Annotated in this window: 67 protein-coding genes, 1 tRNA gene and 1 pseudogene; 52 read left to right on the forward strand and 17 right to left on the reverse strand. The window is 34.8% G+C overall.

All coding sequences use genetic code 11. The features are described 5' to 3' along the window. The first annotated feature begins 168 nt into the window (after window positions 1-168). The 3 genes from OWO01_RS12620 to OWO01_RS12630 all read left to right on the forward strand — a co-directional run bounded on the left by OWO01_RS12620 (window position 169) and on the right by OWO01_RS12630 (window position 4,402). Window positions 169-780, forward strand: coding sequence for a superoxide dismutase (locus tag OWO01_RS12620; protein WP_268780819.1), 612 nt, complete (start codon window positions 169-171; stop codon window positions 778-780). A 137-nt stretch (window positions 781-917) separates the two neighbouring features. After that, complete coding sequence (locus OWO01_RS12625) at window positions 918-2,141, forward strand: MFS transporter (protein WP_268780820.1); 1,224 nt, start codon at window positions 918-920, stop codon at window positions 2,139-2,141. A 110-nt stretch (window positions 2,142-2,251) separates the two neighbouring features. Then, window positions 2,252-4,402 carry a peptidoglycan D,D-transpeptidase FtsI family protein gene (locus tag OWO01_RS12630; RefSeq protein WP_268780821.1) on the forward strand — a complete coding sequence of 717 codons (2,151 nt, stop codon included), beginning with the start codon at window positions 2,252-2,254 and terminating at the stop codon, window positions 4,400-4,402. Window positions 4,403-4,564: 162 nt separating this feature from the next. Here OWO01_RS12630 and OWO01_RS12635 read toward each other — a convergent pair whose 3' ends face one another. Next, window positions 4,565-5,098, reverse strand: a complete 534-nt coding sequence (locus OWO01_RS12635; RefSeq protein WP_268780822.1) for a hypothetical protein — start codon at window positions 5,096-5,098, stop codon at window positions 4,565-4,567. Between the two features lie 13 nt (window positions 5,099-5,111). After that, window positions 5,112-5,465 (reverse strand): hypothetical protein, encoded by a 354-nt coding sequence (locus tag OWO01_RS12640; protein ID WP_268780823.1) that lies wholly within the window; start codon window positions 5,463-5,465, stop codon window positions 5,112-5,114. Between the two features lie 1,364 nt (window positions 5,466-6,829). On the opposite strand from OWO01_RS12640, the gene rpmG reads away from it, so the two are divergent. The 3 genes from rpmG to OWO01_RS12655 all read left to right on the forward strand — a co-directional run bounded on the left by rpmG (window position 6,830) and on the right by OWO01_RS12655 (window position 8,930). Then, on the forward strand, window positions 6,830-6,979 hold the full coding sequence (rpmG, locus tag OWO01_RS12645) for a 50S ribosomal protein L33 (RefSeq protein WP_268780824.1): 150 nt from the start codon (window positions 6,830-6,832) through the stop codon (window positions 6,977-6,979). A 181-nt stretch (window positions 6,980-7,160) separates the two neighbouring features. Beyond that, on the forward strand, window positions 7,161-7,709 hold the full coding sequence (locus tag OWO01_RS12650) for a 5-formyltetrahydrofolate cyclo-ligase (protein WP_268780825.1): 549 nt from the start codon (window positions 7,161-7,163) through the stop codon (window positions 7,707-7,709). A gap of 33 nt (window positions 7,710-7,742) precedes the next feature. Continuing rightward, a complete protein-coding gene (locus tag OWO01_RS12655; protein WP_268780826.1) occupies window positions 7,743-8,930 on the forward strand; it encodes a rhomboid family intramembrane serine protease in 1,188 nt (395 codons plus the stop codon). Here the strand turns inward: OWO01_RS12655 and OWO01_RS12660 are convergent. Next, window positions 8,920-9,777 (reverse strand): hypothetical protein, encoded by an 858-nt coding sequence (locus tag OWO01_RS12660; RefSeq protein WP_268780827.1) that lies wholly within the window; start codon window positions 9,775-9,777, stop codon window positions 8,920-8,922. The two genes, OWO01_RS12655 and OWO01_RS12660, sit on opposite strands and share 11 nt — an antisense overlap. A 364-nt stretch (window positions 9,778-10,141) precedes the next feature. On the opposite strand from OWO01_RS12660, the gene OWO01_RS12665 reads away from it, so the two are divergent. From OWO01_RS12665 to OWO01_RS12675, 3 genes are all read left to right on the forward strand, one after another. Continuing rightward, entirely contained in the window at window positions 10,142-11,107 is a 966-nt protein-coding gene (locus tag OWO01_RS12665) for an ROK family glucokinase (RefSeq protein WP_268780828.1), read from the forward strand. Between the two features lie 202 nt (window positions 11,108-11,309). Further along, window positions 11,310-13,214: an LTA synthase family protein gene (locus OWO01_RS12670; protein ID WP_268780829.1), complete on the forward strand. Its 1,905-nt coding sequence runs from the start codon at window positions 11,310-11,312 to the stop codon at window positions 13,212-13,214. 395 nt (window positions 13,215-13,609) lie between these two features. Next, complete coding sequence (locus OWO01_RS12675) at window positions 13,610-14,233, forward strand: MBL fold metallo-hydrolase (RefSeq protein WP_268780830.1); 624 nt, start codon at window positions 13,610-13,612, stop codon at window positions 14,231-14,233. 38 nt (window positions 14,234-14,271) lie between these two features. Here the strand turns inward: OWO01_RS12675 and OWO01_RS12680 are convergent. The 8 genes from OWO01_RS12680 to comGA form a co-directional block, all read right to left on the reverse strand. Further along, window positions 14,272-14,343, reverse strand: a tRNA-Gln gene (locus tag OWO01_RS12680). A gap of 35 nt (window positions 14,344-14,378) precedes the next feature. Next, window positions 14,379-14,765 carry a hypothetical protein gene (locus tag OWO01_RS12685; protein WP_268780831.1) on the reverse strand — a complete coding sequence of 129 codons (387 nt, stop codon included), beginning with the start codon at window positions 14,763-14,765 and terminating at the stop codon, window positions 14,379-14,381. After that, complete coding sequence (gene comGF / locus OWO01_RS12690; protein ID WP_418936222.1) at window positions 14,740-15,192, reverse strand: competence type IV pilus minor pilin ComGF; 453 nt, start codon at window positions 15,190-15,192, stop codon at window positions 14,740-14,742. The genes OWO01_RS12685 and comGF overlap by 26 nt, the downstream gene beginning before the upstream one ends. Continuing rightward, the gene (locus OWO01_RS12695; RefSeq protein WP_268780833.1) at window positions 15,131-15,478 is read right to left on the reverse strand and encodes a hypothetical protein; all 348 of its coding nucleotides are present in this window, start codon (window positions 15,476-15,478) and stop codon (window positions 15,131-15,133) included. Before OWO01_RS12695 ends, comGF begins: the two co-directional genes overlap by 62 nt. Next, entirely contained in the window at window positions 15,465-15,902 is a 438-nt protein-coding gene (gene comGD, locus OWO01_RS12700; RefSeq protein ID WP_268780834.1) for a competence type IV pilus minor pilin ComGD, read from the reverse strand. The genes OWO01_RS12695 and comGD overlap by 14 nt, the downstream gene beginning before the upstream one ends. Beyond that, window positions 15,899-16,219: a competence type IV pilus major pilin ComGC gene (comGC, locus tag OWO01_RS12705; RefSeq protein ID WP_268780835.1), complete on the reverse strand. Its 321-nt coding sequence runs from the start codon at window positions 16,217-16,219 to the stop codon at window positions 15,899-15,901. Before comGC ends, comGD begins: the two co-directional genes overlap by 4 nt. Before the next feature lie 12 nt (window positions 16,220-16,231). Beyond that, window positions 16,232-17,293 carry a competence type IV pilus assembly protein ComGB gene (gene comGB, locus OWO01_RS12710; protein WP_268780836.1) on the reverse strand — a complete coding sequence of 354 codons (1,062 nt, stop codon included), beginning with the start codon at window positions 17,291-17,293 and terminating at the stop codon, window positions 16,232-16,234. Beyond that, window positions 17,277-18,260, reverse strand: a complete 984-nt coding sequence (gene comGA / locus OWO01_RS12715) for a competence type IV pilus ATPase ComGA (RefSeq protein WP_268780837.1) — start codon at window positions 18,258-18,260, stop codon at window positions 17,277-17,279. The genes comGB and comGA overlap by 17 nt, the downstream gene beginning before the upstream one ends. A 247-nt stretch (window positions 18,261-18,507) precedes the next feature. On the opposite strand from comGA, the gene OWO01_RS12720 reads away from it, so the two are divergent. Together OWO01_RS12720 and OWO01_RS12725 are read left to right on the forward strand one after the other, a co-directional pair. Continuing rightward, window positions 18,508-19,005, forward strand: a complete 498-nt coding sequence (locus OWO01_RS12720) for a shikimate kinase (RefSeq protein WP_268780838.1) — start codon at window positions 18,508-18,510, stop codon at window positions 19,003-19,005. A 42-nt stretch (window positions 19,006-19,047) separates the two neighbouring features. After that, window positions 19,048-19,239: a YqzE family protein gene (locus OWO01_RS12725; protein ID WP_268780839.1), complete on the forward strand. Its 192-nt coding sequence runs from the start codon at window positions 19,048-19,050 to the stop codon at window positions 19,237-19,239. A gap of 7 nt (window positions 19,240-19,246) precedes the next feature. Here the strand turns inward: OWO01_RS12725 and OWO01_RS12730 are convergent, their stop codons facing one another. The 3 genes from OWO01_RS12730 to OWO01_RS12740 all read right to left on the reverse strand — a co-directional run bounded on the left by OWO01_RS12730 (window position 19,247) and on the right by OWO01_RS12740 (window position 22,253). Then, window positions 19,247-20,062 (reverse strand): YqhG family protein, encoded by an 816-nt coding sequence (locus OWO01_RS12730; RefSeq protein ID WP_268780840.1) that lies wholly within the window; start codon window positions 20,060-20,062, stop codon window positions 19,247-19,249. Then, window positions 20,040-21,710: a DEAD/DEAH box helicase gene (locus tag OWO01_RS12735; protein WP_268780841.1), complete on the reverse strand. Its 1,671-nt coding sequence runs from the start codon at window positions 21,708-21,710 to the stop codon at window positions 20,040-20,042. Before OWO01_RS12735 ends, OWO01_RS12730 begins: the two co-directional genes overlap by 23 nt. 153 nt (window positions 21,711-21,863) lie before the next feature. After that, window positions 21,864-22,253, reverse strand: coding sequence for a rhodanese-like domain-containing protein (locus OWO01_RS12740; RefSeq protein WP_268780842.1), 390 nt, complete (start codon window positions 22,251-22,253; stop codon window positions 21,864-21,866). A gap of 928 nt (window positions 22,254-23,181) precedes the next feature. On the opposite strand from OWO01_RS12740, the gene mntR reads away from it, so the two are divergent. Both mntR and OWO01_RS12750 read left to right on the forward strand, forming a co-directional pair. Then, window positions 23,182-23,598, forward strand: coding sequence for a transcriptional regulator MntR (gene mntR, locus OWO01_RS12745; protein WP_268780843.1), 417 nt, complete (start codon window positions 23,182-23,184; stop codon window positions 23,596-23,598). A gap of 107 nt (window positions 23,599-23,705) precedes the next feature. After that, window positions 23,706-24,596 (forward strand): patatin-like phospholipase family protein, encoded by an 891-nt coding sequence (locus tag OWO01_RS12750; RefSeq protein WP_268780844.1) that lies wholly within the window; start codon window positions 23,706-23,708, stop codon window positions 24,594-24,596. 13 nt (window positions 24,597-24,609) lie between these two features. Here OWO01_RS12750 and OWO01_RS12755 read toward each other — a convergent pair whose 3' ends face one another. After that, complete coding sequence (locus OWO01_RS12755) at window positions 24,610-24,993, reverse strand: SA1362 family protein (RefSeq protein ID WP_268780845.1); 384 nt, start codon at window positions 24,991-24,993, stop codon at window positions 24,610-24,612. A 226-nt stretch (window positions 24,994-25,219) separates the two neighbouring features. Between OWO01_RS12755 and OWO01_RS12760 the strand changes: the two genes are divergently transcribed. The 29 genes from OWO01_RS12760 to OWO01_RS12900 all read left to right on the forward strand — a co-directional run bounded on the left by OWO01_RS12760 (window position 25,220) and on the right by OWO01_RS12900 (window position 50,824). Next, window positions 25,220-25,711 carry a YqhR family membrane protein gene (locus OWO01_RS12760; protein ID WP_268780846.1) on the forward strand — a complete coding sequence of 164 codons (492 nt, stop codon included), beginning with the start codon at window positions 25,220-25,222 and terminating at the stop codon, window positions 25,709-25,711. 93 nt (window positions 25,712-25,804) lie between these two features. Next, complete coding sequence (locus tag OWO01_RS12765) at window positions 25,805-26,866, forward strand: M24 family metallopeptidase (RefSeq protein WP_268780847.1); 1,062 nt, start codon at window positions 25,805-25,807, stop codon at window positions 26,864-26,866. 44 nt (window positions 26,867-26,910) lie between these two features. After that, entirely contained in the window at window positions 26,911-27,468 is a 558-nt protein-coding gene (gene efp, locus OWO01_RS12770; RefSeq protein WP_268780848.1) for an elongation factor P, read from the forward strand. 410 nt (window positions 27,469-27,878) lie between these two features. Further along, window positions 27,879-28,856: a stage III sporulation protein AA gene (gene spoIIIAA, locus OWO01_RS12775; protein ID WP_418936223.1), complete on the forward strand. Its 978-nt coding sequence runs from the start codon at window positions 27,879-27,881 to the stop codon at window positions 28,854-28,856. Continuing rightward, window positions 28,801-29,310: a stage III sporulation protein SpoIIIAB gene (spoIIIAB, locus tag OWO01_RS12780; RefSeq protein WP_268780850.1), complete on the forward strand. Its 510-nt coding sequence runs from the start codon at window positions 28,801-28,803 to the stop codon at window positions 29,308-29,310. Before spoIIIAA ends, spoIIIAB begins: the two co-directional genes overlap by 56 nt. Window positions 29,311-29,324: 14 nt before the next feature. Beyond that, window positions 29,325-29,531, forward strand: a complete 207-nt coding sequence (spoIIIAC, locus tag OWO01_RS12785; protein ID WP_268780851.1) for a stage III sporulation protein AC — start codon at window positions 29,325-29,327, stop codon at window positions 29,529-29,531. 4 nt (window positions 29,532-29,535) lie between these two features. Further along, complete coding sequence (gene spoIIIAD, locus OWO01_RS12790; RefSeq protein WP_268780852.1) at window positions 29,536-29,925, forward strand: stage III sporulation protein AD; 390 nt, start codon at window positions 29,536-29,538, stop codon at window positions 29,923-29,925. Between the two features lie 25 nt (window positions 29,926-29,950). Then, on the forward strand, window positions 29,951-31,132 hold the full coding sequence (gene spoIIIAE, locus OWO01_RS12795) for a stage III sporulation protein AE (RefSeq protein WP_268780853.1): 1,182 nt from the start codon (window positions 29,951-29,953) through the stop codon (window positions 31,130-31,132). Window positions 31,133-31,234: 102 nt separating this feature from the next. Next, a complete protein-coding gene (gene spoIIIAF, locus OWO01_RS12800; protein ID WP_268780854.1) occupies window positions 31,235-31,852 on the forward strand; it encodes a stage III sporulation protein AF in 618 nt (205 codons plus the stop codon). A gap of 2 nt (window positions 31,853-31,854) precedes the next feature. Then, window positions 31,855-32,502 carry a stage III sporulation protein AG gene (spoIIIAG, locus tag OWO01_RS12805; RefSeq protein WP_268780855.1) on the forward strand — a complete coding sequence of 216 codons (648 nt, stop codon included), beginning with the start codon at window positions 31,855-31,857 and terminating at the stop codon, window positions 32,500-32,502. A gap of 1 nt (window position 32,503) precedes the next feature. Then, the gene (locus OWO01_RS12810) at window positions 32,504-33,091 is read left to right on the forward strand and encodes a SpoIIIAH-like family protein (RefSeq protein WP_268780856.1); all 588 of its coding nucleotides are present in this window, start codon (window positions 32,504-32,506) and stop codon (window positions 33,089-33,091) included. A 224-nt stretch (window positions 33,092-33,315) separates the two neighbouring features. After that, complete coding sequence (gene accB, locus OWO01_RS12815; RefSeq protein ID WP_336284221.1) at window positions 33,316-33,810, forward strand: acetyl-CoA carboxylase biotin carboxyl carrier protein; 495 nt, start codon at window positions 33,316-33,318, stop codon at window positions 33,808-33,810. An 11-nt stretch (window positions 33,811-33,821) separates the two neighbouring features. Then, the gene (gene accC / locus OWO01_RS12820) at window positions 33,822-35,189 is read left to right on the forward strand and encodes an acetyl-CoA carboxylase biotin carboxylase subunit (protein WP_268780858.1); all 1,368 of its coding nucleotides are present in this window, start codon (window positions 33,822-33,824) and stop codon (window positions 35,187-35,189) included. 47 nt (window positions 35,190-35,236) lie between these two features. Further along, window positions 35,237-35,632, forward strand: a complete 396-nt coding sequence (locus tag OWO01_RS12825) for an Asp23/Gls24 family envelope stress response protein (protein ID WP_268780859.1) — start codon at window positions 35,237-35,239, stop codon at window positions 35,630-35,632. Between the two features lie 341 nt (window positions 35,633-35,973). Further along, window positions 35,974-36,351: a transcription antitermination factor NusB gene (nusB, locus tag OWO01_RS12830; protein ID WP_268780860.1), complete on the forward strand. Its 378-nt coding sequence runs from the start codon at window positions 35,974-35,976 to the stop codon at window positions 36,349-36,351. An 18-nt stretch (window positions 36,352-36,369) separates the two neighbouring features. Beyond that, window positions 36,370-37,221 carry a bifunctional methylenetetrahydrofolate dehydrogenase/methenyltetrahydrofolate cyclohydrolase FolD gene (gene folD / locus OWO01_RS12835; protein ID WP_268780861.1) on the forward strand — a complete coding sequence of 284 codons (852 nt, stop codon included), beginning with the start codon at window positions 36,370-36,372 and terminating at the stop codon, window positions 37,219-37,221. 34 nt (window positions 37,222-37,255) lie between these two features. Beyond that, entirely contained in the window at window positions 37,256-38,617 is a 1,362-nt protein-coding gene (xseA, locus tag OWO01_RS12840; protein ID WP_268780862.1) for an exodeoxyribonuclease VII large subunit, read from the forward strand. After that, complete coding sequence (gene xseB / locus OWO01_RS12845; RefSeq protein WP_268780863.1) at window positions 38,604-38,834, forward strand: exodeoxyribonuclease VII small subunit; 231 nt, start codon at window positions 38,604-38,606, stop codon at window positions 38,832-38,834. The genes xseA and xseB overlap by 14 nt, the downstream gene beginning before the upstream one ends. 1 nt (window position 38,835) lies before the next feature. After that, window positions 38,836-39,723 carry a polyprenyl synthetase family protein gene (locus OWO01_RS12850; protein WP_268780864.1) on the forward strand — a complete coding sequence of 296 codons (888 nt, stop codon included), beginning with the start codon at window positions 38,836-38,838 and terminating at the stop codon, window positions 39,721-39,723. 813 nt (window positions 39,724-40,536) lie between these two features. Further along, window positions 40,537-41,124 carry a hypothetical protein gene (locus OWO01_RS12855; protein ID WP_268780865.1) on the forward strand — a complete coding sequence of 196 codons (588 nt, stop codon included), beginning with the start codon at window positions 40,537-40,539 and terminating at the stop codon, window positions 41,122-41,124. A 25-nt stretch (window positions 41,125-41,149) separates the two neighbouring features. Continuing rightward, window positions 41,150-43,051, forward strand: a complete 1,902-nt coding sequence (gene dxs / locus OWO01_RS12860) for a 1-deoxy-D-xylulose-5-phosphate synthase (RefSeq protein ID WP_268780866.1) — start codon at window positions 41,150-41,152, stop codon at window positions 43,049-43,051. Then, the gene (locus OWO01_RS12865; RefSeq protein WP_268780867.1) at window positions 43,048-43,887 is read left to right on the forward strand and encodes a TlyA family RNA methyltransferase; all 840 of its coding nucleotides are present in this window, start codon (window positions 43,048-43,050) and stop codon (window positions 43,885-43,887) included. The genes dxs and OWO01_RS12865 overlap by 4 nt, the downstream gene beginning before the upstream one ends. 28 nt (window positions 43,888-43,915) lie before the next feature. Then, window positions 43,916-44,365, forward strand: a complete 450-nt coding sequence (gene ahrC, locus OWO01_RS12870) for a transcriptional regulator AhrC/ArgR (RefSeq protein WP_268780868.1) — start codon at window positions 43,916-43,918, stop codon at window positions 44,363-44,365. A gap of 28 nt (window positions 44,366-44,393) precedes the next feature. After that, window positions 44,394-46,118, forward strand: a complete 1,725-nt coding sequence (gene recN / locus OWO01_RS12875) for a DNA repair protein RecN (RefSeq protein WP_268780869.1) — start codon at window positions 44,394-44,396, stop codon at window positions 46,116-46,118. A gap of 332 nt (window positions 46,119-46,450) precedes the next feature. Then, a complete protein-coding gene (gene spoIVB, locus OWO01_RS12880) occupies window positions 46,451-47,740 on the forward strand; it encodes a SpoIVB peptidase (RefSeq protein ID WP_268780870.1) in 1,290 nt (429 codons plus the stop codon). Window positions 47,741-48,327: 587 nt separating this feature from the next. Continuing rightward, window positions 48,328-49,110: a sporulation transcription factor Spo0A gene (spo0A, locus tag OWO01_RS12885; protein ID WP_268780871.1), complete on the forward strand. Its 783-nt coding sequence runs from the start codon at window positions 48,328-48,330 to the stop codon at window positions 49,108-49,110. 162 nt (window positions 49,111-49,272) lie between these two features. After that, window positions 49,273-50,256: a tyrosine-type recombinase/integrase gene (locus tag OWO01_RS12890; protein WP_268780872.1), complete on the forward strand. Its 984-nt coding sequence runs from the start codon at window positions 49,273-49,275 to the stop codon at window positions 50,254-50,256. Between the two features lie 177 nt (window positions 50,257-50,433). Continuing rightward, window positions 50,434-50,559 (forward strand): hypothetical protein, encoded by a 126-nt coding sequence (locus OWO01_RS12895; RefSeq protein WP_268780873.1) that lies wholly within the window; start codon window positions 50,434-50,436, stop codon window positions 50,557-50,559. Window positions 50,560-50,575: 16 nt separating this feature from the next. After that, window positions 50,576-50,824, forward strand: coding sequence for an HTH domain-containing protein (locus tag OWO01_RS12900; RefSeq protein WP_268780885.1), 249 nt, complete (start codon window positions 50,576-50,578; stop codon window positions 50,822-50,824). A gap of 385 nt (window positions 50,825-51,209) precedes the next feature. Here the strand turns inward: OWO01_RS12900 and OWO01_RS12905 are convergent, their stop codons facing one another. Then, entirely contained in the window at window positions 51,210-51,446 is a 237-nt protein-coding gene (locus OWO01_RS12905; protein ID WP_268780874.1) for a helix-turn-helix domain-containing protein, read from the reverse strand. Between the two features lie 466 nt (window positions 51,447-51,912). Between OWO01_RS12905 and OWO01_RS12910 the strand changes: the two genes are divergently transcribed. The 10 genes from OWO01_RS12910 (at window position 51,913) to OWO01_RS12955 (ending at window position 55,968) form a co-directional block, all read left to right on the forward strand. Further along, window positions 51,913-52,347 carry a hypothetical protein gene (locus tag OWO01_RS12910; RefSeq protein ID WP_268780875.1) on the forward strand — a complete coding sequence of 145 codons (435 nt, stop codon included), beginning with the start codon at window positions 51,913-51,915 and terminating at the stop codon, window positions 52,345-52,347. Between the two features lie 77 nt (window positions 52,348-52,424). After that, on the forward strand, window positions 52,425-52,634 hold the full coding sequence (locus OWO01_RS12915; RefSeq protein ID WP_268780876.1) for a hypothetical protein: 210 nt from the start codon (window positions 52,425-52,427) through the stop codon (window positions 52,632-52,634). Between the two features lie 254 nt (window positions 52,635-52,888). Further along, the gene (locus tag OWO01_RS12920) at window positions 52,889-53,350 is read left to right on the forward strand and encodes a hypothetical protein (protein ID WP_268780877.1); all 462 of its coding nucleotides are present in this window, start codon (window positions 52,889-52,891) and stop codon (window positions 53,348-53,350) included. Window positions 53,351-53,642: 292 nt separating this feature from the next. Beyond that, a complete protein-coding gene (locus OWO01_RS12925) occupies window positions 53,643-54,098 on the forward strand; it encodes a DEAD/DEAH box helicase family protein (protein ID WP_268780878.1) in 456 nt (151 codons plus the stop codon). A gap of 59 nt (window positions 54,099-54,157) precedes the next feature. Further along, window positions 54,158-54,313, forward strand: a complete 156-nt coding sequence (locus OWO01_RS12930; RefSeq protein ID WP_268780879.1) for a helix-turn-helix domain-containing protein — start codon at window positions 54,158-54,160, stop codon at window positions 54,311-54,313. Between the two features lie 27 nt (window positions 54,314-54,340). Beyond that, a complete protein-coding gene (locus OWO01_RS12935; protein ID WP_268780880.1) occupies window positions 54,341-54,754 on the forward strand; it encodes a GIY-YIG nuclease family protein in 414 nt (137 codons plus the stop codon). A gap of 408 nt (window positions 54,755-55,162) precedes the next feature. Continuing rightward, window positions 55,163-55,369 carry a hypothetical protein gene (locus OWO01_RS12940; RefSeq protein ID WP_268780881.1) on the forward strand — a complete coding sequence of 69 codons (207 nt, stop codon included), beginning with the start codon at window positions 55,163-55,165 and terminating at the stop codon, window positions 55,367-55,369. 12 nt (window positions 55,370-55,381) lie between these two features. Continuing rightward, a complete protein-coding gene (locus OWO01_RS12945; RefSeq protein ID WP_268780882.1) occupies window positions 55,382-55,540 on the forward strand; it encodes a hypothetical protein in 159 nt (52 codons plus the stop codon). A gap of 12 nt (window positions 55,541-55,552) precedes the next feature. After that, window positions 55,553-55,711, forward strand: coding sequence for a hypothetical protein (locus OWO01_RS12950; RefSeq protein WP_268780883.1), 159 nt, complete (start codon window positions 55,553-55,555; stop codon window positions 55,709-55,711). Window positions 55,712-55,722: 11 nt separating this feature from the next. Continuing rightward, complete coding sequence (locus OWO01_RS12955) at window positions 55,723-55,968, forward strand: hypothetical protein (RefSeq protein WP_268780884.1); 246 nt, start codon at window positions 55,723-55,725, stop codon at window positions 55,966-55,968. Window positions 55,969-56,157: 189 nt separating this feature from the next. Here the strand turns inward: OWO01_RS12955 and OWO01_RS12960 are convergent. Next, window positions 56,158-56,387: pseudogene (locus tag OWO01_RS12960) on the reverse strand (transposase); the annotation flags it as partial.

Genomic DNA, 56,387 nt, shown 5'->3' on the forward strand with positions numbered 1-56,387 from the left:
TATATAATTTAGTGAATATATACTGTATAGGGTGCAATATTAATCAAAGTAATACTTTTCAAGTCAAAATATTTGCGATATGGACGATGCTTTGATAATCTAAAATCAACAAAGGAAAAGTGAACTTTCTGTGAACTTTTTCAAGATATTATTTAGGAGGAATTTACTATGGGAAAATTTGAACTACCAGAATTACCTTATGCTTATGATGCACTGGAGCCACATATTGATAAGGAAACGATGAATATTCATCACACAAAACACCATAATACTTATGTAACAAAATTAAATGACGCATTGAAAGATCATCCAGATCTGCAAGAACAGTCTCTGGAAACACTATTATCAGAATTAGATCGCTTACCAGATAATATTCAAACGGCTGTTAGAAATAATGGTGGTGGCCATGCTAATCACAGCCTGTTCTGGACATTATTGTCACCAAATGGTGGGGGTGAGCCGACTGGAGAGCTTGCTACAAAGATTAATGAAGCATTCGGAAGTTTTGATGCATTTAAAGAGAAATTCACAACAGCTGCTACGACTCGCTTTGGATCTGGTTGGGCATGGTTAATTGTGAATAATGGTAACCTAGAAATTACTAGTACACCAAATCAAGATACTCCAATTATGGAAGGTAAAACACCGATTTTAGGGCTCGATGTATGGGAACATGCTTACTACCTTAAATACCAAAACAAGCGTCCAGAATATATTGATGCATTTTGGAACGTTGTAAACTGGAATAAAGTTTATGAATTGTATACAGAGGCGAAGTAAAAAAATATAGGGAACATTCAAAAAAACCAAGCATTTTGCTTGGTTTTTTTGTGTGAATTATGATTTAGTAATGTAAATTTGCATAACTCAGCCTTTGTGGAAAACACTAATGACTACTTAGCAAAGGAGTCGAGTCTATGCGAAAACCAATCAACCTTTTATTAGGAAATAAAATAGAAGTTAATCGTGATTTACTATTACTATTAGTAATCGGAGGCTTATATTCATTAGCAATCTTCTTGTCAAATACATTTGTAAATATCTATTTGTGGAGACAATCGAATGATTACTTAGCGATTGCTTTGTACAATTTATCAATATATATTATGCAGCCATTAACATTTGTTGTAGCTGGTCGAATAGCAAAGAAATTAGATCGAACGATTGTGCTAAGACTTGGTGTAAGTTTCTTGGCTTTGTTTTTTTTAACGGTTTTAATCGTAGGAGGGCAAGCTGCTCAATTTAACATTCTACTGGGCAGCTTGTTAGGGATTGGTTATGGGTTTTATTGGTTAGCCTTTAATGTGTTAACATTTGAGATTACGGAACCAGATACTCGGGATTTCTTTAATGGTTTTCTAGGTTTAATGCAGTCATTTGCAGGAATGATTGGCCCAGTCTTAGCGGGTTATGTAATTTCCGTTGCGACAAACAAAACAGGGTACACGATTATTTTTTCCCTTTCATTTGGATTGTTTATATGTGCAGTGGTATCAAGTTTTTTTCTAAAAAAACGTCCAGCAGACGGGGATTTCTTTTTCCGTAAAGTCTTGAAATTTCGAAAGACAAATAAAAATTGGCGTAATATTTTGTCCGCACATATTTTACAAGGACTTCGAGAAGGGGTATTTATCTTTGTTATTTCCATTTGGGTATTTGTTGCTACTGGCAGTGAATTTGCATTAGGGAAATTCAATTTAGTATTGTCTGGATGCTCTTTCTTTAGCTATTATTTAGCCACAAGAATTATTAAACCGCATTTTCGAAAAAGAGCGATCCTTATTGCTGGATTAAATTTATTTGCAGCTATAGGATTAATTGTATTTCAGGTTAATTATACAACCTTGCTCGTCTATGGTTTTTTTATTGGGCTTTCCTACCCGTTTTTTACTGTACCTTATGTCTCGTTAACTTATGATGTAATTGGCATGAGCGAAGGAGCACGAGAGTTACGCATCGAATATATTGTAGTCAGAGAATTCTTCTTAAATGCTGGAAGAATTATTTCTGTCAGTTTATTTATTCTAGCTACACAATTGTTTGTTATAGACCAAGTTATTCCTTATTTATTATTATCATTTGGTGCAGGGCACTTTTTGATATATTTTTTTGTGAGAAAAATACAATTAGTAAGTGAGTAAAAAAATGAAAAGAATAACGTAAAACTGTAAAACCCCCCCAATATCATGGTATAATGTAAAATGTTATATTGCACAATGCATATACGGATATTTGTAAGGGGGAGCAAACTATGGGGAAAACGAAGAAAAAAGCACAATTACCCTTTCGCTTGAATTTATTATTTGTTTTTATTTTCTTCCTTTTTTCACTCTTAATTTTGCAATTAGGTGTTGTTCAAATTTTGAATGGAGAGGAAGCTCGAAATACTATTAATGAAACAGAAAATATTAGAGCGCGTATGTCAGTGCCAAGGGGTTTAATGTATGATCGTTTTGGAAATTTGGTTCTAGATAATGAACCAGAAAGAACGATTACTTATACGCCTCCTAGAAATGGTGACTCAGCTAAAAAAAGATTGGAGATAGCAGAGAAATTAGCTGAATTTATCATGATGGAAGAAGAATTTGAAGATTTAGAAGCTCGTGTTCGTGAACGAGATAAACAGGAGTATTGGTACTTGTTTAACACACAGGAAGCAGGATCTCGTCTAACAGAAGAAGAAAAAGAGTTGTCTGCTGGTGAGCAGTATAATAAGATGTTAGAAAAAATTAAACCCGAAGATTATAATACATTTGATTGGTCAGATCGGCATTTGTTGAATGTTGTTGCAATTAAGAAAGAATTAGATACAGCTTTTCAATTATCACCACATACCATAAAAAATGAAAATGTTACGGAAGAAGAATATGCACTTGTTTCGGAAAATTTAGCACAACTTCCAGGCATTGATGCGACGATTGACTGGAATAGGGTTTCTAAATACGATAACACATTCTCTAGTTTTATTGGAAGAATTTCTTCATCTAATGAAGGGATACCACGTGAAAACCGTGATTATTATTTAAGTTTAGGTTACAGTCGAAATGACCGTGTTGGTACAAGTGGACTTGAACAACAATATGAAAATATGTTACGTGGTCAAAAGGAAGTTATTCAGTATACAACAAACAGTAATGGAACCATAATTGGTACAGAGACAATTGTTGATGGTAAAGCTGGAAACGACCTTATTCTGACCGTTGATATGGAATTGCAACAACGTGTGGATGAAATTGCAAAAATAGAATTAGAAAACTTTATTAATCAAAATCCAAGAGAAAATGAATATATGAGTGAGGCGTTGGTAGCGATGCTAGATCCTCAAACTGGTGAAGTATTAGCACTTTCTGGAGCGCATTATGATCGAGAGAACGATCGATATGTCGATCACTCTTATCGGGTCGTTTATGACGCTCACTTACCGGGTTCGTCGATTAAAGGAGCAACGATGTTGGCTGGCTATGATGCTAATGTTATTGAACCTGGGGAGATAATTTATGACAGACCAATCAGAATTGCAGAAACACAGCCTAAAAGTTCTTGGACAGATTTAGGTCGGATCAATGACCTTACCGCTATTGAACAATCATCAAACGTTTATATGTTTGAAATAGCAATGAGACTAGCAACAGCCACATATCGTGAAAATGAACCACTTTATAACTTTGATCGAGATGCTTTTCGTGTTCTTCGTAATTATTTTAGTCAGTTTGGTTTAGGTGCAAGAACGGGGATAGATTTACCTTTTGAAGCAACGGGAGTAATCGGGACCAACACACAAGATGGTGGTTTGTTACTTGATACGGCTATTGGTCAGCATGATGCATATACGACCCTTCAGTTGGCGCAATACGTATCAACGATTGCAAATGATGGTTATCGGGTTCGTCCGCACCTTGTTAAGGAAGTAAGACAAGCTAACGGGTCTAAAGAATCTTTAGGACCAATTGTAGAATCACACGGTAGAGATATTCTAAACCGTATTGATATGGACGAAAGCTATATTAAACGTGTTCAAGAAGGATTTCGATTGGTTACTACAGATGGTACAGCTAGAGGGCACTGGGCGAACAGTCCTTATAATGTGGCTCTAAAAACTGGTACAGCGCAAAACGATGTCTACGAAGATGGAGAGTTTCAGATGCGCACCAACAACTTAACTTTAGTTGGATATGCGCCATATGATGAACCGGAAGTTGCTTTTGCAATTGTTGTTCCACGCGCAGGAACAGGTAATGATCATAATGGAATTCATCATAGGATTGGTAATCAAATTATGGAGGCATATTTTGATCTGAAGGAAGAACGAGATCAAGCTGGAATTACTGAAAATTTACATGAGCAAATAGGTAATGAAGCTATTGATTCAGAAGAAACTTCGGATGAAGACCAAGAGAATTAATTATCAAGTGAAACTTCGACAGGTAAATGTGTTTGGGCTTTTCTCCACTGGTTGTTGGTTGCGTTTGAATAATTTGAATTAAAAAAAGACCAAGCAATTTGTATGATCCGATAATTAGTTTTTGGTAACTTAATTATCGGAAAAGTACAGTTTGCTTGGTTTTTAATTTCGATTTGCAATTAATTCAGCAACCTCTGCTAATGACATTGTTCTAATCAATTCGAACTGCCCTACTTGTATATTGGTTCCATAATTGTTCACAGCAAGATAATCAATAAACTCAGTACGGTTTTCTATAATACCTGCAGCAACTAGATATTCAGCTACTTGAGAAACTGTCATGCCAGGTTCGATGGTAAGTATATAAACATTGTTGTTATCTTGTTCATGATCATCAGTTGTATAAGTTGATTCATCTTCATCAGTTGATGTATCCTCATTTTCATGATTTTCATCCGATATGTTGTCTTGATCAATATCAGCATCTGTTGCAGAATCTTCATATATAGAATCATCATACATAGATTCTTCAGAAATAGAATACCCCTCTTGCTCGAGTTGTTGTATCATTTCTTCGTTAGAAAGGGTGGTTTCAATTATCTCTGGTTCAACTTCGTCCTCTAAAAGGTATATTACTCCCAATAATAGTGTTGCTGTAATTAGGCCTAAAGCAAAAGCGCGTAATACTTGTTTCATTTAATATACCCCTCTATCCTTTGTTTGAGAATTGTTTGATTAATGAATCGATATCGTATTCACTAAGATTTGTTGATTTAGCAATTTCACTTGGGGAATCGCCTCTCCGATACATTTGCTCGACTCTTTTCACTAAAGGGGTTTTTCTTTGCGGTGAAATGGCTTGTTCAGTAAAACCCATATCATTTGGTAGTAATTCTTCTTCTAATATCTTAATTTTCTTTTTCATTTGATAGCTGTCTTGTAACGTCGATAATGATATTTGTTCGATTTGATTTTCAAGTTGTTTGAATTTATCATTAGCAAAAAAAGATAAGATAAATAAAGCAATTGCAACGACAAGTAATGTAATAATCGTATAAATCAAAGTAGCCCCTCCGTTTCTGTATATGTATTAGTTATATCACATTTTTCAATCATCCGACAAATATATCTTCAATTCACCATTTATTTTCTCTGAAAAAAATAAAGTAACAGATTCTTTTGAACAAATTTACAGTAGACACAAACAGTAAAGTAAGTGATTTATCTTCTTCACATAAAAATGTTCACATGGAGATGGAGGATCAAAAAGTACTGTAACCTCGTCAAGATAGCTGATCTTGCCTAGGTTGAGGGTAGAAAATGCACCTAACCTCGTCGAAACGACCACTTTCACTTAGATTAAACCCTAAAAAGAGCTTCAACCTCGTCGAAACGACCACTTTCACTTAGGTTAAACCCCAAAAAGAGCTTCAACCTCGTCGAAACGACCACTTTCACTTAGGTTAAACCCTAAAAAGAGCTTCAACCTCGTCGAAACGACCACTTTCACTTAGGTTAAACCCTAAAAAGAGCTTCAACCTCGTCGAAACGACCACTTTCACTTAGGTTAAACCCCAAAAAAGTGCTCTAACCTCGTCAAAACGACCACTTTCACCTAGGTTGACCCCAAAAAAGTGCTCTAACCTCGTCGAAACGACCACTTTCACTTAGGTTGACCCCAAAAAAGTGCTCTAACCTCGTCAAAACGACCACTTTCACTTAGGTTAAACCCCAAAAAGAGCTTTAACCTCGTCGAAACGACCACTTTCACTTAGGTTAAACCCTAAAAAGAGCTTCAACCTCGTCGAAACGACCACTTTCACCTAGGTTGACCCCAAAAAAGTGCTCTAACCTCGTCGAAACGACCACTTTCGCTTAGGTTAAACCCCAAAAAGAGCTGCAACCTCGTCGAAACGACCACTTTCGCTTAGGTTAAACCCCAAAAAAAGCTGCAACCTCGTCGAAACGACCACTTTCGCTTAGGTTAAACCCCAAAAAGAGCTGCAACCTCGTCGAAACGACCACTTTCGCTTAGGTTAAACCCTAAAAAAAGCTGCAACCTCGTCAAAACGACCACTTTCGCCTAGGTTAAACCCCAAAAAGAGCTGCAACCTCGTCGAAACGACCACATATACCTAGGTTGATCCCAAAAAGAGTTGCAACCTTGCTGAAACGCCTACTTAAACCTAGATTCACACCCCACAGTTTATTGAGAATGCTCATTAAGATTATGTGAGTATTTTGTTAGAAAGTATCTTTAAATGATAGAAATTTGAGAGATAATTATAGTGAATGTCTATGTTTCAAATATATTTTTGTGTGAGATGAATTCAAACCTTGAATTTTATTTGTTTTTTTGGTAATATAAATAAGTCTGAAAATGATATTATTATATGAATGTTAGTTGAATAGTTTGGAGGGAAAATCATGCGTGTAAATATCACACTTGCTTGCACTGAAACAGGCGATCGTAATTACATTACTACAAAAAATAAACGTACAAATCCTGAACGTTTAGAAATGAAAAAATATAGTCCACGTCTAAAAAAACATACGCTACACCGTGAAACAAAATAATTTAGCGTAAAAAAACTCTTATCTGTAATATACAGATAAGAGTTTTTTTGAATTATTTTTTCAAAAAAATGAATGATTGCCCGTTATTTGGTAATATTTCATGTTATGATGGGGTAAAAGAGCTGAACATACACACACTATAATTAACAGCTTTCTTAATTTGTATAAAAGGAGTGGTTGTTTGCATTCAAAAAACGTATTGAGAAAATCAATGATCGCTAAATTATATAGCTTATCCCAAGGTGAAAAGAAGCGGATCGAAAATGAACTCTACACAAATTTATTTGCTAGTGAATTATGGAAAAAAGCAAATGTTATCGGTATTACCATTGCAAATGAATATGAATGGGATACGCATCCGATCATTAAACAAGCATGGGAAGAAAGAAAATGTATCGCAATACCAAAGTGTATTCCTACAAACCATATGCTTGAATTTTACCGTTATACTGATAAATGTAAGCTTGAGAGAGGTTTCTTTAATTTACTAGAACCTAACCCTGAAAACACAGTAGAAATAGCTGCTGAAGATATGGATTTATTAATTGTCCCAGGGATAGTGTTCGATAAAGGTAATTACCGGATTGGACATGGTGGAGGATACTATGATCGTTATTTAAAAGAGTATACCGGAAAAAGTCTCTCATTAGCTGGAAGAGATCAAATTCTCCCTTCTATACCTAAGGAAGAATTTGACCAACCCGTAGATCTAATAATTTCAAACACATAGGTAGTTTTAGGGGCAGAAAGATAGGGGAAGGTTATGCAAAATATTGACTTAGGATATCATTATAAATTAATCTTTTATTTAATTGAAAGAGAACGATTTGAGTTGATTCATATTGATGATCAGCAACAAAGTATTTGGTTGCAAAAGAAAAAAGGTAAACGAAACCTAGTACTTTGTTTAAAAAGTTCTGATTTTCATTGGTCTAATCAACTAAAACTATCATACATTCAAACGATCAAACAAACAAATGCTTTACAGTCCGAATTTATAGGGGGTAAAATAGAACTTATTGTTGTTTATGTGGGGGAACACACACCTGTCGATAATAGAGATCATATAGAAACAAAGTTATCAATAGATAAGGTTTCTATCTCTAAACACTATCTATTTTATTTGGATCATGAAAATCGAGAACTAGAAATGAAGCGCTTTTGTTCCCTTTTACAAATACGAAGTTTACATATGGATGTTCCAAACGATCCAATGGAATTAGAAAGCGAAATACTTTGTTTGAAAAAAACACTACATAACATCTATTATAAACAGAAAAAAGCTAATAAACTAATCTTTCATCAAGCTACGCCGATACTTGTATATTATCTACTGGGGATTAATGTAATTTATTTTCTTTTATTAGAATGGCATGGAGGAAGTACATCTATAGAGACATTAATTCATTTTGGTGCTAAATATAATCCTGCAATTGCTGAAGGTGAATGGTGGCGCATCATAAAATCAATGTTTCTCCATATTGGATTATTACACTTAATCATGAATATGCTAGCTCTCCACATCCTAGGATGTATCGTTGAGCAGATGTATCGAGCAACACGATTTCTTTTCATTTACTTTAGTGCTGGAATTATGGGGGGATTAGCAAGTTTTGCATTCAACAATCAGGTTTCTGCTGGAGCTTCAGCTGCTATCTTCGGTTTACTAGGGGCATTGTTATATTTTGGGACTCAGTATAAACAGACTTTCCTTCAAACGATTGGAAAGAATATCTTCTTCGTTGTTGCACTTAATTTGATCATAGGTACAATAGTACCAGCCATTGATAACGCTGCTCACATAGGCGGTCTTTTAGGCGGTTTTTTTAGTGCTGCCGTTGTTTCGCTTCCAAGAAAGAATAATTTCTATTCCCAATTGTTCGCAGCTATTTGTTATGGGTTATTGGCAATTGGTTTAGCGAGTCATGGATTTCAAAAGATCAATTATTAATGGAGTATGTTTGAATGAGCTGTCGCATTTCTCCATGTTGATCTTGAAATAAAACATATAATCTATCTCCAGTTTTACTAAATAATATTAGTGGAATATAGCTTTTTTGTATGGTTTCTGTTTCTTGAAAAGGAAGAATATAGTTTGCATAAAGACCTTCCCATAATTGTGCAATAACTTTTCTCGTTTGATTTTTATCAAGATTTGGTAAATTTCTTGTCTCGAATTGATACAATTCTGTCAATGGAACAAATAGAAAATCGTCGTAATTTAATTGAAAATGATTAATTAAGTTATGCCAGTGATAGTGTAGTTGTTGAGATATCGTATGATCTAATGTATCTTTCCATTCTATTTGTTGTTCTTCTTTCGGTTTTCTGAATGTAAATAATGAGGAGTGTTCAGAGTCTATTACGTACATTTCATCATAGGACATTCTATTTAAACTTTTGATTGAATTGTTTTTGTAATGCACTTCGCCGTGATGGTATGTAATCGATTGATAATAACTACTGCCTTCACCGTGGATATCTGACTCTAATGAAATATCTGATTCGTTTTCCCTCCATTTGGATTGCAGTCCTTTTAGTAACCCATCCACATATAAGAGGCTCAAATCTTGTCTTAAGTAAATCGTATTATTGGTCTTTGAATCAGAAATCCATCGAACAATGTAGTGCTCATTTTTGTTGTCTAATAACGTTAATTCAGTTTCTGATTTTTCAAATACAACATTCTCATCAAATGGAAAATACTTTACTGTTGTTTGTGTTGGCGATGTGAAATGTATAAGTAACATCAAGATCATTCCAGTAAATAATGTTAGGGCTATAGTTAGATAACGCAATTGACTTCCTCCTCACACCAGTAATTACTGTACATGATATGTACAAACTGAGGGGGATATGTTAATAAAATAGGTCTGAATATTTCTAGAAGAGCAAGGTCCTTAGATCTCCTTATGAAAATTTTTTGAACATTCTTGATGATTTGTGCATAATGATAGAAGTAATGAATTTTTATGTGCCATCTTAAAGAGAATATCTGTATCATTTTCATTAAATTTTTCTCTTGTATTTGCTATAATGATAAAGATGATTAAAAATATAGCTTTTATGATAGATGCCACTATTGTTAATATTTCAAATAATACATAATAGCTGTTTCCAAATTTAAAAAATCGAATTAGGATAGGAAAGGAAGTAATAAACATGTCAAAATTTCTATTAGGTGTTGATATTGGAGGAACTACAGTAAAAATAGGTGTGATCCAAGAAAATGGAGATATAATTGAAAAGTGGGAAATACTAACAAACATTTCGTCTGGCGCTACAAGTATTCCTTCTGATATTTGGACTTCTATTGAAGGGAAATTAGTAGAATTAAACATTGATAATACAGATATTATTGGTATTGGAGTAGGTGCTCCAGGATTCGTGCAAACGGAGACAGGAATCGTTGCTGAAGCTGTAAATCTAGGATGGAAAGATTTTAAGTTAGCTGATAAATTGAATACTCTGTCCAATTTACCTGTTTATGTTGATAATGATGCAAACATTGCTGCATTGGGGGAAAACTGGAAAGGGTCCGGTCAGTTAGCTGATAATTTAATTGCAGTTACTCTTGGTACAGGTGTTGGTGGAGGCATTATTGCAAATGGGCAGATTGTTAGCGGTACAAATGGAACCGCAGGGGAAATTGGCCATATGACAGTTTTGGAGGATGGCGTTCTTTGTAATTGTGGAAGAAGAGGTTGCCTAGAGACGATTACTTCTGCTACAGGTATTGCTCGTTTAGCGGAAGAAAAAGTAACTTCAGGAGTTGTGACAAACCTACAAACAAAATACCAGAATAACAATAATATGTTAACAGCTAAGGATGTGTTTGATTCGGCAACTGAAGGTGACGAGGTCGCTATCGAACTGGTTTTATATGTAACAGATGTGTTAGGCTTAGCGATTTCCAATATCGCAACAATAATTAATCCATCTAAAATTGTCATTGGTGGTGGTGTATCTAAAGCTGGTGAGGCGTTGTTATCCCCGTTACGAAAGGCATTTACTAAATATGCATTACCAAGAATCGATCAAGGAAGTTCATTTGTTATTGCCGAATTAGGTAATGATGCAGGAATAATTGGCGGGGCATATCTCGTTAAACAAAATATGAGTGTGTAAATAGGGCGTAATATGTTGAGAACATTATTGTTTGATTCATCATTACAATTTTGTAACAAATAATTTAAAGTATGATGAAACTTTTCTTTATTCATTGCGTCTAATAGAGTAAAAGGTTTATCATATGTACACTGTGGTATTAATTACAATAATAGATTTTACAAGATATCATAGATGGAAGGGTAGAGGGGGAAAGTAGTTAATGTTTGAAAAAAAATATCCATTACGATTATATGTTTTAGCGAGTTTATTATTTGGTTTGAAAACTTATGTAGTATACCGCTTTATGTTTACCATTAACTTAGACAATTTTATGCAAGAATTTATACTATTTATCAATCCGTTTGTTTCAGCTTTTTTAATTTTTGCTGCTAGTGTATGGATGAAAGAAAAACGACAGCTTAAATTTATTAGATATGTTGCATTGGCCGGAACATTAATCTTGTATTTCAATTTAATTTTTTATCGTAATTTTGGTGACTTTTTAACAGTTCCAATATTATTTCAAGGAAGTAATGCTGCTGATTTAGGTTCAAGTGTTATAGCTTTAGTTGAAGTTATTGATATTTTCTTGTTTCTTGATGTCGTTCTCATTTGGTATTTAAGTAAAAGAGAAAATAGCCCCATGGCAGTAAGTTATCCGAAAAAGAAAAAATTACTAGTATTAAGTATGTCTATTGCATTTTTACTTGGTAATTATATTTTTGCCGAGATTGAACGACCGCAATTGTTACAGCGTGGTTTTGATCGCGAGTATTTAGTTAAAAATATAGGGTTATTTAATTTCCATGTTTATGATGTTATTCAACAATCAAGATCACAAGCACAGCGTGTTTTTGCTGATGGAAATGAACTTTCTGAAATCCTGACATATGTTGAAGAAAATACTACAGACCAAGAAGTGACAGATATGTTTGGTGTTGCAGAGGGGAAAAATTTAATTTTCGTAACATTAGAGTCTTTGCAGAGCTTTGTTATCAATAACACACTGCATGGTGAAGAAATCACGCCGTTTCTCAATGAATTAATTGGTGAAAGCTATTATTTTGAAAACTTCTATCACCAAACAGAACAAGGAAAAACAGCAGATTCTGAATTTATAATGGAAAATTCTCTGTATGCACTACCGAGCGGGGCAGCTTATTTTACCCATGCTCAAAATCAGTATCATTCAACACCACAAATTTTAAAAGATGAGAACTATACTACGGCGGTTTTACATGCCAATAATAAAAGCTTTTGGAACCGAGATACAATGTATGAAAACCTTGGTATAGATCATTTTTACGATATTAAATCATACGAAGTTACCGATGAGAATTCTGTAGGGTGGGGAATGAAGGACAAAGAATTTTTTGAACAATCGATGAAGTATTTACAATCATTACCAGAACCGTATTATGCACGTTTCATTACTTTAACGAACCATCATCCATTTGATTTGGACGATGAAGATGCCACACTTGATCCATTTGATTCAAACTCTCGAACACTGAATCAATATTTTCAAACGGTACGTTATATGGATGAGGCTATCGAAGAGTTCTTTGACCATCTAAAATCAACGGGTATTTATGAAGATTCGATTATTGTCATGATGGGAGATCACTATGGTATTAGTGATTTTCATAACCGTGCGATGGGAATGTATTTAGAAAAAGAAGAAATTACACCATATGATCATGTGCAACTACAACGTGTTCCGCTCTATATTCACATTCCGGGACATGAAGGGGAAATCATTTCTGATATCGCAGGTCAGGTAGATATTAAGCCAACATTACTTCATCTACTTGGAGTAGATGATAGCCATGATGTAAGTTTTGGTACTAATCTTTTTGGTCCAAACCGCAAAGAGTTTGTCGCACTTCGAGATGGTAGTTTCATTACAGAAGGATACCTCTACTCGAAAGATACTTGCTATGACCGAGAATCAGGGGAAGTTCTAGCATCAAATGTTTCCAGCAATCTCCTATCTGGTGATGAAGAACAGGATGATGTTTGTTCTTCCATGCATGAGCAAGTAGAACAAGAGATGTCGTATTCAGACAAGATTATCTATGGAGATTTATTCCGTTTTCATGAATTCTCAAGAAATGAAGACTAATTAAAGATTCGAGCAAGAAATCATAAGGATTTCTTGCTCGATTTTTTTTTACAAAATCAACCCCAAAACATGAATTCATCCTTCTCACGCTATTTCCATAAACTGTTTATTAATGAATCATTTCTCTACATCAGCAAAATGGTTTTAGATGGGACGAGTAACCACAGACCAAAAATTCACTAGGAAGTGTTCTTTACTTCCTAGTTAGCTGAGACCACGTCCACAGAAAGGAGCCAATTTCATTTGAGTAGTGGATAAAGGAGCATTTACTGCACTGTTTGTCTCATATGTGTGTGAAAAAACAATATAGTTTGTGATATGAGTATTGGTAAAACATCCTATTTAGTGTAGAATATAATCAGATAAAAGTAGAGAACGATGGAGGGTGTGGTTTTTTGAAGATAAAGGGTTTTTCTTTAGGACAATTAGGGACAAATTGTTATATTGTTTGGGAAAGTAACAAAGCACTAATCATTGATCCGGGTGCAGAACCTTCCGTAGTGAAGAATTGGCTAGAAGAACATAACATTCAACCATTAGCTATTTTACTTACACATGCTCATTTTGATCACATTGGTGGAGTAGATACATTACGTGATTATTATCATATTCCTGTCTATCTTCATGAAAATGAGCAGGAATGGATGGGCAATCCGCGACTTAATGGATCAGCATTATTCCCTGTAGAAGACATTGTTGCTAGAGCATCAGATGAATTTTTAGCAGCTGGTAAAATGAAATTAGACTTATTTCAATTTGAAATAAGATATACACCAGGTCATTCACCAGGTGGGGTTTCTTTTATCTTTCCTAAAGAGAAGCTCGTCGTATCGGGAGATTGCTTATTTGCTGGGGGAATAGGTCGTACCGATTTACCAGAAGGGAATCAAACACAGTTGTTAACTAGTATAAAAAATGAACTCTATACTTTAGGTAATTCATATAAGGTGTATCCTGGTCATGGACCTACAACAACGATAGAGAATGAAAAAAAGAATAATCCATTTGTGAAACCATAAAAAAAGAGGGCATATCTTAACAGATATACCCTCTTTTACTGGGCTAGCTGGATTCGAACCAACGAATGACGGTACCAAAAACCGTTGCCTTACCGCTTGGCCATAGCCCATCAAGTTACAATAGTTATTATGGTCGGACTGATAATTAATATACATTTAATTCGTGGTTTTTTTGTTCGATCCAATAACTTCTTGTTTTTTGCATTCCCTCATGTGTATACGCGTTAAATATTACTTGTGATTTACTATCCATAACTGTTTCGAGAGTGACGATTACATAACCATTTGGATATTCATAGAAAACTTCTGAGTGATTGATATATTTTTCATTAAATTCTTGATATGCCATTTGATGTAGCGTTTCTAGTTCTATTTGTTGTAGTTGTAGTTTAGTTTGCATTTTGTTACTGTTAAATAATGCAATACTTGTGAATGTGGATAATAAGAGAAACGCGGTTAGGAAAGTAATGTACATAAAAATAAATCCTTGATCTCCGGATAAATATTTAATAGTATGCAATAATTTTTTCATAAGTATCTCCATTTTGTGATTGAATAGTTAGGTGAAGACCGTTTGAAAGCGAGACCACTGTAAAATGGTTCACGTTTCTGAGGAGTATTTCATGTCCTGTTCCGTTTACTTGTCGTCGTATTAAGTCGTTGTATTTGGAGATTGTAATTTTATCACCACCATTATTTCGTAACTGAATTGAATTTGTGTTTATGCGATCAATTGAATTACTATGAATTTCATCAGTAACAAAATGAAAAAACTGTCTGACGGCCAACTCATCGGTATGATTATCTAGCTCAACAAACCGAAAGATAGTAGGTAGTAATAGCATAAGTGTTGAAAAAATTGTTAAGCCAATAAGTACTTCTACCAATGTAAAAGCTCTATTGCTTTTGAAAAGAGGGATAGTAGTATAAAATGATTTCTTCTTGTTTACCTCTAACATTTGTCCAATGTGCACTTCCTTTCAAAAGAGGTGTTGTTGATTCAAAAACGAGTGTAACGTTGGTATGGTTAACTTCGATTACTTTATTGTTATAGCTTTCTGGGGTATGCAATTGAAGCTCATTGTGCAAAGTCGATTGAATCTCTCGTCTTTCTTGCAAAATATTTCTTTCTATATTTATTTGAACAAGAATGGGTATTAGTGTAAAGAGAATTAGAAGAATAAGACTAAAAGCGGCCAGCAGTTCTAATAGAACAATACCTTTTTGATTATCATCTTTGAACAAAATAACATCGTCCTTTCCCAAACGGAAAATAGATATCATAAGTAGAGTGTTTTGTTGTAATGCGAAACATCCCTGGGTTACGAATGGTACCTGCTCGTGTGTATGATAGAGGCATCTGTAATGATAATATGGAAACTTTCCATTCTTTTGGAATGTTTCGCACGATATTTGGAGGCTCTAATGGAGTTGAACGAATTTCATACTGATTCGTACTAGGAAGAATATTAAGAAGATCGTTTGTTCTTGTTGTCATGGTTTGTTGTTGAAGAAATAAAACATCACTTTCAAATTGTTGAAACCAACGCTTAAATTGATAATTATCATATGATTTACCGTGTATTAGACCAATCATCGTAATCATTATCATTATTAGACTTATTGTGACTAGCAATTCAACAAAAGTAAATCCATCTTGTTTCTTCATTCATTTACAGGTACGACGATGATTTCATAATGTACGGTATCTTTAAATGCAATTTTTTGCTTTCCGTTAGAAAGTTTGTCTGTTTGAAGATATTTCTCTGATACTAGAGTAGAAATGCTGTCAGGATGTCTCCCATGATCGAGGATATACAATTGAACTTGACTTTCAGCCATTTGAATGAGTGCTTCAGCCCCTTTATCATGAACTTCTTCATTTCGATCAGCTAAATTTGGTATTAACAAAATTAATAAAGTAGCAATGATTGAGAGAACGATAAGCATCTCAATTAAAGTAAAACCTTTTTCGTTTTTTAACATGTCCATCAACTCCTAAATGTGTTGGATTAGTTGAAACATTGGGATTAAGATAGATAAATAGATAAAGATAATACTGACAGCAATAAAAAGGAAGAAAATCGGTTGAATAAGTGTCATTGCTTTTTCTAGTTTTGCTTGAACAGACTCTAGTAAATACTCTGCATACATTCTTAAATCCATAATCAAGGACTTTTGATTCATATCACTTTGAAAAATTATTCGTAAATCTGGATCAAGTAATGTGCAAGGTGGAAGTGCAGATGTTACGTTACATCCGTCTTCTAGTTGTTCTAGTATATAACTACTATAGTGAGCTAAGATAGGTAATTCACTTTGCTTTTTTAGAAATTGAATACACTCTTTTAAGGAAAGCCCAGCTTTTAGTAATGAACTTAAATGAAGGGAAAACAGGAAGGTTTGATTTGCTCGTACATAATAACGAATTAATGGTGTGCGTTGATATAACGCTATTTTTTGAACGGTTGAAAATTTTTTCTGACACAAAAACCAGATGATTAGGAAAAGCCCTATCCCTAGCCCTAAGATGATCAGACTATTAAATATTAAATCGATGATGAAAATTGCCACATTACGATAGACGGAGGTGTAGGTTGTTGTCGAAAATAATTGTGAAAATGCAGGATATACTTGGGTACGTACAAAATACAATAAGGTAAGAAAGATAGATAATAAAACAAGCGGATACCTCATGATTTTTTCGAATTTTTTGATGAGAAACAGCTGTTGATCAATGAGTTCACTACTATGTTGTAAAGCTTCACGAATATTACCGTGTAATAGTGAAAAATAGACAAAGGAAACAATTTTTTTATCAAAATATAGATTTGCTAAAACAACTTCAAAAGATTCACCTTCTTTTAATGAACTAATCATTTTAATTGCTGTTTTTTTCCACTTAGGATTCCACTGTAGTGCTCTCAAAGCTTCAAGAAGAGGATAATGTTGACTCAACAATCTATTTAGTTTTTTTAAAAATAAACTTTGCTCCAAGAGCGAGAGAGGATGGGGCTGTTTTTTTTTATTCCGTATATTCCATTTATTTAGAGAAACCATAAGCGACTGCCTTTCGTTTTAATTGTTCGAACGTTTGATAATTCTTCGATACTTTCTTACATTGAATTACCTCCATAAGGTTTGTCCCATCTAATAACTCTAAAATAGCAGCTCTTGATGAAATTTTATTCTGAATAAGTATGGGGAATAATTCTAATGCTGCGACAGCAATCAAATTTTGTTCTAAGTCTGATTGCTTTATCCCCATCTCTTTAAGTCGATATATCGTTCCAATTGCATTTTTGGCATGTAATGTTGATAGAACAAGGTGACCTGTGTAAGCGGCATGAAAAACAAATTGAGCGGTTTTCTGATCGCGGATTTCTCCCACCATAATAATATCTGGATCATGACGTAGTGCGGCTTTCAAACCAGCTTGATAGGTTACTCCGCTATTTTCATTGACTTGTACTTGTAATAAATTTTGCAACTCTTTTTCAACAGGGTCCTCTAGTGTGATCGTTTGGTAAGATTGTTCTTCTAAAAGAGTCTGTAAAAGAGCGTATAATGTAGTTGTTTTTCCTGATCCAGTCGCACCTGTAAATAAGATGACTCCAGATTGATTGGAAATCCATTCTTTCACGCTAGATAATTGATAAGGAAATAAAAATAATTTATTAAGTGATATTCTTTCGTTTTGAGGTAATAACCGAATTGCCAAACTCTCTAATCCACTAACTGGTAATGTTGATAATCTTAGGGAGACAATTCTTTGATTATATTCATACGTGATTGCACCATCTTGAGGTTGACGGGACTCGCCGATGTCCATACCAGCTGAGAATTTAAAATGATTGAGTAGGGTTTGATAAATATTTAACGGCATTTGAAGATAAAAAACACGTTTTCCATGAATGCGAAAATATATTTTCACGTCCGTTGGAGAAGGGCAGAAATGAATATCAGAAGCATTTTGATCAAGGGCTATGTTCAACAATTCAGCAGAATAGCTTCTTGCTGTAATCACTAATCTCACCTCACTTTCTAGTTGTAATATACAAAGTAAAACGAGAAAAATCAAGTTCTATTGGAAAGGTATTGCTTGTAAAAAAATAAGAATTTAGAATGTTTTTCTATCTAAAAATTACTTTTTCCGTTGCTGATTTTCTAAAAGTAAAAAAGAAAAATAGGGATGAAAATTTTTTTGAAAAATTTATAATAATCTTGTTTCGTGCTATAATGAAGCAAATTTCAGTAGAAATGGAGTATATAAGATGCAGAGTATTTATTTAATTGGTTTTATGGGAAGCGGAAAAACAACGGTTGCTGATCAATTAGGAAAATATTATCAATTACCTGTTCAAGATACAGATCAAATGATTGAGGCTATGCAGAATAAAAAAATCAAGCAAATTTTTGCTGAAGAAGGTGAGCATCAGTTTCGTCAATACGAGCATGATGTTTTAACAACAACGGAAAGCAATAATTGTATTATTGCCACTGGTGGTGGAATTATTGAACAAGATCGAAATGTTCATTGGTTAAAAGATAAGCAAGTAATCTATTTACAAACAAGTTGGCCAGAAATTGTAAACCGTCTAAAGGATGAAGGGGATCGTCCAATTTGGCAAGATCAAAATCGCGACAAGGAACAGCTACTATTAAGTCGTGAACAAAAATATCTAGAAGCAGCAACATATGTAATTCGAACAGACGGTAAATCAATTGATCTACTTGTAAAAGAAATCATTGAAGTAATAACTACAAGCTAAATGGATATCCTAAACATATAAGAAATGAAGAGAGGGATAAATTTGGCTGATAAAAGTGTTTTTCAGACTGTTACGGAATCAATCGTAAGTTACTATTGCTCACCGAAAGCAGAGAGAATTGCAGAGAAAGAAGAAAGAAAAAAATGGAAGGAGGATACCAAACCACCTATCGTTAATAAATGGTTTGGTATCCTTCCAATGTCCATTAAGTATTATAAACAAAAAAATGAATGAAGCATCACTACTGTTCGTTCTGAGAGATATCTGTAAATGGAATATTGGTAGATTTACTTATGTGAAAGATACCACCATTAACAATCTCAAATTCAATCCTTGGTTGATATAAAGCTTCGATTGCATTTTCTTCCGTTTGATAAAGATCTTTCTCGTTATCGGATGATGTTTTGTAAAAATATGCAAGTAACTCTTTTTCTTCTTGCATCCGTTTCCAGGACTCGATTGCCCAATCGTGTTCTGGAATTTTTATTTGTTCTGTTAAATAATCAATGATTCTCTGATAACTGTTGCGTAGTCTGATTAGTGGGCTGATTGGGTAACAATAATCGCATATCGATGATTCCCAATCAATCTTTTCAAGACTTTCAATCATTTGACTAATCATTACTCCGTTGATCATATTAATACCTATCGATCTCAACTCTTCTTTTTTTTCCTTACCGATAAAACTAATCTTGATGTTAAGCACTAGCCATGGGATCAAGGGGGTTTGATTATTTACTGCGAGCTTTTGATACAGTCGAACAAATTTTCCTTGTTCCTGTAGATGGGAATAAATTTGTTGTAATCTAGGTGTCCCAAAATGTATTAATTCACGATCAGAGGTTGGATCCTCTACTTCGGTCGATAACTTTAACATTTGAGGCTCTCCGTTCATCCCTAGTTTTCGAACGTACTGCCAGTAAAATGGCCGATTCATTAGTTTTTCATCTAACACATCAGTCAGTTGAACATCTAGGTGGCGACCGTCACTAGTAACAATACAATGGTTAGCTGAAAAGTAATCGTATAAGAAATTATGAAGATTCTCGATTGCCATTCTTTTGCTCCTTTTCATTCAATGATTGTGCTTGAGCGATAACAGCCGCCAAATTATTCATTTTCACTTTAATCTCTCCTGCACTATGTGATTCTGCTAAAATAGAACTGATTTCATCTTCGAAATTGGATAGTTTCAGATCTGCTAGAATTGCATCTAAGTTACCAATAACCCGCTCAAATAACTGTATTTTTTTATAAAGTAATTGTAAAACATGGTCTTCAATCGTGTTACGAATAGCAAAGTTATAAATATGAACATCTTCTTTCTGGCCAAAGCGATGAATTCTGCCTATTCGTTGTTCCAGGCGCATCGGATTCCAGGGTAAGTCATAATTGATTAAATGGCTACAAAATTGTAGATTAATCCCTTCTCCTCCAGCTTCCGTAGCAATCATAACTTGAACTTGATTTTCAAATAATTGTTTCATCCAATCTTTCTTTCCTCGCTTGAAGCCACCACGAAAAGGTACAGATTTGATCCCGTGTTGTTGAAGTAACCATTGAAGATAGACTTGTGTTGCACGATATTCCGTAAATATAATGCATTTATCATTAATGGATTTCACTAATTCAACTGCTTCGATCGCTTTTGCATGTTGCGGCAATTGTTCAATTTCATGTAATAAATCAATTTTATTCTTTTTAGCGTTATGATCAGTTTCTTGCTCGATGTCTTTTTTTAATGATAAGAAACATGCTTCTCTTGATGAGCAAAGCTCTCGTAAATAAACCAAGCTAGAGAAGCGAGATTTATTTGCTAAAGCTTTTTCGATTTTCTGGTACACATCAGCTTCTCGATTTGTAAAATCAACATAAATGGTTTCAACTTTTCTTTTTGTCCATTTGATATTTGTATCTTCTCGACGATTTCGAACCATTACCTTTTGAATCAATCGTTTTAGATATTGGTCATCTTCTGCGTTTCGATTTTTTTTATTAAATTTTTTGCTGAATGACTCATAGTCACCAAGAAACCCTGGTTTTAAAATCGAAACAAGATTAAATATATCCGTTAATTTATTTTGAATAGGTGTAGCTGTTAATAACAAACAATATTTTTTCTTTAAAGAACGAACAAACTGGTAATTTTTTGTTTGACTATTTTTCAGTTTGTGGGCTTCATCTACTAAAACAAAATCATAATCTTGTGAAAGAATTTTGTCTCTATGTGGGTCACGTTTAGCAGTATCAATAGAAGTGATCATAATATCCTGTTGATCCCATAATGGTTTTTTTCTAGCTGTTACAGCAGGAATATAAAATTTTTGTGCTAATTCTTGCCCCCACTGATTAACTAGAGAGGCTGGAACAAGTATAAGAGCCTTTTTTACTAGACCACGAAGCATGTATTCTTTAAGGATTAGACCAGCTTCAATCGTTTTGCCTAATCCAACCTCATCTGCTAAAATCGCGCGCCCATTCATTTCTTCAACTACTTGCTGGGCGCAGGCTAATTGATGTGTTAAAAAATTTACATGTGGTAGGAGTTTAGGTCCATTTAAACCGGAGAACTTTCTAGTAATTGTTGAATCAACAGTATGATAGGAGAGTTGAAAAAGCTCCCATGATGACAAATTATTTTCTTCGGATAAATTTTTACTCAAATCTTCGATAAATGATGTATCTTGCCTTAATTTAATTTGCATCAGAATTAAACCTCCAAAATTCCTAGTACCTCATAAAAACTAGTATGACCAATTTATGAGGTTATTATTATGGGAATTAAGAATTCAGAGGTGTAGTATTAGAGTGAAAAAACAACCACTTCAACGAGAAGTGATTGTTTTTTATAAGAAATGTTAATAAGAAGGTTTATTTGTTTTCTTAATTTTACCGGACCACTTTTTGAAACCACCTTGAAGTTGGTTTAAATCTTTATAGCCTTTTTTGTGAAGCAAAAGAGCTGCTCGGCCAGTACGTGTACCATTTTGACAATACATATAAATAGGTTGATCTTTTCTTAATTCATTCATTCTTTGACGCAATTGCGTTAATGGAATGTTTCTAGCTCCCAAAACATGTCCAGCATCATATTCTTTTTGTTCACGCACATCAATTAATTGTGCTTTCCGATATCCTTCTCTAAATTCACTTTCCGATAAAGTTTTTAGGATTTTTTTTGTTTTAAAAAAACGATAGATACTAAATCCGATAAATGCTACCAAGATGGTAAGTAAAATATACTCCATTATAACTTCCCCCACTTAATTCAGTCTGTCCTTATTATACGACTTTTTACGTGAATTTGAAAATGATAATACTAAAAAAACAATTTTTTCTGTCTGAATAGTAAACCTAAGAGCTTTTTTTATGACACTATAAACCATTGAATTCTATCATTGTCTTGATAAACTGTGCAGTAACGAGAAGTTTTCTATTTCGCTCCTCAAATGAAATTGATTCCCTTTCACCATAAGGGTATAAGTGCGACATCGACTCAAAACTACTATCGTCGTGTCTTCTTTACCGCAGGGCGCGGCTTCAGCTAACTCGGAAGAAATACACTTCCGAGTGGATCTTCAGCCCGTGGGACTGCGATTACTCGTCCCATCGAAGACATTCGCTTTTTCCTGCTGGAGTGTCGCCAATTTCATTTGATGCGCTTGATGAAGGTTTTTAATCAAATTACCGCATGATTGGTGGATTATAGATAAAAAAGTGTCTCAAGAATTTCTCTATACAAATTGCATGTAGATTAAAACAAAGACAACATCATTTGATTGTCTGCCTATACACTATCACTAACTAGCGAAGTAAACAAAGGCTTGACACTCCTACGGGAACAGTACGAGCTGAAGATCCACTTCTCCAAGTGGTTTTTCTTGGAGAAGTTAGCTGAAGCCGTACCCGTGGAAAGGGAAAGCCTTGGTTTACGTAGCGAGATAGGAGCACTTACTGCGCTGTTTGTGTCTACTCTGTATTTGATTTTTTATTTTTTTCAATGATATGGTAAGGGAAGAAAAATCTAATATACTTGTCTCGGCATAAAATCTGTTGTATGCTTTTAATAAAGTGAAACTTCAATCAGTGGTTCGTATTTCGCCTTTTTACCACGATTGTTAGTTCTACTGGGATACATATAGGTTTTACTTTTTTTGAAAGAATTGGAGGATTATTATGCCAACACCGAGTATGGAAGATTATATTGAACAAATATATATGTTAATTGAATCAAAGGGATACGCAAGGGTATCTGATATTGCAGAAGCGCTAGAAGTTCATCCATCCTCCGTAACAAAAATGGTTCAAAAATTAGATAAAGATGACTATCTAAACTATGAAAAATATCGGGGCTTAATTTTGACAGCTCAAGGAAAAAAGATCGGAAAACGTTTAGTTTATCGACATGAATTATTGGAACAATTTTTAGGAATAATAGGTGTAGAAAAAGAAAATATTTATCAAGATGTAGAAGGTATTGAACACCACTTAAGCTGGAATTCGATTGATCGTATCGGGGATTTGGTACAATATTTTGAAAAAGATCCGGATCGAGAAAAAGAACTAAAAAAAATACAACAACAAACAGAATAAAAAAACAGCAACTCCTCTATGAAAATAAGAAGAGGGTTGCTGTTTTTGTTCTAATATCCATACCCTTAGCCTATACATTAGTAATAGCATCTTTGGGGGTATACGTAATGAAAATAGATGGTGTTTTCTCGGGTGGTGGGGTAAAGGCTTTTGCTTTTATCGGTGCAATGGAACAGTTGGAAGAGAAGGGATATTCTTTTGAAAGGGTTGCTGGTTCATCTGCAGGAGCGATATTAGCATCTCTTCTTGCCGCTGGTTATAAAAACGAAGAGCTAAAAGAAATTTTTATGGACTTAGATGTTAAGCAATTTATGGATGGAGCTCGTTTAGAACGTTATTTACCGTTTATTAAATGGATTTCATTATATTTCGCATTAGGTTTATATAAGGGAGATGTTTTCGAGCATTGGATACATGATACATTAGCGAAAAAGAACATTTATACTTTTGCTGATTTACCTCCAGGAACATTAAAAGTTATTGTAGCAGACTTAACAGTTGGTAAAATGGTAGTAATACCAGATGATGTGAAACGCATTTATGGCGTTGATCCCAGTAATTTTCCCGTAGCAAAAGCAGTTCGTATGAGTGCAAGTTTACCGTATTTTTTTCGCCCTAAAAAAATATGGGACCAGAAACATAAGAAACATATTATTGTAGATGGATCTTTATTAAGTAACTTACCAATGTGGGTTTTTGATGGTGATCGTAAATTTCAGAAACGTCCATTACTGGGAATCAAGCTAAGTGCCAACTATGATAAAATCATGATTGGAAAAATTACAGATGCTTTAAAGTTAACGAAATCACTATTCACTACTATGCAAATAGCTCATGATCAAAGATACATTGTGATGCATCAACAGAATAATGTGCTCTTTCTGCCTGTTTCAGAGGTCGGTGTAGCTGATTTTCATTTATCCCAGGCTTCTAAACAAAACTTGGTCGATTTAGGTAAAACCAAAACAGCAGCTTTTTTAAAAAATTGGCCACATTAAAACGATCGTACATCTATAATGATGCACGATCGTTTTTTTTATTTTTCTTTCCTTCAATAACACGTAGGTGGGGGACGGATTGCTCTCTCCTTCTTTTGTAGTTAGTTACTGTTTTTTTCTTTTTCGTCTGAGAATAGTTTGATTTCAACTTAGAATTAGTGCCATATCTTTTTTTTGATAGTTTGGCAGCACGACGATATTTTTTAAGATCATCCGTCATTCTCTTCCGAATAAATAAGAAGTAAATCACTGTATAAACAAGTGCTCCGAAACCAATAATAACTAATGTATTTGCGATGAAACGATTTGTATTTGTGAACAGTTGGTGTGTCAATCCAAATAACGCCAAACCAATTAATAAGTAAATAAAGAGGGGGAACCTGTGAGTGCGTGACATTATAACTCATTCCTTTCGTTCAAAGATTACTGAATCAATTTAATTATCTTTTCCCTCCATCTGAAAAAAGTAACCATGAGTTGATTCATTTATTTATATTCTTTCCTAGGATAAGAAGATTATACTCTTTTTTCCTGTTAATAATGATCATTCATAAATTAAGAAATTGATCTGAATAAAGCATAGACTTATTATTACAGGTCAAGCTATAGACGAGGTGATGTATATGGAATTAAAACAACCAATTCATTTAAAAAAAGAAAAACCATCTGCGATTATCTGGAAAACAGTTAGTACAGGATTTTTCGGCGGTATTCTATGGAGTTTGGTCGGTGTGTTTTTCGCATTCTTCAATTTTACTGTAGTATCTCCAGGATCATTTGTAATTTCTTCGTGGTTACATGGAGAATGGACAGATGGTTGGTTAGCAGAGATGATAGCTGTACTTGTTTTAGGTGTTCTTTCAATTTTGATCGCGCTTCTTTATTTACTTGTCTTAAAAAAATTACAAGGTATATTACCGGGACTTCTGTTCGGATTTGGGCTTTGGGGAATTGTGTTTGGTCTTATCTTACCTCTTTGCCCTAACATGAAACCGTTATTGGAACTTGACAGTGATACCATTGTTACAACACTTTGTTTGTATCTATTATATGGAGTGTTTATTGGATTTACAATCTCTTATGATCATTTAGATCGTCAGCAGAATAAAAAATAAGTGTGAACAGGTACAAACGCAATCAAGTTGTGCTAAACTAAAAGGTGAGAGTAAATTGGTAAATGAGGATATAGAGAAAGGATGACGTTTAAAGTGGAGAAATTTGAAAAATTACGAAAGGCATTAGGGGAAAAAAATATAGAAGGACTTCTTGTTACAAACCCATATAACCGAAGATATATTAGTGGTTTTACCGGGACAGCGGGTGTTGTATTGATAACAAAGTCAAATGCTCTTTTTATTACAGACTTTCGATACACGGAACAAGCAGCAGAACAAGCATTAGGTTTTGATGTAGTTGAACACACGCAACCGATTGTTAAGGAAATTGCTACTCAAATCAAACAACTTGGTATTACTAAAGTTGGATTTGAGAAAGAAGATCTTTCCTATGCAATCTTTGAACAATACAAAGCGGAGATTGAAGCTGAGCTCGTTCCTACGTCTGGGATTGTTGAAAATCTACGCCTTTTTAAAACAGAGGAAGAAATATCAATCCTTAAAGAAGCTGCTAAAATATCAGATGCTACTTTTGAGCATATTCTAACTTTTATTAAACCTGGTGTAACAGAGATTGAAGTATCGAATGAGTTGGAGTTTTTCATGCGAAAACAAGGTGCTCAGTCTTCAAGTTTTGATATTATTGTAGCTTCAGGTTTTCGATCTGCATTACCACACGGTGTTGCATCATCGAAAAAAATTGCAAATGGCGAACTTGTAACGATGGACTTTGGTGCATATTTTAATGGCTATTGTTCTGATATGACACGTACTGTAGCAGTCGGTGAAATCTCAGAGGAATTACATAAAATTTATCACACAGTACTTGAAGCACATCTAAAAGGTTTAGAAGGTATTAAAGATGGTATTTCTGCTAAAGCAGCAGATGCTTTAACACGAGATTATATTACGCAAGAGGGATATGGACAGTATTTTGGTCATTCAACAGGCCATGGTTTAGGTCTAGAAGTTCATGAGTCTCCAGCTCTATCAAGTCGTTCAGATGTTACCTTGAAAGAAGGTATGGTTGTAACGGTAGAACCGGGAATCTATGTACCAAATGTAGGTGGTTGTCGGATTGAAGATGATATAATTGTAACAAAAGATGGGAATGAAAGCTTGAATCGTTCTCCAAAGGAACTTATTATATTATAATTTAGAGAGATTCAACTAGATATGTAATTAGGGAGGAAATAGTAGTGATATCAGTTAATGATTTTAAAACAGGATTAACCATTGAGGTCGACAATGACATTTGGCAAGTTTTGGAGTTTCAACATGTAAAACCAGGTAAGGGCGCGGCTTTTGTAAGATCTAAATTACGTAACCTTCGTAATGGGAATATTCAAGAAAAAACATTTCGTGGTGGTGAAAAAGTAGCAAAAGCTCATATCGAGAATAGAAAGATGCAATACTTGTATGCATCTGGAGACTTACACACATTTATGGACATGGAATCCTATGAGCAAACAGAAATTGATGCGAAACAAATTAGTTATGAATTGAAATTCTTAAAAGAAAATATGGAAGTAAATATTATAAGTTATCAAGGAGAAACAATCGGTGTTTCTTTACCGAATAATGTGGAGCTTGAAGTAACGGAAACCGAACCTGGTATTAAAGGTGATACAGCTAGTGGTGGATCTAAACCAGCTACGATGGAAACAGGGTTGATTGTCCAAGTGCCTTTCTTTATCAATCAAGGAGATCGTTTGATTATTAATACTAGTGATGGCAAGTACGTTTCACGTGCTTAAGGAAAAAACTGAAAAGACATCGTTCTGTGGAACGTATAGGGAAAATCCGGTATGCAAATTCATTGCATACCGGATTTTTGTGTTCTTAAAGGATACCACTACATAATCGAATCTTCAATCTTTCTTTTAACCACTGATAATGATTGAGTAGTCATATCATGTTATGTAGAGCATAGAATTACTATAGTTACTATGAAAAAGTAGTAGAGCAGTAAAAAAGTTGTAGATGATAAGCAGCACACATTTCTCCGATGGTTCGCTCTTTCGGTTCATATGTAGCAAAACCTAGACTTTAGTCGTCAGCTCGATTGCTGCTGCCTTTTACTAATCGACTTTTTGAACAAGTGTTGGTAGATTAGAAAGGATCACAAGCCAAACCGAAACAAATGCAGGAAGAAGGGATGATATTGTTGGAGGAGATAATCCGCATACTTCCAATACATTTCAGGAAAGAACTGATGACGAAGATAAACCAGGATTGGTCCCAATTGCAAGAAATAAGGATTCGTATCGAACGTCCAATTGAGCTGGTTTTTGATCAGAAGACATTGTGGCTTCGCGAATCATGTCCAACGAAGCAAGATGGTCAATTTATTATGAATCAGTTAAGTGAATTTTCTCTTTACCGTTTGGAAGAAGAATTGAAACAAGGCTATATTACGGTGCAAGGAGGCCATCGAGTTGGACTAGCAGGGAAAGTGAACACTAGTAATGGACAAGTAAAAGCTATCAAAGATATTACATCCTATAATATTAGAATCGCTAAGCAAAAAAAGGGGGTTGCCGATCCGTATGTACGACACCTCTTCCGAGAGCGATATCTGAATACATTAATTATTGGAGCACCACAAACGGGAAAGACGACATTGTTGCGAGATATTAGCAGACTTATTGCTTCTGGTTGGGGGAATGTATCGCCAGCAAAGGTTGGCATTGTGGATGAACGTTCTGAAATTGCAGGGTGTATTGCAGGAATACCACAACATGATATCGGGATAAGGTCAGATGTGTTAGATGGTTGCCCAAAGGCAGAAGGAATGATGATGCTTATTCGCTCGATGTCTCCAGAGGTAATAGTTGTTGATGAAATTGGCTCACTTCAAGATGTTTCTGCATTACAAGAAGCAATTCATGCAGGTGTATCGATCGTTTGTTCTGCACATGGTCATTCATTAACAGATATAAAGAGTCGAAGTTCATTTTCTTCACTTTTTTCCGAGAAGGTATTTGATCGATTCATTATTTTGCAACAAACAAGTGCTAAAGATAAAGTAAAGCAGATTAATGATCGAGAGGAAAATATTATTATGCTTAATAAGGGAGGAAGAAGGGGTGAAATGGATAGGGGCAATCCTATTAATTTGCGCAACAACGCTAATTGGGGTTGAAATTTCATCAAAGTTATCAAGACGACCAAAAGAGATTCGACAATTAAAAACAGCATTGCAAATACTAGAAGCAGAAATTGTATATAGTCAAGCAACGCTTGCAGATGCATTTTCCCAAATAGCACAGCAATTATCTCAACCAGTTTCAAGCTTATTTCAAGCGATTGCATCTAAGCTTAATACATCAAATGATTTGACATATACTTGGGGGGAAGAAGTGAATCGCTTCTTGGGCAACTCTTCAGTTGGAAGAGACGAAGCGGAAGTGTTATTGCAATTTGGAGAAACGTTAGGACAGTATGATATTGTCCAGCAGAAAAAATATATACAGCTCAGCATAACACACTTAGATCGCATACTGATTGAAGCTCAAGAAAATTATCAGCGCTATGGAAAAATGTTTAAAAACTTAGGAGTATTAGCTGGATTATTTCTTGTATTACTCTTGATCTAGAAAGGAGTAAGAACATGTATCAAGATGCCGCTGTATTATTTCAAATAGCAGGAATTGGAATTGTAGTTGCAATGATTCACACAATCTTAAAACAAATGGGAAAAGAAGAATATGCACAATTTACTAGCTTGATTGGTTTCATTATTGTACTCCTCGTTGTAATGGATAACATTGCGGATTTATTTCAGCAAATTAAGTCTGTTTTTTTATTCCAGGGGTAACAAAATGGTAATCATTCAAATTATTACGATATCCATCGTAGCCAGCCTGCTCTATTTAATATTAAAGCCTCAAAACCCATCTATTGCGATGTTCATTGTGTTAGTGACTAGTATAATCATCTTCTTTTTTATTGTTGGACATGTCTCAGAAGTAATTGCACTTATTCGAGTACTTAGTCAGCAAGCAAATATTAATTCAATCTATTTAGAGACAATCCTGCAAATTATCGGTATCTCGTATATTGCTGAATTTGGTGCACATATGACTAGAGATGCAGGATTAGCATCTGTTGCTGCAAAAATAGAGATGGCAGGAAAGGTCTTTATTCTCGTGTTGGCGATACCAATCTTAACAGCTGTAGTAGAAACGATTTTAGCATTTCTTCCTAATTGAATCATAACAAAAATGGGGGGCGGGAATGAAACGACTTATTTTATTTGTTATCAGCTGCTTATTATCCTTAGTTTTTATCTTACCAGGTGATTTACTAGCAAAAGAAGAAGAGCTGGAGTCTGAATATGCCGACATATCTTTAATAGATGAAATACCAATGGGAGAAATAAGTGATTATTGGTATCAATCGGCATCAGAATACGGCCATGTTTTTCCTGAAGTCAGTAAAGTAGGTTTTCGTGATTTTATAACTCAACAAGACAACCTATCTCTTAAGTCGTGGATTTTTGCTGTCATCCGTTTCGTAAGCTATGAAATTATTTGGAACGGAAAATTATTAGGCACATTAATTATTTTGTCCATATGCTCAAGTATCTTACAGGCGATTCAGACAGCGTTTGAATCGAAAACAATTAGCAAAGTTGCCGACATGGTAATTATGCTAGTCTTAGCGATTCTCGCACTGCAAAGCTTTCATTTAGCTAGTGAACTTGTCGTAAATACCATTGAACAAATGAGAGATTTTATGTTGGCAATCCTTCCCCTAATGTTGGGAATCATGTCAACTGTTGGAGGGTTTTTATCGGTATCTTTTTTTCATCCGTTTATCGTAACATTTATGCATTTTACAGTCGTTATCATTTCAAAGATAATTATTCCTTTATTTTTCTTATCGGCAATTTTGCAAATGGTAAGCGCGTTTAATAAGGAGTTTCAAGTCACAAAATTAGCAGATTTACTAAAAAGTACAGGTCTGTCCATGCTGGTAGGCTGTCTCACGATCTTTTTAACCATATTGTCTGCTCATGGTGCAACTTCTGCGATTCAAGACGGGGTGGCACTAAAAACTACAAAATTTATTGCAAGTAATTTTATTCCAGTGGTTGGAAGGTTATTTACAGATGCAACAGATACAATCTTATCTGCTTCCTTGGTTTTAAAAAATGCATTGGGGATTGTTGGACTCGTTATTTTATTAATGGTCATGCTGTTCCCAGCCCTTAAAATTCTTGTGATTGCAATTATTTATAAATTAACCGCAGCAATTATTCAGCCGCTTGGTGATGGGCCAATAGTAAAATGCGTGGGAATTATTAGCCAACATATAATGTATCTGCTCGCAGCTTTATTAACTGTTTCCTTGATGTTCTTTTTAACAATCGTTGTATTAGTCATTGCAAGCAATGTTACATTAATGGTCCGATAAAATAATACAGCAAGTATGTTTCTGCTTAAAATACTTTAATTTTCCTATCGTTGGATTGGGTTATTATTGACGATAGTACCGTGATGAAAAGGAGTATTTCATATGGCATATCTAATGGACTGGGTGATTCAGTTAGTTACACTTATATTTATCATTATGATTATTGAGATGTTAATCCCACAAACCTCATTAAAAAAATATGTGCATACGGTTTTATCTTTCGTTTTTCTATTATTGTTTTTGCAACCAATCTTTCAGCTATTTCAAGTAGATATTGAGGATGCTATTAGTCAATCATTTCGGCTGTTTGAAGAACAAACGAGTCAATCTGAACTAGAAAATGAAATCGAATTAAAGAAAAAAGATATACAAGCTACTCAGTCTGCATATGTTATAGAAGAACTAGCAATTCAGTTGGAAAACCAAGTGGAAGGAGAGTTGAGAAAAACATATGGTGTGGAAATCTCAGAAATCAAATTTGATTATGAAACTGAATTAGATCAATCCTTATCCAATCTACAAAAAATCAAAATATATATAGCTACAGTAGAATTAGGGACAGGGCTGATTGAAGAAGTTATTATTGGACGAGACGTAGCCAAAGACGAAAACGAAAACCAGAATCATGAAACTACTTTATCGGAAGTTCAAATGTATCTGTATCAAGTTTGGGATTTGGAAACGGATATGTTAACGGTTTTTTGGGAGGAGGGGAGCTAAAAGTGAATCCTGTGAAAAAAATATTGTCACATCTACATTTAAAAACTGAGGATGGACAAAAACCATCAAAAACAGGTTATCTATTAATTGTAGCATTAATTGGGATTCTGTTTCTGCTTGTAAGTAGTATTTTTCAAGAAGAAAGCAGTCCTCCAGAACAAATAAGTAATTGGGATGAACCAAGGGGTCAACCAACCGAGGAAGAGACATTTCTAGCTAAAGATAATAAAAGTTCAGATTTGGATGATATAGAAAAGCAGTATCAAAATGATCTAACTAATATGCTAGAGAATATTTCTGGAGTATCCGATGTAGAAGTTATGATTAATTTAGATGCAACGCACAAAAGAGTTTATGAAAAGAATTTAATTGTAGGTACCCAAACTACAGAAGAGCAAGATCAAAACGGTGGACAGCGAAGTATTGATGATCTTACTGAAGAGCAGCAAGTAGTTGTTGTTCGTCAAGGAGATGAAGAAGTTCCGCTCATTGTTCAAACCGTTAAACCAACAGTTAGAGGAGTATTGGTTGTTGCGAATGGTGTTGAGCGTATTGAATTAAAACAGTGGGTAACAGAAGCTGTTTCGCGGGTATTAGATGTTCCGCCACATCGTATTTCAATTATGCCAAGAGGTGAAGGAGAGGGTTAAGATGTTAAAGAAACAAACGGTATGGTTATTGACAATGTTGAGTTTAATGATTGTGTTAAGCGTGTATTATATGCAAGCACAACCAGCAAATGATGATTTTGCATTTATTTTTAATGAAGCCCCAGAAGAGAATGATAGTGTAGGTACCATCTCTGATCAATCGGAGGAAGAAGTGGGAAGCGATGTTGCTGAAAAAAGTGATGAGGAATTCAATGAAACATCTGCAATTTCTACAAAAGACGAACTGTTTACGATTATTCGCATGGAACTAGCACAATCACGTAGTAGTCGTATGGAACAGCTAGAGACGATTGTTGCTTCTAGTTCGGCATCAAATGATGAGAAGAATCAAGCATATGATGAGATGCAACAAATTGATCGAGTTGCAACGAAGGAATTAATTGTTGAAGAAACATTGAAGTCGGAAAATGGCTATCCTGATGTGCTGGTAAGAACAAAAGAAGATAGCGTTATTGTTACGGTCAAAACAGATGAATTGTCACAATCAGAGGCAAATAAAATCATGCGAATGGTGTATGATGAATTCGGCGCAGTGAAAGTGGAAGTCAATTTTCAACCAGTAAGTTAATTGGATACTAAATAATGGATATAATAAGCTGATCATTTATGATTAGCTTATTATTTTATGTTAAAATAAAAATTAGGTAAAGATAGGTAGAAATAGTTATAATTTAAGAGGCTGTTTAAATAACACCAAAAGAAATGTTGCAGTTTTCTTGCTGATCTCGTAAAATATTAAGAGGAGTTATTAGTACCTGTTCTTAATATTCTATTCAAGTACCTAATAGAGGAGTGTTTATTTTGTTGAAATTAGAAGATATTCAAGCATTAATTCAAGCAATTGATCAATCATCTTTAGATGAATTTATTTATGAGCACGAAGGTTCCAAAATTAAATTACGTAAAAAAAGTAACCATCATGAACACAAAAAAGTAATGACGAGTGTTTCAGCTGAACCAGAGAAATATGAGGAGGTAAGCGAACGCGAGCAAATAAAGGAGCAGGAAAACCATTCTTCCAGTGAAAAGGAAGAAACGATTGCTTTTGATCATGAAATACTTTCCCCAATGGTAGGAACGTTTTATCATTCCTCCACGCCAGATAGTGCCCCATTTGTATCGTTAGGGGATAAAGTGAATGAGAAGACAGTGGTTTGTATTGTTGAAGCAATGAAGTTGTTTAATGAAATAGAGGCAGATGTTGAGGGAGAAGTAGTAGAGATTCTAGCCGAAAATGGGGAGCTTGTAGAATACGGTCAACCATTATTCCGTGTGAAAACAAAATAGGGGGTACGATCATGATTAACAAACTTCTTATTGCTAATCGAGGAGAAATTGCTGTTCGTATCATTCGAGCATGTAAAGAGATGGGAATTGAAACGGTAGCTGTTTTTTCTGAGGTGGATCGTGACGCATTACACGTTCAAATCGCTGATGAAGCTTATTGTATCGGGCCCGCATTTAGTAAGGATAGTTATCTTAATTTTACAAATATTATGAGTGTGGCTAAATTGACGGAAGTTGATGCGATACATCCGGGCTATGGCTTTTTAGCCGAGAACGCAGACTTTGCGGAGTTGTGTGGGAAATGTAATATTACTTTTGTTGGCCCAAGTGTATTTGCGATTCAGAATATGGGGACAAAGGATGTTGCTCGAGAAACAATGAAAAAAGCAGGAGTTCCTATTGTTCCTGGTTCCAATGGAATTATTGATTCAGAAGATAATGCATTACAGTTAGCCAACGAGATAGGGTATCCTGTTATTATTAAAGCGACTGCTGGTGGCGGTGGGAAAGGTATTCGAGTAGTAAGAAATCAAGAAGATTTAAGGAAAGGTTTACGAGTTACACAACAAGAAGCGGAAAAAGCATTTGGAAATCCTGGCGTTTATATCGAGAAATTCATTGAAGATTTTTCTCATGTTGAAATTCAAGTACTGGCAGATAACTTCGGAAATGTGGTACACTTAGGTGAGAGAGACTGCTCAGTGCAACGTCGATTGCAAAAATTAATTGAAGAAACACCTTCCCCTGCTATAAATGATGAAATTAGAGAGCAGATGGGAGACGCAGCAGTCAAGGCTGCTCAAGCTGTTAACTATTCGGGTGCGGGTACTATTGAATTTATTTTTGACAAGAAAGAACAGTTATTTTATTTCATGGAAATGAATACAAGAATTCAAGTCGAACATCCTGTTACAGAGATGGTTACTGGTGTCGATTTAATTAAAGAGCAAATTCGTGTTGCAGCAAATCAACAACTTTCGTTCAAACAAGAAGATATTAAGATGGAGGGTTGGGCAATGGAGTGCCGCATAAATGCGGAAGATCCAAGTCGTGATTTCATGCCAGCTGCTGGGGAAATAGGTTTGTATTTACCGCCAGGTGGTTTCGGAGTTCGTGTTGATTCTGCTGTTTATCCCGGATATAAAATCCCGCCGTATTATGATTCAATGATAGCCAAGTTAATTACATACGGTGCAACTCGACAAGAAGCAATGGACCGCATGAAACGAGCACTTAGTGAATATATTGTTGAAGGCATTTCAACAACCATTCCATTTCACGAAAAAATGATGGAGCATCCTGTCTTTCAAAGTGGAGATTTCAATACGAAATTCCTTGAAAATTACACGATTATTGAAACAGAAAGTAATAAAGGCTAGAAACACATTTTTTTATAAGTACGATTACTCTAAAGGAGTGGATCATTATGAGTGAACACACAATTTTAAATGTAAGTGAAGATGCTAGTTTAGGAAATGTAGAAATCTCTCCAGTTGTTATTGAGGTAATTGCAGGAATTGCAACAACTGAAATTAAAGGTGTCTATTCAACAAGAGGTAATTTTGCTACTGGTGTGGCTGAACGCTTTGGGAAGAAAACCCATGGTAAGGGAATTAAAGTGGAATTAACAGACACTGGTGTAATGATTGATGTATTTGTAGTATTAGATTATGGGGTTAGTATTCCTGTAGTTGCTCAAAAAGTTCAGGAGAACATCAGACAAACGCTAAAAAATATGACTGCCTTAGATATCGATGAGGTTAACGTCCACGTCGTTGGGGTGCAAATTGATAAAGAAGATCCTCAAGATTCGGATAATTAAACATAAAAAGAGACCTGAAGAGTAACATACTCGATAGGTCTTTTTTACATTTTTCACAAGAAGAGAAAGTAAAAGGTGTATTATTTTTATCAATGCAAAAGATTTTATAGCAGTACGGTCTAAGATTGCTTTCCAACAAGTGTTGGTTTGTCATCATCAGTCCTTACAAAATACAGTATCTAATTGTTTCTTTAAAGGACCGGATGAACTTTCCTGGTTTTTCTTACTTCTAAAGTACGAGTATAGCTTTTTGTCGTTAATTTGGTTATGATAGTATTGACTTTAGCTTTTCGGATGAACGATAGCTTTTGAGTTAAAAGGTAACTACAAGGAGAATTAACATGAATAGAAGAACTGCAAGAGAAAAAGCTTTTCAAGTGCTTTTCTCACTGGATAATGAGCGTTTTGATCCAAAAGAAGCAATTGAATTAAGCCTAGGTGAACAACAGCCATCAGAATTTTTAACTACTTTAATTTATGGTGTCGTAGAAAACAAAGAAGCAATTGACCAAAAAATCTCTGATCATTTAGAGAACTGGTCGATAAAACGATTGGCAATTGTAGAAAAGACATTAATTAGAATTGCGACATATGAAATATTTTACGAAGAAGAAACGCCTCATGGTGTAGCAATTAATGAGGCAATTGAGCTTGCGCATATTTATGGGGATGATAAGTCTGGAAAATTTATTAACGGTGTTTTATCAAAAATGATTTAAATATAGGGGGATATTACAATGAGCGCTGAAGTTATTTATGGTAGTGAATTGGCAGAACAATTACGCATAGAAATGAAGAAGGAAGTGACAACCCTTAAAGAAAAAGGAATACATCCGAAGTTAACAGTAATTTTAGTTGGAGATGATCCTGCATCTAAATCTTACGTTAGTGGAAAACAAAAAGCCTCTGATTTTGTAGGGATGACATCTGATTTAATTCTTTTACCCGAAAGCACAAGTGAAGATGAACTTGTACAAATGATTACTAAATTAAATAATGATGAGACAGTGAATGGTATTTTGGTTCAATTACCATTACCTGACCAAATAAACGAGCAAAAAATTATTGAAGCGATTGATCCAAATAAAGATGTTGATGGCTTTCACCCGATAAATATAGGGAAAATGTTAACGAATCAAGAAACTTTTTTACCATGTACGCCTTATGGTATCCTTACGATGTTAAAATCAAAGAATATAGAAATTTCGGGAAAAAATGCTGTTGTTATTGGACGCAGTAATATTGTAGGAAAACCTGTTGGACAACTCTTGCTAAATGAACACGCAACAGTAACTTACTGTCATTCAAGAACGAAAGATATGGAAAACTACATAAAGAATGCAGATATTTTAATCGTTGCAGTAGGAAAAGCTCATTTCTTAACAGGGGAAGCGATCAAACCTGGAGCAACGGTAATTGATGTTGGCGTTAATAGACTACCTAATGGAACGTTGACAGGTGATGTTGATTTTGAAACAGCCAAAGAAAAGGCAGCATACATTACCCCGGTGCCAAAAGGTGTTGGACCAATGACCATTACGATGTTGTTAAAAAACACAATTCAAGCCGCTAAAAATCAATCTAAATAATAGCTTTAATTAGCATGCAGGTGGTGAAGTTAATTTGAAAGGGCAAGACAACTATTTAACGGTTACAGCTTTAACACGTTATATTAAAAGAAAATTTGAATTAGACAAGCATCTCACCACAGTCTGGTTAAAAGGCGAAATATCTAATTTTAAACATCATAGTCGTGGACATATGTACTTCACGCTAAAAGATGAGCAGTCAAGAATTCAGTCGGTCATGTTTGCTGGCAATAATCGCTCCTTAAAATTCACTCCCGAAAGTGGTATGCAAGTATTAATAAAAGGGGAAGTGAGTGTTTATGAACCACAAGGTCAATATCAACTCTATGTTCACGAAATGGAGCCAGACGGTATAGGGGCTCTGCAATTAGCGTATGAACAATTAAGAAACAAACTTAGAGAAGAAGGGCTATTTTCATCGGATAGAAAAAAAACATTGCCACTTTACCCCAAACATGTCGGGATCGTTACTTCTCCAACCGGGGCTGCAGTCCGTGACATTTTAATTACGCTAAAAAGGCGATATCCTTTAGTGAATATAACGCTTTTTCCTGTTCTTGTTCAAGGCTTAGAAGCAAAATACTCGATCGCTAATGCGATAGATCAAGCCAATACATTGGAATCACTGGATTTGTTAATCGTTGGGAGAGGTGGAGGTTCTTTAGAAGAATTGTGGGCATTTAATGAAGAGCTTGTTGTAAGAGCTATCGATCGTTCAAGAATCCCGATTATCTCAGCCGTTGGCCATGAGACAGATAGTACGATTGCTGATTTTGCAGCAGATGTGCGAGCTGCTACCCCTACTGCAGCTGCAGAACTGGCGGTTCCATCACAAGCGGAATTGATCGATAAGATTTGTCGTCTTCAGCAAACAATACATCGTCAAATGAAGCAAAAGACAAGTGCAGATCTTGAGAAATTAGAACGATTAAAAAAAAGCTATGCCTTTCGTTACCCAAGACAATTAATAACCCAGAAAGAACAAGAGTTAGACCGTTTGTTAGAGCGTTTGAATAGACAGACTTCAAATACTCATAAACAAAAACAAGAGCAATTGCAACAACTTGTCGATCGAATTTCAAGATCGCATCCTATGAAACAGCTAGAGGAAGCCAAAGAGCAACTTCTACATACAAAACAACAAGTGACACGATCTTTCTCACAACTTTATCAAACAAAAGTGGAACATTTCACAAAGCAGTTAGAGAAATTAGAGATATTAAGTCCATTATCGATAATGAGACGAGGATACACGATAAGTTATCGTAATGATGGTAAGATGATTAAATCTGTTAAGCAAGTACAACCAGGAGAGCAAATATCGGTGAAGTTAACAGATGGTTCTGTCGACTGTCAAGTTTGGGGAATAGAGGAGGGTGAAAATGTCGAAAGCTGAAATTACTTTTGAAGATGCAATGAAGAATCTTGAAGAGATTGTAGAAAAACTGGAGGAGGCCGAAGTGCCTTTGGAGAAAGCGATTCAATATTATCAACAAGGAATGGAATTATCGAAACTTTGCAGTGATAAATTGAAGAACGTGGAAGAGAAGATGGCACAAGTGATTGATGCAGAAGGGGTAATTAAGCCATTAAAAATAGAGGAGGATCATTAAGATGGATCAAGATCTTTCCACCTACATAGATGACCACAAAAATTGGATTACTGAGGAATTAAAAAATTGTATTCATGGCTTAGAAGATATTCCAAACCGATTAAAGGAAGCGATGATCTATTCTATTCAAGCAGGCGGGAAGAGAATTCGCCCAATACTGCTTATTGCAAGTTGTGAAGCGTTTGGTGGAGAAAGTAAAAATGTTCTCTCTGTTGCTATGGCCCTTGAAATGATCCATACATATTCCTTAGTTCATGATGACTTACCTGCAATGGATGATGATGATTTTAGACGTGGTTTACCAACGAACCACCGTAAGTTCGATGAAGCAACCGCAATTTTGGTCGGGGACGGTCTACTTACTTTAAGTTTTGAAATCATCGCGAATGATATGGTTTTGTCTAATAAACAAAAAGTATACGTAACCAAACGTTTAGCAGAGTGCGCAGGTCCTACAGGAATGGTAGCTGGTCAAGCGTTGGATATGTATGCCGAGAACAAAGCTGTAACTTTAGATGAACTCGAAAAAATACATCACCTCAAAACAGGCCAACTTCTTAGCTTTGCACTTGAAGTTGGAGCTTATTTGGGCGGAGCAAGCGATAGTGAATTACATGTAATGAAACAATGTGCTCGATTTACTGGTCTTGCCTTTCAGATTAAAGATGATATATTAGACGTGATTGGTGATCCGGATAAGCTTGGTAAGCCAATTGGAAGTGACGAAATCAATGATAAGAATACGTATCCTAAGTTGTTAGGTTTAGATGGTGCATATAAACAGAATGAAAAGTATGTACAAAAAGCAAAGCAAGCACTAATACGTGCAAATATTGATTCAACAAGATTAGCTGATTTGATTGATTATTTAAGTGAACGTGAGCAATAATTATATACGATAAACACTTATCCCATAGTCATTGTTTTCTAACTATCTCGCAATGATTGTATGGATTGTTAGTCCTAAAGTGTGGCATAAAGTCCATGGCACCAGGTTGAGTGTTAGTGTCTCTTACTCTGGGATAAAAATAGCAAAATTAAAGATAATATGATATAATGGGGATAACGAGGAATGGTGCAGTATTCTAGTCAGTTCTCCGGTTCTGAAGGCGGGCCTAAAAATCTGCCAAAGGGCACATCGATGAAGTTCCTTGTGTCGGCTTGAGGCGCCCAGCCTTGGGTCGGTGCTGGGAGTTAAGGTTGTAGGGCGATCCACAAAGGCATGTGGGCGTTGACCCTACTTCCGCGGAGGCCCATCTCTGTGGTAATACTTTAGCCAAAGTGATACGATGGAATGGGGTATGAACCTGTACAGCAAGAGAAGGGAATTCTTGTTGGCAGCGTAGCCTGCCTTGAGTGATTACTGAGGGGATTATAGTTATAACAGGGATTTAGGTGGCCACTAGATTCTTGTTTTTGCCTATATGAAATCAGGATTGCAAAAGAGGCTAGGAATCGGTGAAGAGCTGTTGAGGAAATCTCCTAGACTGTTCCGTTGGACGTTTAAAAGGGATTATAGTACGGACTAAGTGGTAATCCAGTCTAGCTTATGGCGACATAGCTAAGATGTATTTAAAGGGGAACCGCCAGAATGGCAACATTCGGTATGCATCTGGGAAAACCTACTGGACCTAAGCCGTAGTTTTTACTTTTTAAACGACCATTCCACATACATATGTACGTGAAAACGAGGGTTGATGAAATGGCGAAGTCTCGCTTACAAATGAATAAATCAATAAGGTTCAGTGTAAGTATCGCCGTTATCACATTTGTGTTAGCGGCTATTTTTTCAGTTGTATCCTCATCGATACTTAGTGGTGTGATGTGGGTAACTGGTTTTTTTATCGTTCTTATTATTGTGTTTATTGGTGTTTTTTTTGATATGTTAGGGGTGGCTGCAACTGCTGCCAAAGAAACTCCCTTTCACGCAATGGCTGCGGAGCGAGTTTTCGGTGCGAAAGAAGCTATTCTTATTGTGAGAAACGCGGATCGATTTGCTAGTTTTTGCAATGATGTAATTGGTGATATTTCAGGTGTAATAAGTGGTACAGCATCAACATTAGTAGTTATACAATTAGCCAGTGTTCTGGGGCACGGGGAAGGAACAACGGTTCAAATTATGATTGCTGTCATGATGACAAGTATTGTAGCAGCTTTTACAGTTGGTGGAAAGGCAATGGGAAAGTTTTTAGGCATCCACCATTCAACGAGTATTATTTTTTTTGTTGGAAAATTTATTGCATTTTTGGATAAAAAATTTAAAATAAAACTATTGAAGAAAAAAAAATAAATCTAAATTAGGGAGGAATCCCATTATGGATCTTACCAAGATTAAAGATCCTTCTTTTTTGAAGAAGTTAAATAATGATGAATTAGAAGTACTTGCATATGAAATTCGAAAATTTTTAATTGCTAAGCTGGCGATTACAGGAGGTCATTTAGGACCTAACCTGGGTGTAGTTGAACTAACCTTAGCTTTGCATAAACAATTTAATAGTCCTCAAGATAAATTCCTCTTTGATGTGGGTCATCAATCTTATGTTCATAAAATTTTGACTGGTCGCGCGGATCAATTTGAATCATTACGTCAATATAAGGGTATGTCAGGTTTTCCTAAAATGTCAGAAAGTGAACATGATGTATGGGAGACAGGTCATAGTTCTACTTCACTTTCTGGAGCAATGGGTATGGCTATTGCAAGAGACCTACAAGAAAAAGATCATTATATTGTACCGATTATTGGAGATGGAGCCTTAACTGGCGGTATGGCTTTGGAAGCTTTGAACCATATTGGGCACGAACAAAAAGATGTAATTGTTGTTCTGAATGATAACGAAATGTCTATCGCAAACAATGTTGGTGCCTTACACAATGCACTTGGTAGAATGCGCAGTGCTGGTAAATATCATAAAGCGAAAGATGAGCTAGAATGGTTGTTGAAAAAAATCCCAGCAGTCGGTGGTGTAATTGCAAATACGGCAGAGAAATTAAAAGATAGTATGAAGTATTTTATGATACCAGGGATGTTATTTGAAGAATTTGGCTTCACTTATTTTGGTCCTGTAGATGGTCACGATCTGAATGATCTACAAGAAAATCTTGGCTTTGCAAAAAAGACGAAAGGTCCAGTGCTATTACATGTCATTACGAAAAAAGGAAAAGGTTATATTCCAGCAGAGACGGACAAAAAGGATAAATGGCATGGAGTAGGTCCATATAAAATAGAGTCTGGAGAAAAGATAAACCCTGTTACCTCTGCTCCAGCTTGGAGTAAAGTCGTATCGGATACATTAGTAACACTTGCTGAAAAGGATCCACGCTTAATTGTAATAACACCTGCAATGATACTCGGATCAAAATTAGAAAAGTTTCAACAAAAATTTAAAAATCGACTTTATGATGTTGGTATTGCTGAACAACATGCAACAACAATGGCAGCAGGTCTAGCGACACAAGATATGAAACCGTTTCTATCCATTTATTCAACATTTTTACAACGCGCCTATGACCAAATTTTACATGATATCTCTCGGCAAAATCTCCCTGTTATTATTGGGATTGACCGTGCTGGGTTAGTAGGGGCTGATGGAGAAACGCATCAAGGTATTTACGATATTTCCTTCTTAAGAGCAATGCCGAATATCGTTATCATGATGCCAAAAGATGAAAATGAGTGTCAACACATGGTCAATACTGCTTTATCCTATCAAGACGGTCCAATTGCACTTCGATATCCTAGAGGAAATGGTGTGGGTGTAGAAATGGATCAAGACTTAATGCAGATTCCAATAGGAAAATGGGAGCTGTTAGAGAAAGGGACAGATGCTAGTATCCTTACATTTGGTACAACTATTTCAATGGCGTTAGCAGCCCGGGAGTTGTTGGCTGAAAAAGGTATTTCTGTCCAAGTTGTTAATGCGAGATTTATCAAACCACTAGATGAAACGATGCTACATCAAATCCTCAAATCAAATATGCCAGTCCTTACAATTGAAGAAGCAGTTTTGGCTGGTGGGTTTGGCAGTGGTGTTTTGGAGTTTGCAGAAGCAAATAATTATCAAGAAGTATGTATTAAACGCATGGGAATTCCAGATAAATATGTTGAACACGGTGAAGTTGAAGTTTTGTTAGAAGATATAGGACTAACAAAAGAGAACATTGTAAAAGAAATCGAAAAAATATTACCAACTAAGATGAAAAGAGCTCAATTATTATGACAAGCAAAAAAGTACGGTTAGATATTTTATTAGTAGAGCGCGGTTTAATCGAGACAAGGGAAAAAGCGAAGCGTTCCATCATGGCTGGTTTAGTGTTTTCTGAAACCGAACGACTCGATAAACCAGGAATCAAAGTAAATAACGACATACCTTTGGAGGTGAAAGGAAAGTTATTCCCTTATGTAGGGCGTGGGGGATTGAAATTAGAGAAAGCATTGGAGGTATTTCAACTGGATGTTTCCGATCAAATAATGATTGATATTGGTTCATCAACTGGGGGATTTACTGATTGCGCATTGCAGAATGGTGCGAAGCTTTGCTATGCTGTGGATGTTGGCTATAATCAATTGGATTGGAAACTCCGTAACGATGAACGAGTAATAGTAATGGAGCGAACGAATTTTCGTCATGTGACTGCAGATATGTTAAAAAACGGGGATCCTACTTTTGCATCCATTGATGTCTCTTTTATTTCATTACGATTAATACTCCCGGTATTACGAAAAATTCTTGCACCAAATAGTAATGTGGTTGCATTGATTAAACCGCAATTTGAAGCTGGTAAAGATCAAGTGGGAAAAAAGGGGATTGTTAGAGATAAGAACGTACATTACCAAGTAGTTACAGAGATGATTCAATTTGCTGTATTAGAGGGTTTTCATTTTCAAGACCTTACTTTCTCTCCCATTACCGGTGGGGATGGAAACATTGAGTTTTTGGTTCACTTGAGTTTATTAGAAGATGAGTCCGTACTTACAGACCAATTTCTCGATGAGATTAACGATATCACTGAAAAAATAGTGGATCAGGCACATCAAAAACACCACAATGGATAGTCAATAAGTCGTAAAGAGGGTGATAATAATGAATAAAGGACAGCGCCACATCAAAATTCGAGAATTAATAACGAATAATGACGTGGAGACACAAGATGAATTAGTAGATACACTGCGGATGCAGGGGTATAATGTTACACAAGCGACTGTATCTAGAGATATAAAAGAACTACACTTAGTAAAAGTTCCAATGACTGATGGACGTTACAAGTATAGTCTGCCTGCAGACCAACGCTTCAACCCACTAGAAAAATTAAAGCGGTTGATGCGTGATGCGTTTGTACGCATTGATCAAACGAGTCATTTTCTCGTTTTAAAAACATTACCTGGGAACGCAAATGCTTTGGGCGCACTTATTGATAATTTAGATTGGGACGAGATATTAGGTACGATTTGTGGAGATGACACCATTTTAATTATATGCAGAACAGAAGAAAATACAAGAACAATCCAAGATCGATTTTTGAAAATGTTATAATAAATTTTGGAGAAAGGGAGGTGTTTTCATGCTGACTGAACTTACGATTAAAGATTTCGCAATTATCGAAGAATTAACACTATCCTTTAGAGAAGGATTGACTGTTTTAACCGGTGAAACAGGTGCTGGAAAGTCAATTATTATTGATGCAGTTGCACTTTTAACTGGTGGAAGAGGTTCTGTTGAATATGTGCGATATGGCACAGAAAAAGCAACATTAGAAGGTTTGTTTACTGTTGATGATCGAACACATGCTATATATCAAACAGGTAAGGAATATGGAGTTCAGATGGATTCTGATGGCATGATTGTTCTACATCGTACCATTACTGCAAATGGCAAAAGTATTTGTCGCGTTAACGGCACATTAGTGACCTTGGGTATTCTAAAAGAATTTGGTAAAAATCTTATTGATATACATACACAACACGAGACTCAATCTTTAATGGATGTGGAAAGACATCTTCCATTACTTGACCTATACCATAAAAAAATTATGGATGAAGCGAAAACAGAGTATAGTCGTGTCTTTGATCGATATATAAAAGTAAAGAAACGGTTAGATCATTTAAATCATAACGAGCAAGAAATTGTTCAACGTCTTGATTTATTAAAATTTCAGCTAATGGAGTTAAATGAGGCGGAATTAACACCAGGAGAAGACGAGCAACTCCAGGATGAAAGAGAAAAACTGCTTAATTTTGAAAAAATATACGGTAGTGTTCAAGAAGCTTATTCAGCATTACATGGAGAGCAAAAGGGCTTAGACTGGTTATCCCATGCATTATCGAGTTTAGAACGGGCAAGTGAATACGAACCGACTTTAATGGACAAAAAAGAAAGTTTTTCTAATCATTATTATTTAATAGAAGAGTTATCGTTTGATTTAAGAAATTATTTAGATAGTTTTGAATTCGATCCTGAACGTTTAAATTTTTTAGAATCACGATTAAATGAATTGAACCGACTGATGAGGAAATATGGAAGTTCAGTAAACGAGATGTTAGAATACGCTGCGAAAATTGAAGATGAAATTGAAGAATTGGAAGATCGAGATAACTCCATGCAAAAATTAGTGGATGAATTAAAGGAGTTAGAACAGGATACGTTGGTTGAAGCCAAACATTTACATGATTTACGAATAAAAGCTGCTAAAGAACTGATAAGTACTATTGAACAGGAATTAGAAGATCTATATTTAAAAAAAGCTACTTTTGACGTAAAAATAGATATAAAAAAAGCAAAAGAGGGAAATGTTGAAATAGATGGTAAAACAGTGCATTTAGGATCAACTGGTTATGATCAAGTTAAATTCCTTCTTTCAACGAATCATGGAGAACCTGTTAAAGAGATGCATAAAATTGCTTCAGGTGGAGAATTATCACGGATAATGTTAGCGCTTAAAAAGATTTTTGCAAGTCACCAAGGAGTAACCAGTGTGATTTTTGATGAAGTAGATACTGGCGTCAGTGGTAGAGTGGCGCAAGCTATCGCTGAGAAAATTCATGATATATCTTCAGGATCCCAAGTCCTATGTATCACGCACTTGCCACAAGTTGCTGCAATGGCTGATACTCATGTTCTTATTAGTAAAAAGACGAAAAACAATCGAACTTCTACAACAGTCAAAGAATTATCTACACAGGACAGAGTTGAAGAAATAGGAAGAATGATCACAGGTACACAGTTAACAGCTACTTCAAAAGAACATGCAAAAGAACTTATTCATTCAGCTAATAAATTTAAGAAATAACAGACGTTTAGAGTATGCAAATACTTCTAATCGTCTGTTTTTTGCTTTAATATCGTAATTTCTGTAGATAATACTTATATTGCGTGTTCAAAACTCACATGCATTAGACAAAAAAATGAGACATTTATCAATTAGTTATTAGATGAATATCCTTTTATTCGATAACATGCAAAATCTTGTTTGCTCTGTTAATGTAAAAGGAAAAACTTGAGGTTAAACAGGAAAACTTAACCCGATTATGAGAACTTTACAGGGTTTAAAAAAACTAGTTCAAGGTCAAATTAGAAGTACAGAAAAAAATAAAATTCAGGTTAAGACGAGGAGCGTGAAATGTGAATAAGTTAAACATTCGTGTAGCGATAGGAACAATACTCCTTGTTACTTTCCTTACTATGCCTTTTCTAAGTACAGTGAAAGAATTTATCTCGATTCCCGATGAGATTACTGTATTCCACAATGGGCAAGATACAATAACAGTATCGACATTAGGAGAAAGAGTTGAGATCGCTCCACAACAAAATGAAGAAGTAATTCAAGCCATAAACAGTAACCAATTCCAAACATTAAATAGTGGAGAATCCTCCATTGTTTATCAATATGCAGGTTTACCAATTAAAAGAGTTAATGTAGATGTATTAGATGATTTCCGGGTAATCCCGGGCGGGCAATCCATTGGAGTCAACCTTGAAACTTTAGGAGTTTTGGTGGTAGGACATCATTTAATTGAAGAAGAGTCTGAAAAAACATCACCAGGTGAAGAAGCTGGTATTGAAGTTGGCGATATAATATTAAAGATTGAGCAAGAAGAAATTGAGTCAATGGATCAAATTGCTCCATTAGTAGAAAAAGCAGGAAATGACAATACCCCCCTTGAATTCACGGTGAAAAGAGGTTCTAATACATTCAAAAAAGAACTAACACCTAGCTTTGATAAAAATGAGCAAGGGTACCGAATCGGATTGTATATTCGTGATTCAGCTGCAGGGATAGGAACCATGACTTTCTATGAACCAGATTCTAAAAAGTATGGTGCGTTAGGGCATGTTATATCAGATATGAATACAAAAAAGCCAATCGAAATTGATGAAGGTAGTATTGTTCGGTCTTCTATAACCTCCATTCAAAAAGGAAATAGTGGTACACCAGGTGAAAAGCGAGCTTCTTATACCAATAACCAAGGAAGGCTTGGGAATATCACGAAGAATAGCCCGTTCGGTGTTTTTGGTGAATTGGAGAATGATCTTAGTAAGAGTGAATGGGATCAGCCCATGCCGATTGCTTTACCTGAACAGGTAGAGGAAGGTCCTGCAAAGATTTTAACTGTATTAGAAGACGAAAAAGTTGAGTCATTTGATATTGAAGTAGTCAATAGTGTAGAACAGAAAAACCCAGCTACAAAAGGGATGGTAATAAAAATCACGGATGAACGTTTATTGGATGTTACTGGTGGTATCGTTCAAGGAATGAGTGGTAGTCCGATTATTCAAAATGATAAAGTTATCGGAGCAGTTACACATGTCTTTGTCAATGATCCAACATCTGGATATGGAATTCATATTGAATGGATGTTACAAGAAGCCGGTATCGATATTTACCAAAAACAACAACAAAATGCAAGCTGAAAAAAACCCAAAAATTAGAGCGTGAGCCTAATTTTTGGGTTTTTCATACTAACGCATTATCTATAAACTGTGGAGTAACGAATCTAGGTTATAGTGGCCGTTTCACCGAGGTTGTAGCAGTTTTTTGACCTAAACCTAAGCAAGATCGGCTATCTTGACGAGGTTAGCCCCATTTTTGACCTGAACCTAAGCAAGATCAGCCCATCTTAACGAGGTTAGCCTCATTTTTCAGCCGCCATCCTCGCGTGAACATCATTAAAGTGAAAAAATTAAATTATTTACCACACAGTTTGGGTCTACTCGTAATCATCCTGAAGCAAAGGTTTATGTAATGTTCTATCTGTAATTTAAACCTTTGAAAAAAGTACTTTTTTTGTTGGGAATTTATGTTACAATATATAGATATAAAGATTATTCGACAAGTTGATTATTCTGTGTCGCTTAAAATCGAAAATGAGCGAAATTCAAAGAAAATCAAAGGAATATTGAGTAAATTTAATTTTTTTTAAATAAAAGAAGGTTTATAAAAACTTGTGTCGAATTTAGATAAAGCAGAGATGAGAGTTAAACTTAAGGAGGAAGAATTAGTGGAGAAAATTAAAGTTTGTTTAGTAGATGACAATCAAGAACTAATTTATTTAATGGAGGAGTACTTCGAGTCTCAAAAGGATATAGAAGTTGTTGGTACGGCATTCAATGGAAAAGAATGTTTAACTTTATTAGAAGATAAAGAACCAGACGTTCTTATACTGGATATTATTATGCCTCACATGGATGGATTAGCAGTATTAGGAAACATAAAGAATCTTGATTTGAAAAAGAGACCCAACGTCATTATGTTAACGGCGTTTGGTCAAGAGGAAGTAACAAAAAAGGCTGTTGATCTCGGTGCTTCGTATTTTATATTAAAACCATTTGATCTAGATAATTTAGCAGATCAGGTTAGACAAGTACATGGAATACCAGTTCAAGACAAAAAAATTCCACAAAGAGACAGATCTAACAAACAGGATAAATTCGATTTAGAAGCAAGTATTACCAATATCATTCATGAAATTGGTGTACCGGCTCACATTAAAGGTTATATGTATTTAAGAGAAGCAATCACAATGGTGTACAATGATATTGAATTGTTAGGATCTATCACTAAAGTTCTTTATCCAGATATTGCAAAGAAATTTAATACTACTGCTTCTAGAGTTGAGCGAGCAATCCGACATGCGATTGAAGTAGCATGGAGTAGAGGAAATATCGATTCTATCTCAACACTATTCGGCTATACTGTAAATGTTTCAAAAGCGAAGCCAACGAATAGTGAATTCATCGCAATGGTTGCTGATCATTTACGATTAGAACATCGCGCTTCATAACAATTGATGTATCAAGGGTTACAAAGGTTTATGAAAATTTTATAGGTGACACAGTTGACCAACGAACATAGGATTGTACCAACTAACTACTTATGGGAACTGTACGAATTAACCTCTTATTTATTTGTGTTATTACAACACTTGAATAGGAGGTTTTTTGCGTTGAATGACATCGAGTTTCATTTGGACAACTTCATGTTGCATTGCGATTCAAAAAATTTAAGTAGAAAAACATTAAATTCATACGAGCAAACGTTGAGATTATTTCAATTTTATTTGGAAAACGAACAAAAAATTACAAAGGTAAAAGATATTAAAAGTGGTCATATCCGGCAATACGTCAAATATTTACGAGAAAGAGGCAAGTATACCGTTGTTAGTAATGGTTCATCTAAAATTAATCACCCAGACAGGAAAACAGATTTAGGCAGTGATATATCTGATACAACGATTGCTAATTATCTAAGGAATATTAAGGTTTTTATAAACTTTTTGTATAAAGAAAGAGAATTAGTTAGTAATCCAGTTGAAAATATCCAGAATATTAAACCGCAACGTAAACAAAAGTCATTGTTGAAGCCTGAAGAGTTAAAACAATTACTTAGCTCAATGGATATTACAAGGTTCCATGAAAGGAGATTGTGGACTCAGGTGAGGCTATGTTTAGATACAGGTATTAGGGCAACAGAAAGCTGTGAAATACTCCCTAATGACTTAGATTTGAAGTACAACTCACTGCTTATCCGTAATCCTAAAAATCATAAGGAAAGATTTGTTTATTTCTCAAGCAAAATGAGCGTTGACTTAAAAAGGTGGTTACATTATAGGGATCGTTTTTCTGATTCGGTTTATCTGTTCCCAACAACAAGGGGAACAAAACAAGATGTAAGAAACTTTGAGAGGTCATTAAAAAAGGCAGGAGAAAAGGTTGGGGGAAATGTACATCCACATCAACTAAGAAACACATTTGCAAAGTATTACCTCACAGGTGTAAATGGTAGCGGTCAAGGTGATTTTGCAACACTGAGTAGAATACTTGGACACTCCAGCTCAGAAGTTACGGCACGGGCTTATCTAGATTTTACAAACGATGAAATTAGAAAGAATTATCAAAGACATTCACCATTAAACAATTTAGGACTATAAAAAAAAATAGACCGTTCACAAAGGAACAGTTATACTCGATTAATCTCTATTGGCGTAGAGATAAAATAATATTAAACCATCTAATGTTATTTTAATCGAAAAAAAGCGTTATTGCAAACGTTTATTTAAGTATGTCTAATTTCCTCCATTGAACGGTAACAAGAGGAGGAATAAATAATGTCAAAGAAAGCCGCAATCACCATCATTGCATTCACAGATACTTATCAAAACTTATCTTCATTCACAAACATTGATGATCTAAACGACACAGTGAGACATTACAAAGAAAATTTTTACAAATGAACTAAATAACAACGCTATACGTGTATTAGACACCTTACATAGATACTCAGCAAAGTATCAGGGTGTTTCTTTCCGCACAAAAAATAACCTTGCTATCGAACTTAAAATTAGTCGTAGGACGGTTATTAGAGCATGTCAAAAGTTAGAATCATTAGGGATTATAAGGCAGCATGACATGAAACGTAAATCTGATATGAAACAGACTTCAAATGCTATTGTAATTCAACCTATACAACAAAATGTCACACAAGAAACAAAAAAATAGATCAAAAATGTCACACCAAAAAGACAACTTCAACTTCTTTAAAACAAATAATTAATAATAACGTAAAAGGGGACAACGTAACTTTTGATCACACATTTGTATCCAGTAATATTCCAAGTGAATTTATTGAAGCTGTGAGTCCGTTTTACAACGCACCTGAGAGCATTTATGAGTTATGGCACAGATTATCCTTAGCGGCATCCAAAGCAGGCTCACAAACAACGTTAGACCAGAATCTAAACGAGTACATTAAAGTGTTTAAGGAATCCATTCATAAACTAAAACAGGGTAAGATACGTAAGTCAATTTTCGGATATTTATACTCAGCTTGGCATGTGACAGCTAAACATTTAACCATGAAATCTAATGCAACAACTGGACTATATTATGATTGGTTGTTGGAATAAACAAATACATCTGTGATATCAAATGTCCTAGTCGTGTCCAGAGTATTTAAAGTGGTAACTATTTTTTCAAGCGTCTCAAAGTTAATGGATCTAGCCTTATTTAATGCTATATCACTAATTGTATTAGGTCGTACCTTTGATTCAACAGCTAATTTATTTTTAGTTATTCCAATATCATCAAGTGTTTTTCCTAACGTACATTCAATTTTTGGCATAATATCAACCTCCTAATAACATTATACAATAAAGTTTAACTATTAACGATATATCTATTGACGTTTAACTCAAAAAGTTATATTATTGGTATATCGAATTAAGTAAAACTATTTAAGTTATACAAAGGAGATGTAATTAATGCCTAAATCAAAAACAGATTGGTTTTTTAAAAGGGGAGGAAATGAAAATGGACAGATGGAATATTCGATATATCGACGAAAATGGAGAGTGCCAATCGTGGGTGTTTACGGACATTAACCAATTGAGCAAGTATGATCAATCATTAAAAAAAAGATAACATCAAGTATGCTACGGACTATTACGAGGGCGCGCAGTTGATTAAAGGAAGCAGGACAAAAATAAAATAATTAGTAGTATCAATTTTACACAAAATATTGTAATATTATACTAATTACCTCACGTACAGTCACCCCAGACAAATAAATCTAAAAGGGGAAATGAAAAATGAACACACTAACTATCCGGCAAAAAAGCAGCAACTTTAAACTAATGGGAGGTAAGTTCCAGGAACATTTTGATTTTTTTAATGCATGCGTAAAAAATGAGGAAGATTTAAAAGGATTTTATCAAACTTTTAATGGAAACTGTGTAAAATCAATCATGGCTTATCGCATGGATAAGCTAAATGAAGCTAATTTATCGTTGGGTGAGTTTTTGAATGTTTGCAAAAAGGATATTGCAAAGGGATTAGAGTTACTATTTTTGGAGGCTATGCCTAGCGATAAGGTTGATCGATTTGAAAAGAGTGGTATTAGTTTAAAAGACTTGTACGCAAAATCTATGCAAGCTAAAGGTACCAATTTGACGGCTCTAATTAATAATTTTGATATGGTTGGTTACAAGTGGGATGGAGATGATACATTTCTTTTAAATATTTGATATTTTCGGTAAACAAATGGCGATTTTGCGATTAAAAATACTATATATAGAAGGTTGTAAAAAAGGAGAATGATAGAATGGAAGACAAATTAGTAAAAGTGATCATTGAGAAAGAAGTAGCACAACTTAAAGAGGAGAATACTTATAGTTTTTTTAGCGATTTCATTTACCAAAATAAGTTGGAAGAAAAATTTATTAGATTTTTGCGAAAAGAACAGAAAAAATATGCGGATAACAGTGTGGCTGATCGAGAGGATTACGATCACATCGCTATGGATTTTGAGTAGATAAGCTCTTTTTTTTATCACACCGTTAACTAAAAATCTTTATATTTATCCTATAATATCAAACTATGACTCTATAATGGTTATTATATAGATATTCAGCCTGTATGTCAATGAAAATTTATAAAAAAATATAATTATTTACTATATGTTTTTGGGGCGAAAGTAAAGATAATGATACAGAAAGGGGGTGGTGACGTTGGTGTTTTAAGTGTTTAATACGGTTGCATATCAAAATTTTAGGAGGAAAAATAAAAATGTTTAATGAAAATAAAGATTTCCCTCGGATTGGTAAATCAGTACAACTATTTGAAAAATATTTTGGAGAACAATTAAACAGGTCTGAGAACCTAGTGGAATTCGCTCAAGACATCTATGATAACGGTGAATATGTTAAAGTCTTAAAGGTGAATGAAAAGGCGAATAATATTGCTTGGACAATTGAAAGTAAAAGTCATGTTGCTGTTTTGGCGGCGGACAAATTTTTACCTGATGATACTAAACTAGTAAAAGAACAAATTGCTGTGAAAAATATATTTATAGATGCTGAATTTCCTGTAGATATTTATGAGTATTATTCTGAGAGTCTATTAGATAGTGATGCCTATATTGAAAGTGATCAATCTGATAAGGGGTACATTACTGTTTACATATCGGAAATTAATAATGTAAATTGCAGACTCGTAGTCGGATTAGGTAGAGAAGACCAAGTTAATTAAATAAATTTTTTTATGGTGTGCCTCAATCGGGGCATGCCAAACATAAATTGATAAGGAGAGGTTAAATGGAAAAGTATAGCTTGAAACATTTACATCGAAGGTTTAAAAATGATATCTCATTACGAATAGGTTTAGTGTTGAGTTTTTTGGTAAGTGGGGTGTTGTTGCTTTTTGATCTGCAATATCTAGGTAATTCACATGTAAGTTATTCAATAGCATCCTTATTATTTATTGTTTCAATTTCGATAATCTTTAAAGAATTGAGTAAGTGTAAAACAAAGAAGGGGATAAATTGAGGGTAAGCGATCTCATAACAAATGAGGAAATCAAAAAATGGAAAATTGGCGATACAGTCACTATTAAAGCTGGAACTGGTTCAGGTAAGAGTCATTTTATTAAAAACAAACTATTCTTACACGCAAAAAAGAACAATGAGAAGATTTTAATGCTATTACATAGAAAAAATACAGTGGATCAGTTTAAAAACGAAATTAGAAAACAAAACAAATCCCAAACAATTACGATTATTACATATCAATATTTGGAAAGTGCTGTAAAAAACAAGTATGCAGAACTAGATGACCTAATGAATAAACACACATATCTAATATGCGACGAATACCATTACTGGTTAAGTGATAGTTTGATTAATCGGTATACAGAATTATCTTTAAACCACCTAATTAAGCAACAAAATAAGATCAAAATTTTTATGAGTGGCACGAGCAATCTTTTTGTCCTTAATTAAATAAAATGATGTCATAAAAATTAAATAATAAATTGTTAGAAGAATGGAGGGGAAGGATGATGCTATTTAACAAACAGCAGATATTAAGCCTGTACGCTGAGAAGAAAGGTAAAGGAATAACGAATAAACAACTAGCTCAAGCGGTTGATCTGAATCCAGCTACTATTAGTAGATGGTTTAACTTTAAGATGAATTTATCTGATCAAAAGGAATGAGAAATCAGAAATTACATAAAAAGCAAAGTGGAGTACAGTGTTTACAGGTTTTTTGATGAAAGTGGTCAAGTTATTTATGTTGGAAAGACATCTAAAGGAATTCATAACAGGATTAGAAACCATCTGGGATCGGGTACTTTTGAGCTTTACCACTATCTAAATGTAGAAAAAAATGATTATGTAGAATTAAATTCTAGTATAGATGCGACAATTATTGAGCTATATCTTATCAATAAATATAATCCAAAGCTAAATAAACAAGGTACTCATAGTGAAAAATCACATCTTGATATCGATATTCCTTGTAGTTGGATCGTCTACCCGATTAACGACTATAAAAAAATGTTAAGAAAGCGATTTGGATCTAAAAACAATATAGTTGTTCCTCATGAAGAAATTGAAAAGTACGAAAGAAGAATTGATGAACTATCAAAGAAATAATTAATAAAGCGATTAATTTTACTTGAAAACTTATTTGACGTTAGCCGGTATGCCTAGTCCATGTCGTTTGAGTATGTGTGAGCGTCGTTAAATAAATCGTGTACATTAAATAATTATTTTTCCTCTTATATGCGCGAGCTTAGGCTGATAATCATCCGGTTATCAGTCTTTGGGATTTCCATGAGTGATTTGGAAGAAATAAAAGAAGAGTTTGAGTCTAATACAGTAAATTATTTGAGTCAAGATGACTTGGACGAGATCCAAATATTAGTAAAAAGTGAAAATGAAAGATTGTATAAGAGGTTTGCATGACACTTCCACAAATTGAACGATACCATAAGCGAGTTATCGGAAGATATTGAAGATTTAAAAATATTTATTAAGTATGTGATTAAAGGAGATGATTGAATGACGATCAGTGAGTTAAGGGAGCATTTTGACGACGTAGTAAGGAGAAGCGAGACAGATTTAGCCATACAAATTAATAATACACTTGATCAGTTTACGAGTGGATCGGTCGCAAAAGAAGCCGTCAAAAAGGTGCAAATTGAATGGTTGAAAAATATGGCAGATATGATGCTAAGACAGGCATACCACCTAGAAAATAAAGATTAGGAGTGATATATAATGAAGGTTATTTTAAATGGAGTAGGTACGGGTATTACTGTAACTTTTAGTATTATTACTAAAAATAGAATTATTTCTGATGAGGAATTTAATGAAAAGAATTTAAAAATTACGGCTATCAAAGGTGATCAGACAATTCAATTTGTACAAGATAATTAGAAATAGAGGAGAGTGATTAACATTTTAATAGCATTCCAAAGTATTTTATTGATTTTTATCGTGTTATTTGGCATTAGTACGATTGGATCAACCGATAATGACCAACGTGTACAGTGTGTTAGTGTTGCGATAGCAGCAATCTTAGCAATGGTTGTAACATTTTATGTTTAGGGGGTGATGCAATGGAAAATATTATTGAGATAAACGGAAGAGAATATACGGAAGATGAGATTAGAGAAAAGGTTGCATATGTTGTAGCAATGTTTAAAAAAGCATGGAATAAGATCGTAGATATGGTTGAGAAATTGGTAAAAGCAATACTTGATATAGCTAGAATTTATGTAGACTATGTATTTAATCACACACCAGTGGGATATAAGCGTTATTTCAAAATAGACAAATTAAAATATTTTCAATCTATTACCTGAATTATTCATACTTCGAACTTAAGTCATAAATGGAATCAAAGTCTAGAATCTTTCTTTACCACCAATAATATTCATAGTAAATTGGGACACTTCGACAGAACTTTTAAGCAAGTGCTTCGAGATAATCTGTTTTTGGGCAGACTGCTCCTCTGGTCTTACATTAACTTTTTAAAAACAGGGATGAGGTGTTTACTCTAGTTTTAGGGTCTGAATTCGCCCAAGTACCTTCCAAAAGAATTCTTGGTACACGAAACTTGAAGATAATTTGAAGTGAAGGGATCTTCCCGACTTTACTAATTTACTAGCGACGTTAATAATCCGTGTCCTTATTGTTTCGATTTGCATCGTCTTTTGTTCTTCCGGAAAAACAAAGCGTACGCAACCAATTCGTTAGGTTATAAGCTAGCAGACTCAACATC

The organism is Natronobacillus azotifigens, assembly GCF_026805325.1.
Taxonomy (GTDB): domain Bacteria; phylum Bacillota; class Bacilli; order Bacillales; family Amphibacillaceae; genus Natronobacillus; species Natronobacillus azotifigens.

Coding starts and splice junctions, on each gene's coding strand:
- OWO01_RS12620 (WP_268780819.1), top strand. CDS start 169: ATGGGAAAATTTGAACTACCAGAATTACCTTATGCTTATGATGCACTG.
- OWO01_RS12625 (WP_268780820.1), top strand. CDS start 918: ATGCGAAAACCAATCAACCTTTTATTAGGAAATAAAATAGAAGTTAAT.
- OWO01_RS12630 (WP_268780821.1), top strand. CDS start 2,252: ATGGGGAAAACGAAGAAAAAAGCACAATTACCCTTTCGCTTGAATTTA.
- OWO01_RS12635 (WP_268780822.1), bottom strand. CDS start 5,098: ATGAAACAAGTATTACGCGCTTTTGCTTTAGGCCTAATTACAGCAACA.
- rpmG (WP_268780824.1), top strand. CDS start 6,830: ATGCGTGTAAATATCACACTTGCTTGCACTGAAACAGGCGATCGTAAT.
- OWO01_RS12655 (WP_268780826.1), top strand. CDS start 7,743: ATGCAAAATATTGACTTAGGATATCATTATAAATTAATCTTTTATTTA.
- OWO01_RS12665 (WP_268780828.1), top strand. CDS start 10,142: ATGTCAAAATTTCTATTAGGTGTTGATATTGGAGGAACTACAGTAAAA.
- OWO01_RS12670 (WP_268780829.1), top strand. CDS start 11,310: ATGTTTGAAAAAAAATATCCATTACGATTATATGTTTTAGCGAGTTTA.
- OWO01_RS12685 (WP_268780831.1), bottom strand. CDS start 14,765: ATGAAAAAATTATTGCATACTATTAAATATTTATCCGGAGATCAAGGA.
- comGF (WP_418936222.1), bottom strand. CDS start 15,192: ATGTTAGAGGTAAACAAGAAGAAATCATTTTATACTACTATCCCTCTT.
- comGD (WP_268780834.1), bottom strand. CDS start 15,902: ATGAAGAAACAAGATGGATTTACTTTTGTTGAATTGCTAGTCACAATA.
- comGC (WP_268780835.1), bottom strand. CDS start 16,219: ATGTTAAAAAACGAAAAAGGTTTTACTTTAATTGAGATGCTTATCGTT.
- comGB (WP_268780836.1), bottom strand. CDS start 17,293: ATGGTTTCTCTAAATAAATGGAATATACGGAATAAAAAAAAACAGCCC.
- OWO01_RS12720 (WP_268780838.1), top strand. CDS start 18,508: ATGCAGAGTATTTATTTAATTGGTTTTATGGGAAGCGGAAAAACAACG.
- OWO01_RS12730 (WP_268780840.1), bottom strand. CDS start 20,062: ATGGCAATCGAGAATCTTCATAATTTCTTATACGATTACTTTTCAGCT.
- OWO01_RS12735 (WP_268780841.1), bottom strand. CDS start 21,710: ATGCAAATTAAATTAAGGCAAGATACATCATTTATCGAAGATTTGAGT.
- OWO01_RS12740 (WP_268780842.1), bottom strand. CDS start 22,253: ATGGAGTATATTTTACTTACCATCTTGGTAGCATTTATCGGATTTAGT.
- mntR (WP_268780843.1), top strand. CDS start 23,182: ATGCCAACACCGAGTATGGAAGATTATATTGAACAAATATATATGTTA.
- OWO01_RS12750 (WP_268780844.1), top strand. CDS start 23,706: ATGAAAATAGATGGTGTTTTCTCGGGTGGTGGGGTAAAGGCTTTTGCT.
- OWO01_RS12755 (WP_268780845.1), bottom strand. CDS start 24,993: ATGTCACGCACTCACAGGTTCCCCCTCTTTATTTACTTATTAATTGGT.
- OWO01_RS12760 (WP_268780846.1), top strand. CDS start 25,220: ATGGAATTAAAACAACCAATTCATTTAAAAAAAGAAAAACCATCTGCG.
- spoIIIAC (WP_268780851.1), top strand. CDS start 29,325: ATGTATCAAGATGCCGCTGTATTATTTCAAATAGCAGGAATTGGAATT.
- spoIIIAD (WP_268780852.1), top strand. CDS start 29,536: ATGGTAATCATTCAAATTATTACGATATCCATCGTAGCCAGCCTGCTC.
- spoIIIAE (WP_268780853.1), top strand. CDS start 29,951: ATGAAACGACTTATTTTATTTGTTATCAGCTGCTTATTATCCTTAGTT.
- spoIIIAF (WP_268780854.1), top strand. CDS start 31,235: ATGGCATATCTAATGGACTGGGTGATTCAGTTAGTTACACTTATATTT.
- OWO01_RS12810 (WP_268780856.1), top strand. CDS start 32,504: ATGTTAAAGAAACAAACGGTATGGTTATTGACAATGTTGAGTTTAATG.
- accC (WP_268780858.1), top strand. CDS start 33,822: ATGATTAACAAACTTCTTATTGCTAATCGAGGAGAAATTGCTGTTCGT.
- OWO01_RS12825 (WP_268780859.1), top strand. CDS start 35,237: ATGAGTGAACACACAATTTTAAATGTAAGTGAAGATGCTAGTTTAGGA.
- nusB (WP_268780860.1), top strand. CDS start 35,974: ATGAATAGAAGAACTGCAAGAGAAAAAGCTTTTCAAGTGCTTTTCTCA.
- folD (WP_268780861.1), top strand. CDS start 36,370: ATGAGCGCTGAAGTTATTTATGGTAGTGAATTGGCAGAACAATTACGC.
- xseB (WP_268780863.1), top strand. CDS start 38,604: ATGTCGAAAGCTGAAATTACTTTTGAAGATGCAATGAAGAATCTTGAA.
- OWO01_RS12850 (WP_268780864.1), top strand. CDS start 38,836: ATGGATCAAGATCTTTCCACCTACATAGATGACCACAAAAATTGGATT.
- OWO01_RS12855 (WP_268780865.1), top strand. CDS start 40,537: ATGGCGAAGTCTCGCTTACAAATGAATAAATCAATAAGGTTCAGTGTA.
- dxs (WP_268780866.1), top strand. CDS start 41,150: ATGGATCTTACCAAGATTAAAGATCCTTCTTTTTTGAAGAAGTTAAAT.
- OWO01_RS12865 (WP_268780867.1), top strand. CDS start 43,048: ATGACAAGCAAAAAAGTACGGTTAGATATTTTATTAGTAGAGCGCGGT.
- ahrC (WP_268780868.1), top strand. CDS start 43,916: ATGAATAAAGGACAGCGCCACATCAAAATTCGAGAATTAATAACGAAT.
- recN (WP_268780869.1), top strand. CDS start 44,394: ATGCTGACTGAACTTACGATTAAAGATTTCGCAATTATCGAAGAATTA.
- OWO01_RS12895 (WP_268780873.1), top strand. CDS start 50,434: ATGTCAAAGAAAGCCGCAATCACCATCATTGCATTCACAGATACTTAT.
- OWO01_RS12905 (WP_268780874.1), bottom strand. CDS start 51,446: ATGCCAAAAATTGAATGTACGTTAGGAAAAACACTTGATGATATTGGA.
- OWO01_RS12910 (WP_268780875.1), top strand. CDS start 51,913: ATGAACACACTAACTATCCGGCAAAAAAGCAGCAACTTTAAACTAATG.
- OWO01_RS12915 (WP_268780876.1), top strand. CDS start 52,425: ATGGAAGACAAATTAGTAAAAGTGATCATTGAGAAAGAAGTAGCACAA.
- OWO01_RS12920 (WP_268780877.1), top strand. CDS start 52,889: ATGTTTAATGAAAATAAAGATTTCCCTCGGATTGGTAAATCAGTACAA.
- OWO01_RS12930 (WP_268780879.1), top strand. CDS start 54,158: ATGCTATTTAACAAACAGCAGATATTAAGCCTGTACGCTGAGAAGAAA.
- OWO01_RS12940 (WP_268780881.1), top strand. CDS start 55,163: ATGACGATCAGTGAGTTAAGGGAGCATTTTGACGACGTAGTAAGGAGA.
- OWO01_RS12945 (WP_268780882.1), top strand. CDS start 55,382: ATGAAGGTTATTTTAAATGGAGTAGGTACGGGTATTACTGTAACTTTT.
- OWO01_RS12955 (WP_268780884.1), top strand. CDS start 55,723: ATGGAAAATATTATTGAGATAAACGGAAGAGAATATACGGAAGATGAG.